Annotated in this window: 49 protein-coding genes, 1 other RNA gene and 1 riboswitch (2 of these 51 only partly in view); of the genes, 27 read left to right on the top strand and 23 right to left on the bottom strand. The window is 66.6% G+C overall.

Annotation, left to right across the window (positions count from 1 at the left end):
* Positions 1-339, bottom strand: partial view of an O-succinylhomoserine sulfhydrylase gene (locus tag ACV7JP_RS00785; RefSeq protein ID WP_457797385.1) — the beginning only. 855 nt of this gene lie to the left of the window's left edge; the window shows 339 of its 1,194 coding nt (coding positions 1-339); it begins with the start codon at positions 337-339; its stop codon lies off the left edge, out of view.
* 73 nt (positions 340-412) lie between these two features.
* A riboswitch (SAM riboswitch) is annotated at positions 413-491 on the bottom strand.
* 243 nt (positions 492-734) lie between these two features.
* Between ACV7JP_RS00785 and ACV7JP_RS00780 the strand changes: the two genes are divergently transcribed.
* Positions 735-1,847 carry a 2'-deoxycytidine 5'-triphosphate deaminase gene (locus tag ACV7JP_RS00780; RefSeq protein ID WP_457797384.1) on the top strand — a complete coding sequence of 371 codons (1,113 nt, stop codon included), beginning with the start codon at positions 735-737 and terminating at the stop codon, positions 1,845-1,847.
* Positions 1,848-1,997: 150 nt separating this feature from the next.
* Here ACV7JP_RS00780 and ACV7JP_RS00775 read toward each other — a convergent pair whose 3' ends face one another.
* Entirely contained in the window at positions 1,998-3,173 is a 1,176-nt protein-coding gene (locus tag ACV7JP_RS00775; RefSeq protein ID WP_457797383.1) for a pyridoxal phosphate-dependent aminotransferase, read from the bottom strand.
* 188 nt (positions 3,174-3,361) lie between these two features.
* Here ACV7JP_RS00775 and ACV7JP_RS00770 point away from each other — a divergent pair, with 188 nt between their 5' ends.
* Complete coding sequence (locus ACV7JP_RS00770) at positions 3,362-3,886, top strand: hypothetical protein (RefSeq protein ID WP_457797382.1); 525 nt, start codon at positions 3,362-3,364, stop codon at positions 3,884-3,886.
* A gap of 48 nt (positions 3,887-3,934) precedes the next feature.
* Here ACV7JP_RS00770 and ACV7JP_RS00765 read toward each other — a convergent pair whose 3' ends face one another.
* From ACV7JP_RS00765 to ACV7JP_RS00740, 6 genes are all read right to left on the bottom strand, one after another.
* Positions 3,935-4,492, bottom strand: a complete 558-nt coding sequence (locus ACV7JP_RS00765) for a PAN domain-containing protein (RefSeq protein WP_457797381.1) — start codon at positions 4,490-4,492, stop codon at positions 3,935-3,937.
* 101 nt (positions 4,493-4,593) lie between these two features.
* Positions 4,594-5,601 carry a WD40 repeat domain-containing protein gene (locus tag ACV7JP_RS00760; RefSeq protein WP_457799007.1) on the bottom strand — a complete coding sequence of 336 codons (1,008 nt, stop codon included), beginning with the start codon at positions 5,599-5,601 and terminating at the stop codon, positions 4,594-4,596.
* Positions 5,602-5,607: 6 nt separating this feature from the next.
* Entirely contained in the window at positions 5,608-6,840 is a 1,233-nt protein-coding gene (locus ACV7JP_RS00755; RefSeq protein ID WP_457797380.1) for a hypothetical protein, read from the bottom strand.
* A 105-nt stretch (positions 6,841-6,945) separates the two neighbouring features.
* Positions 6,946-8,070 (bottom strand): tRNA epoxyqueuosine(34) reductase QueG, encoded by a 1,125-nt coding sequence (gene queG, locus ACV7JP_RS00750; RefSeq protein WP_457797379.1) that lies wholly within the window; start codon positions 8,068-8,070, stop codon positions 6,946-6,948.
* A 48-nt stretch (positions 8,071-8,118) separates the two neighbouring features.
* Positions 8,119-8,586 (bottom strand): hypothetical protein, encoded by a 468-nt coding sequence (locus ACV7JP_RS00745; RefSeq protein ID WP_457797378.1) that lies wholly within the window; start codon positions 8,584-8,586, stop codon positions 8,119-8,121.
* Between the two features lie 90 nt (positions 8,587-8,676).
* The gene (locus ACV7JP_RS00740; protein ID WP_457797377.1) at positions 8,677-9,357 is read right to left on the bottom strand and encodes a glutathione S-transferase family protein; all 681 of its coding nucleotides are present in this window, start codon (positions 9,355-9,357) and stop codon (positions 8,677-8,679) included.
* Between the two features lie 114 nt (positions 9,358-9,471).
* Here ACV7JP_RS00740 and ACV7JP_RS00735 point away from each other — a divergent pair, with 114 nt between their 5' ends.
* The 9 genes from ACV7JP_RS00735 (at position 9,472) to ACV7JP_RS00695 (ending at position 18,759) form a co-directional block, all read left to right on the top strand.
* Entirely contained in the window at positions 9,472-10,170 is a 699-nt protein-coding gene (locus ACV7JP_RS00735; RefSeq protein WP_457797376.1) for an SIMPL domain-containing protein, read from the top strand.
* 163 nt (positions 10,171-10,333) lie between these two features.
* On the top strand, positions 10,334-10,732 hold the full coding sequence (locus ACV7JP_RS00730; protein WP_457797375.1) for an ArsC/Spx/MgsR family protein: 399 nt from the start codon (positions 10,334-10,336) through the stop codon (positions 10,730-10,732).
* Positions 10,733-10,796: 64 nt separating this feature from the next.
* Positions 10,797-11,075, top strand: a complete 279-nt coding sequence (locus tag ACV7JP_RS00725; protein WP_457797374.1) for a DUF1488 family protein — start codon at positions 10,797-10,799, stop codon at positions 11,073-11,075.
* A 172-nt stretch (positions 11,076-11,247) separates the two neighbouring features.
* Complete coding sequence (locus ACV7JP_RS00720; protein ID WP_457799006.1) at positions 11,248-12,216, top strand: sulfate ABC transporter substrate-binding protein; 969 nt, start codon at positions 11,248-11,250, stop codon at positions 12,214-12,216.
* The gene (gene cysT / locus ACV7JP_RS00715; protein ID WP_457797373.1) at positions 12,213-13,076 is read left to right on the top strand and encodes a sulfate ABC transporter permease subunit CysT; all 864 of its coding nucleotides are present in this window, start codon (positions 12,213-12,215) and stop codon (positions 13,074-13,076) included. Before ACV7JP_RS00720 ends, cysT begins: the two co-directional genes overlap by 4 nt.
* Positions 13,069-13,959 carry a sulfate ABC transporter permease subunit CysW gene (cysW, locus tag ACV7JP_RS00710; protein WP_457797372.1) on the top strand — a complete coding sequence of 297 codons (891 nt, stop codon included), beginning with the start codon at positions 13,069-13,071 and terminating at the stop codon, positions 13,957-13,959. Before cysT ends, cysW begins: the two co-directional genes overlap by 8 nt.
* A gap of 1 nt (position 13,960) precedes the next feature.
* Positions 13,961-15,055: a sulfate/molybdate ABC transporter ATP-binding protein gene (locus ACV7JP_RS00705; protein WP_457797371.1), complete on the top strand. Its 1,095-nt coding sequence runs from the start codon at positions 13,961-13,963 to the stop codon at positions 15,053-15,055.
* Positions 15,052-15,855, top strand: a complete 804-nt coding sequence (gene tam / locus ACV7JP_RS00700) for a trans-aconitate 2-methyltransferase (protein WP_457797370.1) — start codon at positions 15,052-15,054, stop codon at positions 15,853-15,855. Before ACV7JP_RS00705 ends, tam begins: the two co-directional genes overlap by 4 nt.
* A 408-nt stretch (positions 15,856-16,263) precedes the next feature.
* A complete protein-coding gene (locus ACV7JP_RS00695) occupies positions 16,264-18,759 on the top strand; it encodes an alginate export family protein (RefSeq protein ID WP_457797369.1) in 2,496 nt (831 codons plus the stop codon).
* 62 nt (positions 18,760-18,821) lie between these two features.
* Here ACV7JP_RS00695 and ACV7JP_RS00690 read toward each other — a convergent pair whose 3' ends face one another.
* The 4 genes from ACV7JP_RS00690 to ACV7JP_RS00675 form a co-directional block, all read right to left on the bottom strand.
* Entirely contained in the window at positions 18,822-19,634 is an 813-nt protein-coding gene (locus ACV7JP_RS00690; protein WP_457797368.1) for a lytic murein transglycosylase, read from the bottom strand.
* Positions 19,635-19,710: 76 nt separating this feature from the next.
* Positions 19,711-22,563, bottom strand: coding sequence for an AMP-binding protein (locus ACV7JP_RS00685; RefSeq protein ID WP_457797367.1), 2,853 nt, complete (start codon positions 22,561-22,563; stop codon positions 19,711-19,713).
* A 16-nt stretch (positions 22,564-22,579) separates the two neighbouring features.
* A complete protein-coding gene (locus ACV7JP_RS00680) occupies positions 22,580-23,146 on the bottom strand; it encodes a cold shock domain-containing protein (protein WP_457797366.1) in 567 nt (188 codons plus the stop codon).
* Positions 23,147-23,248: 102 nt separating this feature from the next.
* Positions 23,249-24,034 (bottom strand): cyclase family protein, encoded by a 786-nt coding sequence (locus tag ACV7JP_RS00675; RefSeq protein WP_457797365.1) that lies wholly within the window; start codon positions 24,032-24,034, stop codon positions 23,249-23,251.
* A gap of 160 nt (positions 24,035-24,194) precedes the next feature.
* Here ACV7JP_RS00675 and dinB point away from each other — a divergent pair, with 160 nt between their 5' ends.
* Positions 24,195-25,313, top strand: a complete 1,119-nt coding sequence (gene dinB / locus ACV7JP_RS00670) for a DNA polymerase IV (RefSeq protein ID WP_457797364.1) — start codon at positions 24,195-24,197, stop codon at positions 25,311-25,313.
* A 77-nt stretch (positions 25,314-25,390) separates the two neighbouring features.
* Entirely contained in the window at positions 25,391-26,545 is a 1,155-nt protein-coding gene (locus tag ACV7JP_RS00665; protein WP_457797363.1) for a GNAT family N-acetyltransferase, read from the top strand.
* Here the strand turns inward: ACV7JP_RS00665 and fae are convergent.
* The 5 genes from fae to ACV7JP_RS00640 form a co-directional block, all read right to left on the bottom strand.
* Positions 26,515-27,057, bottom strand: a complete 543-nt coding sequence (gene fae, locus ACV7JP_RS00660) for a formaldehyde-activating enzyme (protein ID WP_457797362.1) — start codon at positions 27,055-27,057, stop codon at positions 26,515-26,517. The two genes, ACV7JP_RS00665 and fae, sit on opposite strands and share 31 nt — an antisense overlap.
* A 73-nt stretch (positions 27,058-27,130) precedes the next feature.
* A complete protein-coding gene (gene pyrD / locus ACV7JP_RS00655; RefSeq protein ID WP_457797361.1) occupies positions 27,131-28,318 on the bottom strand; it encodes a dihydroorotate dehydrogenase (quinone) in 1,188 nt (395 codons plus the stop codon).
* Between the two features lie 27 nt (positions 28,319-28,345).
* A complete protein-coding gene (locus ACV7JP_RS00650) occupies positions 28,346-28,690 on the bottom strand; it encodes a DUF952 domain-containing protein (protein WP_457797360.1) in 345 nt (114 codons plus the stop codon).
* Between the two features lie 265 nt (positions 28,691-28,955).
* Positions 28,956-31,157 carry a glucans biosynthesis glucosyltransferase MdoH gene (gene mdoH / locus ACV7JP_RS00645; protein ID WP_457797359.1) on the bottom strand — a complete coding sequence of 734 codons (2,202 nt, stop codon included), beginning with the start codon at positions 31,155-31,157 and terminating at the stop codon, positions 28,956-28,958.
* A complete protein-coding gene (locus ACV7JP_RS00640; protein ID WP_457797358.1) occupies positions 31,145-32,683 on the bottom strand; it encodes a glucan biosynthesis protein in 1,539 nt (512 codons plus the stop codon). The genes mdoH and ACV7JP_RS00640 overlap by 13 nt, the downstream gene beginning before the upstream one ends.
* A 207-nt stretch (positions 32,684-32,890) precedes the next feature.
* Between ACV7JP_RS00640 and glmU the strand changes: the two genes are divergently transcribed.
* Positions 32,891-34,249 (top strand): bifunctional UDP-N-acetylglucosamine diphosphorylase/glucosamine-1-phosphate N-acetyltransferase GlmU, encoded by a 1,359-nt coding sequence (gene glmU / locus ACV7JP_RS00635; protein WP_457797357.1) that lies wholly within the window; start codon positions 32,891-32,893, stop codon positions 34,247-34,249.
* 98 nt (positions 34,250-34,347) lie between these two features.
* A complete protein-coding gene (gene glmS, locus ACV7JP_RS00630; RefSeq protein ID WP_457797356.1) occupies positions 34,348-36,177 on the top strand; it encodes a glutamine--fructose-6-phosphate transaminase (isomerizing) in 1,830 nt (609 codons plus the stop codon).
* Positions 36,178-36,180: 3 nt separating this feature from the next.
* Here the strand turns inward: glmS and ACV7JP_RS00625 are convergent, their stop codons facing one another.
* The gene (locus ACV7JP_RS00625; protein WP_457797355.1) at positions 36,181-37,782 is read right to left on the bottom strand and encodes an NAD(P)-binding protein; all 1,602 of its coding nucleotides are present in this window, start codon (positions 37,780-37,782) and stop codon (positions 36,181-36,183) included.
* Between the two features lie 226 nt (positions 37,783-38,008).
* On the opposite strand from ACV7JP_RS00625, the gene ACV7JP_RS00620 reads away from it, so the two are divergent.
* Entirely contained in the window at positions 38,009-38,833 is an 825-nt protein-coding gene (locus ACV7JP_RS00620; RefSeq protein WP_457797354.1) for an ABC transporter permease, read from the top strand.
* Positions 38,823-39,578, top strand: coding sequence for an ABC transporter ATP-binding protein (locus ACV7JP_RS00615; protein ID WP_457797353.1), 756 nt, complete (start codon positions 38,823-38,825; stop codon positions 39,576-39,578). The genes ACV7JP_RS00620 and ACV7JP_RS00615 overlap by 11 nt, the downstream gene beginning before the upstream one ends.
* Here ACV7JP_RS00615 and ACV7JP_RS00610 read toward each other — a convergent pair.
* Together ACV7JP_RS00610 and ACV7JP_RS00605 are read right to left on the bottom strand one after the other, a co-directional pair.
* The gene (locus ACV7JP_RS00610) at positions 39,563-40,720 is read right to left on the bottom strand and encodes an LptF/LptG family permease (protein WP_457797352.1); all 1,158 of its coding nucleotides are present in this window, start codon (positions 40,718-40,720) and stop codon (positions 39,563-39,565) included. The genes ACV7JP_RS00615 and ACV7JP_RS00610 overlap by 16 nt on opposite strands.
* Positions 40,721-40,824: 104 nt before the next feature.
* On the bottom strand, positions 40,825-41,718 hold the full coding sequence (locus tag ACV7JP_RS00605) for a hypothetical protein (RefSeq protein ID WP_457797351.1): 894 nt from the start codon (positions 41,716-41,718) through the stop codon (positions 40,825-40,827).
* Between the two features lie 49 nt (positions 41,719-41,767).
* On the opposite strand from ACV7JP_RS00605, the gene ACV7JP_RS00600 reads away from it, so the two are divergent.
* The 4 genes from ACV7JP_RS00600 to hrcA all read left to right on the top strand — a co-directional run bounded on the left by ACV7JP_RS00600 (position 41,768) and on the right by hrcA (position 46,426).
* Positions 41,768-43,033 (top strand): glycosyltransferase, encoded by a 1,266-nt coding sequence (locus tag ACV7JP_RS00600; RefSeq protein ID WP_457797350.1) that lies wholly within the window; start codon positions 41,768-41,770, stop codon positions 43,031-43,033.
* Positions 43,030-44,262: a glycosyltransferase gene (locus ACV7JP_RS00595; RefSeq protein ID WP_457797349.1), complete on the top strand. Its 1,233-nt coding sequence runs from the start codon at positions 43,030-43,032 to the stop codon at positions 44,260-44,262. Before ACV7JP_RS00600 ends, ACV7JP_RS00595 begins: the two co-directional genes overlap by 4 nt.
* A gap of 175 nt (positions 44,263-44,437) precedes the next feature.
* Positions 44,438-45,217, top strand: coding sequence for an outer membrane protein (locus ACV7JP_RS00590; protein ID WP_457797348.1), 780 nt, complete (start codon positions 44,438-44,440; stop codon positions 45,215-45,217).
* Between the two features lie 123 nt (positions 45,218-45,340).
* Positions 45,341-46,426 (top strand): heat-inducible transcriptional repressor HrcA, encoded by a 1,086-nt coding sequence (gene hrcA / locus ACV7JP_RS00585; RefSeq protein WP_457797347.1) that lies wholly within the window; start codon positions 45,341-45,343, stop codon positions 46,424-46,426.
* 36 nt (positions 46,427-46,462) lie between these two features.
* Here the strand turns inward: hrcA and ACV7JP_RS00580 are convergent, their stop codons facing one another.
* The 3 genes from ACV7JP_RS00580 to ACV7JP_RS00570 form a co-directional block, all read right to left on the bottom strand.
* Positions 46,463-46,966 (bottom strand): hypothetical protein, encoded by a 504-nt coding sequence (locus tag ACV7JP_RS00580; RefSeq protein WP_457797346.1) that lies wholly within the window; start codon positions 46,964-46,966, stop codon positions 46,463-46,465.
* Between the two features lie 211 nt (positions 46,967-47,177).
* A complete protein-coding gene (locus ACV7JP_RS00575; protein WP_457797345.1) occupies positions 47,178-47,447 on the bottom strand; it encodes a hypothetical protein in 270 nt (89 codons plus the stop codon).
* A gap of 107 nt (positions 47,448-47,554) precedes the next feature.
* Positions 47,555-49,798, bottom strand: a complete 2,244-nt coding sequence (locus ACV7JP_RS00570) for a primosomal protein N' (RefSeq protein WP_457797344.1) — start codon at positions 49,796-49,798, stop codon at positions 47,555-47,557.
* A 98-nt stretch (positions 49,799-49,896) separates the two neighbouring features.
* On the opposite strand from ACV7JP_RS00570, the gene ACV7JP_RS00565 reads away from it, so the two are divergent.
* From ACV7JP_RS00565 to ACV7JP_RS00540, 6 genes are all read left to right on the top strand, one after another.
* A complete protein-coding gene (locus ACV7JP_RS00565; protein ID WP_457797343.1) occupies positions 49,897-50,451 on the top strand; it encodes a hypothetical protein in 555 nt (184 codons plus the stop codon).
* Between the two features lie 53 nt (positions 50,452-50,504).
* Positions 50,505-50,888, top strand: an RNA gene (rnpB, locus tag ACV7JP_RS00560) — RNase P RNA component class A.
* A 610-nt stretch (positions 50,889-51,498) separates the two neighbouring features.
* The gene (rsmH, locus tag ACV7JP_RS00555; protein ID WP_457799130.1) at positions 51,499-52,539 is read left to right on the top strand and encodes a 16S rRNA (cytosine(1402)-N(4))-methyltransferase RsmH; all 1,041 of its coding nucleotides are present in this window, start codon (positions 51,499-51,501) and stop codon (positions 52,537-52,539) included.
* Entirely contained in the window at positions 52,539-53,015 is a 477-nt protein-coding gene (gene ftsL / locus ACV7JP_RS00550; RefSeq protein ID WP_457797342.1) for a cell division protein FtsL, read from the top strand. Before rsmH ends, ftsL begins: the two co-directional genes overlap by 1 nt.
* Positions 53,016-53,029: 14 nt before the next feature.
* Positions 53,030-54,808, top strand: coding sequence for a peptidoglycan D,D-transpeptidase FtsI family protein (locus ACV7JP_RS00545; protein ID WP_457799129.1), 1,779 nt, complete (start codon positions 53,030-53,032; stop codon positions 54,806-54,808).
* Positions 54,808-55,459 carry the 5' portion of a UDP-N-acetylmuramoyl-L-alanyl-D-glutamate--2,6-diaminopimelate ligase gene (locus tag ACV7JP_RS00540; protein ID WP_457797341.1) on the top strand. Its footprint extends 803 nt past the window's final position, so only the first 652 of its 1,455 coding nucleotides appear in the window; it begins with the start codon at positions 54,808-54,810; its stop codon lies beyond the right edge, outside the window. The genes ACV7JP_RS00545 and ACV7JP_RS00540 overlap by 1 nt, the downstream gene beginning before the upstream one ends.

The following is a 55,459-nucleotide window of genomic DNA, read 5'->3' as shown; positions in this document are numbered from 1 at the left end:
GAAGAGGGCGCGCGCCGCCACCACATGGTCGCCGGCCTTCACCTGCGCCAGCATGGCGGCGGTGACGGCGGCCATGCCGCTCGCCGTCGCGCGCGCGGCCTCGGCGCCCTCGAGCAGGCACATGCGGCTCTCGAACATGGCGACGGTGGGATTGGAGAAGCGCGAATAGATGAAGCCCGGATCGTCGCCCTTGAAGCGCGCCTCGGCCGCCTCCATCGTCGGATAGGCGAAGCTCTGCGTCAGGAAGAGGGCTTCCGACATTTCGCCGAAGGGAGACCGCGTCGTCCCGCCATGGACGAGCAGCGTCGCCGGCCTGAGCTTGCGCGGGGCGTCAGTCATTTTCCTCTCCCTCCGGCGCGCACGCGCCATACATTGTTTGCGCGCATGCGCGCGCGGCCAAAAAAGCGGGTTTCCGTCGGGAGACCCGGCCTTTTAGCGCCTTGTTTTTCGTGGCGGCAAGCCGGCCGGCTCAAATAACCACGTCCCCCACTAATCCAGGATGGCGGCGGGACTGTCAATCGGCCTGCGTGAAGAAGACCCTCCGTAAAGGGGAGGGATTCGCTCATGCCGAGCATTCGCTCGGTTGCCTGATGAAGAAAATCGGATCGCCCAAAGCGGGCGTCGCCGGGCAAGACCGGCATGCGGCCAATCGCGCCTTTGCGCGTTACGGCCGAAACTGCTTAAAAAGGCCCCGCGCGGTCGATCCCACTCGCGCCTCGCATGAGAAGATCGTTATGGCGTATTCGGGCGGCGTGCTTTCCAGCCGGCAGATCCAGGCGATGGCCGAGGCGGGCGGCGTTCGCGCCGCCGCGTCGCTCGCGCGGGGTCAGATTCAGCCGGCGAGCCTCGATCTGCGCCTCGGCTCCAAGGCCTATCGCGTGCGCGCGAGCTTCCTGCCGGGCAAGGAGCGCGGGGTCGGGGACATTCTCGCGGCGCTCGCTTATGACGAAATGTCGCTCGAAGGCGAGGGCGCGATCCTCGAGCGCGGCTGCGTCTATGTCGTGCCGCTGATGGAGAGCCTGGCGCTGTCGCCGGAGGTCTCGGGCGCGGCCAACCCTAAGAGCTCGACCGGCCGCCTCGATATTTTCACCCGCCTCATCACCGACCGGGGCGAGCGCTTCGACGAGGTGGAGCCGGGCTATCGCGGCCCGCTCTACGCCGAGGTGTCCCCGAGGAGCTTCTCGGTGCGCGCGCGCAAGGGCTCGCGCCTCAACCAGCTACGTTTCCGCGCGCGCCCGGAGGGGGCGGGGCAGGGCGGCTTCCCGCTCTCCGACGCCGCGCTGGCGGAGCGCCACGGCCGGACGCCACTCGTCGACGGCGCGCTCAATCTGCGCGACGGGGTGGTGCTGCGCGTGGCGCTCGGCTCGAATTCCTTCGGCGGCGTGGTCGGCTATCGCGCGCAGAAACATACGGACGTGATCGACGTCGACAATGTCGGGGCCTATCGGGTCGACGATTATTGGGACCGCCTGCCGTCGCGCGACGGGCGGCTCATCCTCGACCCCGGCGATTTCTATATCCTCGCCTCGCGCGAGCGCCTCGCCATCCCCCCGGACCTCGCCGCCGAAATGGCGCCGATGGACGCCGCCATCGGCGAGTTCCGCGTGCATTACGCCGGCTTCTTCGATCCGGGATTCGGCGCGGGCTGCGACGGTCTCCCCGGCGCCCGCGCGGTGCTGGAGGTGCGCTCCCGCGAAGTCCCTTTCATTCTGGAGGACGGCCAGTTCATCGGCCGCCTCGTCTATGAGCGCATGGCCGAGAGGCCCGAGGCGCTCTATGGCGAGGAGGGCGCCTCGAACTATCAGGGACAGGGGCTGAAGCTTTCCAAGCATTTCCGCGCGGATTGAGCGCGCGACTTCTGAATGCTCCGTCATTGCGGCGCGGCCGCCGAAGCAATTCAGGGCCGTGGGGCGGCTCTGGATTGCTTCGCTTCGCTCGCAATGACGGCGGAAGACTGGCGGTTCGAGCGCTTGCGGCGGGCGTCGCGTCTCGCCTGATCAGCCGCGCAGCGCCCGGACGCCCGCGACGAAACGGCCGACGCCTTCCGCCGCCGTTGCGGGCTGAAGCGCGCCATAGGCGAGGCGCAGGCTGCATCCGCCTTCGAGGCCGAAGGCGTCGCCGGGAACGACCGCAACCTTATGCTCGCGGATGAGGCGCGTGACATAGGGTAAGGGCGCGAGCGGCGATTTGATCCGAAGCAGAAAGTAAAAGGCGCCGTCCGCTTGCGGAATCTCGGCGAGGCCTTCTGTTTCGAGCGCGGAGAGTTCGCGTCGCGCCATCGCGCGCGTTTGCGCAAGCGCGGCGACCTTTTCATGAACGAAAGCGCGACCGAGCGACATCGCGCCGGCGGCGGCGAATTGCGCGATGACGGGCGGGCAGATGATGAGCGTGTCCTGAATCTTGCGCAGGGCCGGCTCGAGCGTGGACGGATAGACCATCCAGCCGATGCGCCAGCTTGCAAGGCCATAGGCCTTGGACATGGAGTAGAGCGAAATCGTATGCGCGCTCGCGCCCGGGATCGAGGCTGGAGAGAAATGCCTGGCGCCGTCATAGGTGAAATATTCATAGGCCTCGTCGCTGACGTGAAAGACGCCGCGCCGCGCGCACAGCGCGTTGACGGCGCGCAGCGACTCTTCCGAATAGACGGCGCCCGACGGATTATTGGGAGAAATGGTCACGATCGCGCGGGTGCGCGGCGTGACGGCGGCGGCGAGCGCGTCGAGATCGAGCTGATAATCGCTCTGCGTCGGAACGAGGACCGGGCGCGCATTGGCCATGGCGACGGCCATTTCGTGATTGAAATAATAGGGAAGCGGGAGAATGACCTCGTCGCCAGGATCGAGAATGGCGAGCATGGCGTTGAGAAAGGCCTGGTTGCCGCCGGCCGTGACCATCACGCCATTGCCATGCGCCTCCCCGACGCGCACCCCGTTCTCGCTTGCGAGCTTCGCCGCGATTTTGTCCGTCAGCGCCGGGATGCCGGCCGCGCCCTGATATTTGTGGTTGCCGGGATCGGCGAGGAAGCACTCGATTTCCGCGGCCACGATCGGGGGCGGCGCGTAATTGACGACGCCCTGGCCGAGAGAGATTGCGCCCGGCGTGGACCGGAGGAGATCGGCGATGGCGGGAATGATCGGCGTTTGGACGGCGCGGAGGCGGTTCGATTCGCGCATGACGGCTTGATGCGGCCTTCTTTTGGCGGGACTTCGGGGCGAAGCGTCGGCGGCACATTAGAGCACGCGGCGATTGGGCGGAATCGCCTGATCGCGGAAAAGGCGGTTTCCGCTTTCTCGCGCCGCGCTCCCATGTGCGGCCGCCTATCGTCCATTGCGCGCCTGCGGGCGGCGCGCGGGCCGGCGCCATGAGCCTTGCGCCGCGCGGCGCGCGCTCCTTCGAGACGATCGAGACCGTCGATCTTCACCGGCTGGCCGGGATCGCCCTTGCGCGGCTCGACGCGGCCTTCAAAAGGCGCCCGGCGAAGCGCGCGCTTTATGAAGGCCGTCTTCTCGGCCTCTGCCTTTGCCAGGGCGCCGCCGATCATTTCGCCGATCCGGCGGCCGGCGCGGGTGTGCATGATTTCGATATTTGGGCGTTCTTCGCGCGGCGCCCCGATGCGCGGCTATGGAACCGCAAGCCCTTCACGGCGGATTTCGGCCCTTCGAAATTCGGACGAAGCCCGCTCGATCCCGCGCGATATGAAGGGCGGCGGGTGGATGTCTTGTGGCGATGCATTCCGGCGGCGGCCGAAGAGAGTCCCTTCGACGCCATCCGGCGCTATTTCGCCGAGCCGCGCACTGCGAGCGCCAAAGCGCTGCGGCGGAAGGCGGCGGCGCTGGCCTGGCCGCCGGAATATGCGGGCGCGATGGTCTGGCGGCCCGATCCTTGAGATTTCGGCAGGCGCGACGCTCCGCCGCCGCGCCGCTCGCCAAATTCGTCAGTTCGGCCCGATGAAATGCGCCCCGGAGACGCAGCAGGCGTTCGTAAAGGCCTCGGGAAGCACGTTTTTCAGCCAGCAGCGCGCTTTCGGCCCCTGAAAGCCCGGAGCCACATAAGTCCAAGCGCGGCAACGGGTTCCGTCCCGCTCGCAGGCCGATTTGCAGAGCTCGGGACTGGCCGCGGCGAGGTCGAAATTATTGTAGTCGCCGCCGGGGCGGTCGACTCTCGTCTCGAAGCTCTTTTCGGGCACGCCGGAGGTGCAGCAGGAATTGGCGACCTTGCCGGGGATGGCGTTTTTGAGCCAGCAACGCGCCTTGGGGCCTTGGACGCCCACTTTCACGAAGGTCCACGCCTTGCAGGCGTCGTCGCGCTCGCAACTGATCCTGCAGACGTCGATCGGACCGCCGAAAGTTCCCGGCGCCGGCGGCTGGAGGTCGAAATTCTTGTAGTCGCTTCCGGGCCTGTCGATCCCGGTTTCGTCGGCCCGCGCCGCGACGAGGGAGGAAAGCCCAAGGAACAGGGCGCACAAGGCGCAAAGGCGCATAATCCTCTTCATGGCGAAATCCCTTGCGAAAACCAAAAATGAAGTCGGCGAACGACTTTAGCAAAACACCTAAAGGCAGGTTTGGCAAATCTTTTTGACGTGTCCCGCCGGGCTCACGCCTTTGGCAGCGTCAGCAGCCCGGCGTCGCCATTCTCGGCGCCGAAGAGGAGCCGCGCGCCCTTGGCGTCCCAGGCCAAGGCGCTGATGCGGGCGTTCCTCGGCTCCGCCGCCGGCCGGCGCACCAAAATTTCCGAACCGTCGGTGACGCGCGCGAGCATGACGAGGCCGTCGTCGAAGCCGATCGCCACGACCAGCGCGCCGGGATGGAAGGCGACGCGGGTCACCGGGACATTCGCCCGCACGCCGCATTCGCGCGGCTGCTGGCCCATCGGGCCGTCCTTGCCGGAGAAGGGCCAGATGATGCAGGCGTCGGCCCCGGAGGTCGCGAGCCATTTGCCGTCGAAGGACCAGGAGAGGCTGCGCGTCTTGCCGGGATAGCCGGCCATGCGCATGTGCTTGCCGTCCGCGACGCGCCAGCCATGCAGCGTGTTCTCCTGCATGGAGGTGATCAGAAAGCGGCCGTCCGGCGAGATCGTCGCGTCGAGATGCGAGCCGCTCCAGTTCAGCAGCTCCGGCTTGCCGGCGTTGGGGAACCACAGCGTCGCGCCGTTGTAATGGGCGGCGGCGAGGCGGTAGCCCTTGGGGAAGAAGGCGAGGCCGCGGCAGGTCGAAGGCAGGTCGAGCGACTTCGCCTCGCCCTTGGCCGAACGGGCGCGGGCGTTGCGGCCCGCCGACCAGGCGATCGCGCCCTCGTGAAGCGCCAGCGCGTCGATCCATTTGCCCTTTTCGTCCGCGACGCATTCCGTTGCGCCGGTCGCGTCCGTCGCCACGACGCGTCCGTCGTCGCCGCCGGTGACGAGGCGCTTGCCGTCGCTCGCCGCGACGAGGATGGCCGCGTCCGGATGCGCGCTCGAGCGGGCGCCGCCGTCGCCAAAGAGGATTGCGCCGTCGGCGAGCGCGAAGGCGGGCCTGTCGCCGAGCCAAGCGCCCGCGACGGCGGCGGCGCCGAGGGCGAGCGGCTCGACCGCATCGGTGAGCGTGGGATATTCGGCCACTGAAATCTCTCGTCAGGCGGAGTCGTCCGCCGGCGCCGCGCCGAATCTGGTCGGCAGGACGGGCCGGCGTTTGCGGAACTGACCGCGCATTACCAGAGCGAAGGCGATCGCGTCGAGCCCCGCCAGCGTCAGCCACCAGAGCTGCTCGGCGGCTGGACCGAGGAGGCAGATCACGAAACCGGCGGCCACGCCGCCAAGGAGGAAGGGGGCCAGCGCCGGGCGCGATTGGCCGACCTCGAGGCTCGCGCGGGCGAGAACCAAAGCGAGCGCCGCGGCGCCGACCAGGCCGAGATCGAACCAGATCTGGAAGATGAGGCTGCGCGGGGTCGCCGGCGGGAGATAACCCTGCAGCACGCTCCAGGTCGCGGCCCCGAAGCCGTGCCCGAGCAGCGTGCGCAGCCCGTCGCTGGCGATCATATGGCCCCAAAAGGCGAGATGCCGGAAGAAATCCGGCGCCCGCTCGGGCCAGATGAAATGGGTTGCGAGCGCGACCGCCGGGGCCGCGAGCACGATCGCCGCCATCAGGCCCGCAAGCGCGGCGGAGGCCGGCCGCACCCAGCCGAAGGCGGCGAAGAAGACGAGGGCGCCGCCGAGCAGAGCGGGCAGGGCGTTCGGCGCGCCGGAAAGGATGCAGGCGAAATAGGTGGCGAGGCCGAGCGCGCCGGCCATGATCCATCGCCCGCGCACCGCGAGCGCGCCCATGGCTGGCCAGACGAGAAGCGCGAGGCCGAGTCCGGCGCGGCCGAGCGGGCCGACGTCGAGAAGGTCCTCGATGGTATATTTCGGCGCCGTCAGCAAGGTGATCCCGGCGAGCGCCACCGCCGCCAGACCGACGCCGATCGGCAGCAGATTGAGATTCGAGGTCTTGGTCCGCATCGGCATGAGCCCCGCCGCCGCCGCGACCATGGCCATCGTCGCGGCGGCCTTGGCGAAGCGTTCGGCCGGCCCCTCGAAAGGCGTCCAGATGAGCGAAATGCCCGCCCATGCCGCGAGCAGCAAGGCGGCCCAGACCGGCGGCGAGGCGACGAGCGCGCGCAGCGAGCCGCCCGAACGCCCATTGGCGGAGAGGCTCGCCGAGGCGAGCAGCAAGGCCGCGCCGATGGGCAGGAGGATATAGACCGTTTGCCGCGCGAGGATCGGGGCCAGCAGCGAGATCACGAAGAGCATGAACACGCCGAGCCGCAACAGAAGCCGGGCGGCTTCCTCGGCGGGATCTTCGGCGGGTCGTCTCGAGAAGCTGATCATTCCAAATCGCCGCGGGCTGCCTGAATCGAATTTTTTCCTCCCTCCAAGATTAGTTCGAAACGGCTAACGGCAAGCGTGCTGCGGCGCACGAATATGGGGTTGGCGCTATTTTTTGTCCCGGTGTGTCTCTTTTGCCCATTCCTCGCGGACGCTTTCCTCGGCTTCCGCCTCGTAGAGCGGTTGCAATGCAATGAGACGATGCGGCGCGAGCCGGGCCAGCGCCCAGACGGCGGCGCCGCGCAGGAGCGGGTCGGGGTCCTGGAGCAGACGCTCGGCTTCCGGCGCGAGCGCGACGTCGCCGCTATTGCCGATTGCGACGAGGACATTGCGCAGAAAGCGCGCGCGACCGATGCGTTTGATCGGAGAGCCCGAGAAAAGCGCGCGGAAACCCGCGTCGTCGAGTCGCGCGAGCTCGGCGAGCGCCGGGCTTTCGAGATCCGCCCGGGCGGCGAGCTTCGCCTCGCGGGCGGTCTGGGCGAATTTGTTCCAGGGACAGACGGCGAGGCAGTCGTCGCAGCCATAGACGCGGTTGCCGATGGCGGGGCGGAATTCGCGGGGGATCGGCCCCTTGCGCTCGATGGTGAGGTAGGAGACGCAGCGGCGGGCGTCGAGCCGGTAGGGGCCGATGAAGGCTTCGGTCGGGCAGGCGTCGAGGCAGTTGCGGCAGGAGCCGCAATGGTCCCGTTCCGGCGCGTCGGGCGCGAGCGCGATATTGGTGAAGATCGCCCCCAGAAAGAGCCAGGAGCCGAAGTCGCGCGAGACGAGGTTCGTATGCTTGCCCTGCCAGCCGAGTCCCGCCGCCTGGGCGAGCGGCTTCTCCATGACGGGGGCGGTGTCGACGAACACCTTAACCTCGCCGCCGCCCGCGCGCTTGATCATGAAGGCGGCGAGCTGTTTGAGCCGGCCCTTGACGACGTCGTGATAGTCGCGATGGCGGGCGTAGACGGAGATCGCGCCGCAGTCGCGCTTTTCCAGAGCGGCGAGCGGATCAGAGGCGGGGCCGTAATTGAGGCCCAGCATGACGACGCTTCGGGCTTCCGGCCAGAGGGCCTTGGGCGCGGCGCGGCGTTCGGCGGTCTCCGCCATCCAGCCCATGTCGCCATGCGCGCCGATGGCGAGCCATTCGCGCAGCCGGTCGGCCAGATTCGGGCTCGCCTCGGCGGAGGCGAAACGGCAGGCGTCGAAGCCGAGAGTGAGAGCATGGGCGCGGATCGCGCTCGCCAGGTCCATTTGCCTTCGAATATAGCGCGCCGCGCGTCTATACGCGCGGCGGCGAAGTCATTCGGCCGGGCCGATGAGCCAGCCGCCGTTCGGCGGCGTTTCTTGCCGTTCCTCCTGCTCGGCCTCCGGCGGCGGCGCGCCGATCTTCGAGAGGCGACGCGCGGCGAGCCATGCGGCGGGCGCCAGAAAGGCCAGAACGGAGAGCGCGAAGCCGCCAAAGGCGAGGGCTTCCAGCACCGCATAATCGGCGACGCCGACATAGGCGCCGTTCTTCGTCCATCCGACCCGCAGGTCCTGGGCGCGCCATGGCCGCGCGCCGGTCTCGACCAGACTGTAACGCCCTTCCTTGACGATCGATTGCCGATAGGAGGCGTCCATCTGGCGCATGCCGGCCGTGGCGATGACGAAGAAGCAAAGGGCGGTCAGCGCCGCGCGCCCCGAAAAATGCTTCGCGGCCGCAAGGGTCGCAGGATGCCGGGAGAACCCGCGGCTCGCGCCGGTCAGGAAATCAGGGAACCGCTTCATGCCGCCCCTCATAGAGCCAATGCCCGCCGAATATGTCAAATGACGGTTAACGCCGGGTAAGGATCGTGCGGAGCGCCGCGTCGCGAGGGGTCAGAAATCGAGCTGGGCGTAATAGGGGCCCGGCGTCATGCCCGGCGCGCGGTCGGCGAGAAGCGGGCGGAAGGCCGGGCGCGACTTGACGCGCTGATACCAATGCTTCGCCGCCTCGTCCTCCTCCCAGGGGACGTCGCCGAGATAATCCGCGCAGGAAAGATGCGCGGCGGCGGCGAAATCGGCGTAAGTGAGCTTGTCGCCGGCAAGCCAGTTCCGCGTCGAGGTCAGATAGCCGACATAGCGCATATGATGGCGGATATTCGCCCGCGCGATGCGCACGACGTCCATGTCCGGCGCCCCGCCTTGCGGCGAGAAGCGCTTATAGACCTTCTCCGTCACCAGCCAGCTCGTGACCTCCTCGAAGAATTTCACGTTGAACCAGTCGACGAGCCGGCGCGTTTCGACGCGGGCTCGTTTTTCCTCCGGCAGCAGGCGCTGCGCGCCGCGCGCCGGCCCATAGGTTTCGTCGAGATATTCCGCGATGACCGCGCTCTGGACGACCACGCCGTCGTCGTCGACGAAGACGGGCGTTCTCCCGGCCGGGTCGAGCGCGAGGAAATCCGGCCGGCGATCCGCCGCGCGTTCCTCGATCAGCTCAGCCGCAATTCCATATTCGGAAAGGACCAACCGAATGAAGCGGGAGTGGGGACAAAGCGGGTAATGATAGAGAAGGGGCATGAGGCCTGTTCGCGGCGCGCGGGACGACTGCGCGCGATTCCTGTATGGTTGAACTCGGCTAAAGCCGCAAGCGGGCGCTTTTGCGGCTTGCGCGCGCGGGCTCAAGGATATGCCATGATTCGTCTCATCCTCGGACTGTCTCTGCTTTTATGCGGCGCCGCCCGCGCCGAATCGCTGAAGGATTCTGTTTCGAATGTGGCCGTCGTCGGGGAGGCGGCCGAGGAGATCGCGCCGGACCGGGCGGTGCTCCGCTTCGGCGTGGTCGTGGAGCGCCCCACCGCGGCCGCCGCCTCGGCGGACAGCGCCCGCGTCGTCGAGGCCGTCCTCGCCGAGCTGAAGGCGATGGGCGTCGCCGATGCGGACATGCAGACGCAGGCGGCGTCGCTTTCCCCGGTCACGTCGGAGGAGCGTGACCCCAAGGGCAAGGCGAGGACGGTTCAGACCTTCCGCGCGAGCAACAGTCTCGCGGTCGCCGTGACGCCGGTCGAGAGGGCCGGCGAGGTCATCGGGCGCGCGGTCGACAAGGGCGTAAACAGCGTCGACGGCGTCGATTACGACCATTCCAACCTGACGGAAAAACGCGACGAGCTGCGCGCCAAGGCGGTGAAGGACGCCGAGCGGCGCGCGCGCGTTTACGCCGAGGCGGCGGGCCTGAGGCTCGCGCGCGTCATCGAGATCCGGCCGCTGGACGACATCGCGCCGGCTCCCATGATGGAGGCGCGCGTCGCCGCCGCCCCCGCCTCGGTCCCGCTGCGGCCGGGGAGGCGGCGCATCGTGGAGCGCGTCTCGATCACCTGGGCGCTGTCGCGTTAGCCGCTCTCGGGCTTGTCTCGAGCTTTGGGCAGACTGCGTGAAATTGCGGCGCGGCGCCTATGGCCTTGCATGTCATTCGGGCGCCGCGTCGCACAATTACGCTGTAAAATGCGTGGCGCGATAGGCCAGCGCCATATCGTCGTCTCACGAGATGAGGGTGCTCATGGCGAACGTCATCTTTTACGAAAAGCCCGGCTGCGCCAGCAACGCCAAACAGAAGGCCTTGCTCCTTGCCTCCGGCCACCAGGTCGACGCTCGCGATCTTCTCAAAGAGCCCTGGTCCGCGTCGAGCCTGCGCCCCTATTTCGGCTCCAAGCCCGTGCCGGAATGGTTCAACGCCGCGTCGCCGCGCGTGAAGTCCGGCGAGGTGAAGCCGGACGCGGTCAATCCGCAGGAGGCCATCATGATGATGATCCTCGATCCGGGCCTGATCCGGCGGCCTCTGATGCGCGTCGGCGATCATTGCGAAGCCGGTTTCGACGCCGACGCGGTGAGCCGTTGGATCGGATTGACGCCCGAGGCGGACGGCGTGTCCGACCGCTGCGCCATGGACGCGGCGTGAACCTCGCGTGGAACAGAACGGCGTCTCGCGGATTTTTTCTTGAACGGAAGCAAGGCGAGCGCCGATGCCGCTGGAACGGATAGATTCCGAGGTCGTTCGGGAAATGAACGGCTTCTCCTTCTCGATGAGAGTCGCGGGCACTCAGCAGACGGTCCGCGTTTTTGTCTCCGACGACGCCCTCGAGGCCGACGATGTCGCCGAGGAGGAGGAGTTGCGCGCCCAATTCGAGTCGGACCGATCCGCGCTCGAGGCGGTGGCGAGCGAGAAATATTGCCTGGGCCGCGTGGCGGCGGACGGCGTTGTCGCGATCTCCTTGTCGGACGTGGTGAAATTCATCGAGTAGCCCTGTGGATAACCCATAAATGGCCCGAAGCCGCGAAAGGATGCTTGCCAAATAGTCTATTCCGACTATAGACTTTGTCGGTCTAATAGATGGAGTAGGATACATGCATCAAGGCAGGGGGCGGCTCAAGGCGCTTTTGCGTGTGCTCGTTGTTTCGGGCGCCGCTTTCGGAATGTTCGTGGAGTCGTCGCTGGGGGCGGCGCTGCTCAATGTCTCCTACGACCCGACTCGTGAACTCTATAAGCAGATCAATCCGGCCTTCGCGGCGGCCTGGAAGGCGAAGACCGGCGAAGCCGTCGAGATTCAGGCCTCTCATGGCGGCTCCGGGGCGCAGGCCCGCGCCGTCATTGACGGCCTCGCCGCGGATGTCGTGACGCTGGCCCTCGCGGCCGATATCGACGCCATCGCGAACAAGACCGGCAAGATTCCCGCGGATTGGCAGAAGCGCCTGCCGAATAATTCCTCGCCCTACACGTCGACGATCGTCTTCCTCGTGCGCAAGGGCAATCCCAAAGGCGTCAAGGACTGGGATGATCTCGCCAAGCCCGGCGTCGCCGTGATCACCCCGAATCCGAAGACCTCGGGCGGCGCGCGCTGGAACTTCCTCGGCGCCTGGGCGCACGGCCTCAAGAAATTCGGCGGCGACGAAGCCAAGACGAAGGAGTTCGTGAAGGCCATCTACAAGAACGCGCCGGTGCTCGATACGGGCGCGCGCGGCTCCACCATCACCTTCGCGCAGCGAAATCTCGGCGACGTTCTGATCGCCTGGGAGAACGAGGCCTTTCTGGCGCTCAAGGAATTCGGCGCCGACAAATTCGAGATCGTCGCGCCGAAGCTCTCGATTCTCGCCGAGCCGCCGGTCGCGGTCGTCGACGGCAATGTCGAGGCGAAGGGCAGCGGAAAGCTGGCGGAGGCCTATCTGAACTTCCTCTATGCGCCGGAGGCGCAGGCGATCATCGCGAAGAATTTCTACCGCCCGGCGCATCCCGAGCACGCGGCGAAGGAGGACGTGAAAAAGTTTCCGAAGATCGAGTTCATCACCGTCGACAAGAGCTTCGGAGGCTGGGCGGCGGCGCAGAAGAAGTTCTTCGCCGACGGCGGCGTCTTCGACGACATTCAGAAACAAGAGCCCGCGAAGTGATCTCCCCGACTTCCGCGAGCCGTAACGCTCGGCGCTTCAAGGCGCCGAGCGTTATTCCCGGTTTCGGCCTGACCTTCGGCTATACGCTGCTCTATCTCGGGCTGGTCGTGCTGTTCCCGCTTGCGGCGCTGATCTGGCGTTCGTCGGGGCTCGGCCTTTCCGGCCTTTATGACATCGCGATGGAGCCGCGCGTCGCGGCGGCCCTGCGCACGACCTTTCTCATCTCTTTCGCCGCGGCGACGGTCGATCTCGTCTTCGGACTCGCCGTCGCCTGGACGCTGACGCGCTACGAATTTCCCGGCCGTCGCCTCCTCGACGCCTTCGTCGATCTGCCCTTCGCGCTGCCCACCGCGGTCGCCGGCATCTCGCTTGCGGCGCTTTACGCGCCCAATGGCTGGTTCGGCGAGCCGCTCGCCGGCGTCGACGTCAAGATCGCCTTCACGCGCTGGGGCATTCTCGTTGCGCTCGTCTTCATCGGCCTGCCCTTCGTGGTGCGCACGGTGCAGCCCATCATCTCCGAGCTCGAAGTGGAGCTGGAGGAGGCGTCGGCCACGCTCGGAGCGGCGCGGCTGCAAACGGTGGCGCGAGTCCTGCTGCCGCCGCTCGTGCCGGCGCTGCTGACCGGCTTCGCGCTCGCCTTCGCCCGCGCCATCGGCGAATATGGATCGGTGATCTTCATCTCCGGCAACATCGCCTATGTGTCGGAGATCGCGCCGCTGCTCATCATCGTGAAGCTCGAGCAGTACGACTATGCCGGCGCGACGGGCATCGCGACCATCATGCTCGCGATCTCCTTCGTCGCGCTGCTCGTCATCAATCTCATTCAGGCCTGGAGCCGGAAGAGGTTCGGTCATGTCTGAGGCCGCCATCGCAACGCCGCGCGCGCTTGCGCAAAAAAAGCTCCGGCCGGTGACGCATGATTCGCCGCTCGCGCGCGCTCTGCTCATCGCCGTCTCGGTTGTCTTTCTGCTGCTCTTCCTCTTCGCGCCGCTCGCCGTCGTCTTCACCGAGGCGGTCAGCAAGGGCTTCGCGGCCTTTCTCGAAGCGTTCAGCGAGCCGGACGCGATCGCGGCGGTGAAGCTGACATTGATCGTCGCGGCCATCGCCGTGCCGGCCAATCTCGCCTTCGGGCTCGCCGCCGCCTGGTCGATCGCGAAATTCTCCTTTTCCGGAAAGAGCCTGCTGATCACGCTGATCGATCTGCCCTTCTCGGTGTCGCCGGTGGTTTCGGGCCTCGTCTATGTCCTTGTCTTCGGCGCGCAGGGCCTCTTCGGCAAATGGCTCTCGGCCCATGGCCTGCAGATCATTTTCGCCGTGCCCGGCATTGTGCTCGCGACGATCTTCGTCACCTTTCCCTTCGTCGCGCGCGAGCTCATTCCGCTGATGCAGGAGCAGGGGACGGTGGAAGAGGAGGCGGCGCTGACCCTCGGCGCTTCGGGTTTCAGGACCTTCCTCACCGTGACGCTGCCCAACATCAAATGGGGTCTGCTTTACGGCGTGCTTCTCTGCAATGCGCGCGCAATGGGCGAGTTCGGCGCGGTTTCCGTCGTCTCCGGCCATATTCGCGGCCTCACCAATACGATCCCACTCCAGGTGGAGATTCTCTACAATGAGTACAACAACGTCGCCGCTTTCGCTCTCTCGGTTCTTCTGGCGGGGCTTGCGCTCGTCACCCTCGGACTCAAAACCTTCCTCGAATGGCGACACGCGGACGCGCTCGCCGCGCGGGGAAGGCGGCACTGACGTGGCGCGTCGCGGCTTCGCCATTCGGGTTGAAAACGTCGCGCAGGATTTCGGCGCCTTCGCCGCGCTGCGCGACGTGTCGCTGGATATTCAGCCCGGCGAGCTCGTCGCGCTGCTGGGGCCTTCCGGCTCCGGCAAGACGACGCTGCTGCGCGTGATCGCGGGCTTGAACAATCCCGATCGCGGTCAGGTCTTTTTCGACGGGCAGGACGCGACCAATCTCCCGGTGCAAGATCGCCGCGTCGGCTTCGTCTTCCAAAACTATGCGCTCTTCAAGCATATGACGGTCGCGGACAATATCGCCTACGGCCTCGCCGTGCGGCCGCGCCGCCTGCGTCCGTCGCGCGCGGAGATCGCCGCGCGCGCGGAAGAGCTTCTGAGCTTCGTGCAGCTCGAGGGGCTCGGCAAACGCTATCCGGCGCAGCTTTCGGGCGGCCAGCGCCAGCGCGTCGCGCTTGCGCGCGCGCTCGCCATCGAGCCGCGCGTGCTTCTGCTCGACGAGCCCTTCGGCGCCCTTGACGCGCGCGTGCGCAAGGATCTGCGCCGCTGGCTGCGCGAGGTGCACAAGGAGACGGAACTGACGACTGTCTTCGTCACGCATGACCAGGACGAGGCCATGGAGCTTGCGGACCGCGTCGTGGTGCTCAATGAGGGCCGCATCGAGCAGATCGGCACGCCGGCGCAGCTCTATGATCAGCCCGCCTCGTCCTTCGTGCTCTCCTTTGTGGGCGAGGCGGTCGCGCTGCCCGTCACGGTCGGCGAAGGCCATGTGAGGTTCGGGAATCGCGAGCTTCACATCGATACGCATGGATTGCGCAACGGCCCCGCCAAGGTGTTCTTTCGACCGGCGGACATCGCCGTGGCTTCGGACGGCGCCGGCGAGCTCGAAGGGCGGGTCGAAAGCCTGCGCCGCACGCCGGCGGGCGTGCGCGCCACCATTGCGATTGACGGCTACGACCAGACGCTCGAAATCGACTCGCCGCTCGATCGCGCCGCCGCGCTGGGCGACCGCGTGCCGCTGTCGCTCGCCAAGGCCCGCATCTTTCCGGCGAATGAGAAGGAAAGCGATTATCTCGACGCAGGGGAGGGCATTTGACCGACGCCGCCAATCTGGCGCCGAGCCGCGCGCGCGACTGGAACTCGGATCTCTATCTGAAATTCGAGGAGGAGCGCACGCGCGCCGCGCGAGACCTGCTCGCGCGCATCCCTTATTGCGAGACGCGGCTCGTCTACGATCTCGGCTGCGGCCCGGGAAACAGCACGGAGCTTCTGACGCGAAGCTTTCCGGGCGCGGAAGTCGTCGGGATCGACAGATCCGACAATATGCTCGCCGTGGCCCGCGCCCGCGTGCCGGCGGCCCGTTTCGTGAAGGCGGACGTCGCGCATTGGGGCCCGCCCGCGCCGGCGGACGTCGTCTTCGCCAACGCCACGCTGCATTTCCTTCGCGATCATCGCAACATGATCGAGCGTCTGCTCGGATCGCTGCGCCCCGGCGGCCGGTTGGCGGTGCAGATGCCGGACAATACGCACCAGCCCTCGCATGCGGCGATGCGCATGGTGGCCGCCGACGGCCCCTGGGCCGATCGCCTCGTCCCGGTCGCGAAATCGATCACGGTCATCGGCCAGCCCGAGGAATATTACGATCTCTTCGCGCCGCTCTGCCGCATGATCGACATTTGGAAGACGGTCTATATCCATCCGCTCAACGGACCTGAGGACGTCGTCGACTGGTTCGAGGGCTCGGGCCTGCGTCCGTTTCTCGATTTGCTGAGTCCCGAGGAAACCAGCGATTTCCTGTCGCGCTATCGCGAGCGCCTCGCGCAGGCCTATCCGCGCCAGCCCGACGGCAAGGTTTTGCTGCGCTATCCGCGCCTCTTCTTCGTCTTGCAGAAGTAAGCCCGATCCACAGCGAGGATGACGTCGCCGTCGCTTCGCAAGGCGGAGCGACGCGTCGATTCCTGCTGGACGTCAGGCAAGAATCGATTCGGCGGCGCGCGCGTTTTTTCGGCGGCGCGCCCAGAATTTCGGCTTGCCAAAGCTCAGCCGCGATATGTAATCCTGTTACATATCGCGGCTGAGGCGGCCATGCGAGCTTATTCCGTCAAGCAGCATGCCCGATAAGGGCGGCTGCAAGTGTGACATTGCTGCAACGTTAAAGGCGCGAAGATCATCTAGTCTATTAATTCCGTAGACAAGATGTTTTTCTTGAGCTTGATTTGACGTAGCGCAGATTTGGCGCGGGAGCTCCATGCGGGCGGCGCGCGATCTGGGACCTGCGGCGACTTAGAAACGAGAGACTGGGGAATGGCGAAGTTGCAGCGACACTTGAAACTCGGGGCCGCGGTCGCGGCCCTGGTGGCGATCTCTCCCGGTTGGGCGATTGCGGAAGAGAAGGCGGCGAACGCTGTCGCGCCGAAGGCGGAGGCGAAGAAGGACGCAAAGGCGGCGAAGGCCGCATCGGGCGCCAAGGCCGGCGACGCCAAACCTGCCGACGCCAAGCCGGAAGAGAAGAAAAGCTATTACGTGCCGACCCGCGGCTATCGCCTGGAGCCGCAGCCGGACATTCCGCCTTATGTGCGCAACCTTGGCAAGACCTATAAGGAGTTCGAGGGGATCGACTGGCTCAATATCGGCCTCGATCAGCGCACGCGCTTCGAATATCGCAAGGACGACTATCGCCCCTGGACGGATACCTCTTCCGTGCCGGGAAGCTCGATTTCCCAGCGCAAATATTTCCCCAACTCGCTCTGGCTCCTGCGGACGCGCGCCTATATCGGCGTGCAGAACATTCTCGATCCCTTCCGCTTCGTCGTCGAGTTTCAGGATTCCCGCGCGCTCAACAGCATCTATGAATATCAGGGCCAGGAGATCAACGAGACCGAGCTGCTCTCGGGCTATGGCGAACTGTATTTCAAGGATGCGTTCGGCAAGGACGATCGCGGCAATGACCGCCCGCTGATGGCTCGCGCTGGCCGCTTCCATTTCGAAATTTTGGACCGCCGTCTCATCGCCGAGAACGAGTTCCGCAACACGACGAATAATTTCGAAGGATTCCGGGTCAAGATCGGCAAGAAGGACAATGACTGGGATCTCGACTCCTTCGTGATGCGGCCGGTGATCCGCTATCCCTATCAGTTCGATCGGCCCGACTGGCAGACCTGGGTTTACGGCAGCGTGCTGAGCGTCCGCCGCTGGTCGGAATATGCGACGATCCAGCCTTACTTTCTGGGGCGCAAGCAGTTTGCCGACTGGCTGAACCCGTCGAACGCGCTCAAGCTCCCGCGCGAAACCTATGCGCCGGGCGTCCGCATCTATGGCGTGCTCGGCAATTTCGACTACGACTTCGACATCAACAAGCAGTTCGGTTACGCGGGCGAATTCGCGGCGATCGGCGCGAATACGACCGCCGTGCAGCGCACGGTGCAGCTCGATGCGATCGCTTACGGCATCGAAGCGGGCTACACTTTCTCCGATCATCCCTGGAAACCGCGCATCAGCGCCGTCTACACTTACGGCTCGGGCAATAAGAGCCCCTTTGACAGCGTCACCCAGAACTTCGACATCTTCTACGGCTTCAACCAGCCCTTCTCGCGCAACGACTATATGGCGTGGAACAATATGAAGGCGCCGAAAGCGCGCCTTGAATTCTCGCCGGTGAAGAATCTGCTGATCGACACCGCCTTCGGCGCCTATTGGCTGGCGAGCGCCGCGAACCCCTGGGAGCGCGCCAATCTTTCCGCGCCGCTTGGAAACAGAGGCACTTTCATGGGCACGGAATTCGACTTCCGCGCCCGCTACAAGCTCTCGCAGTTCATCAATCTGACGGCGAGCTATGCGCGCTTCTGGCCCGGCAGCTTCACGTCGAGCTTCGCGCCGCCGGTGGCCTTCCAGCCTTATTTTCCGCAATCCTTCCCGGGCCAGACGGGAACGACGAACGGGCTCACGGCGCGACCGACGGACTTCTTTTATCTCGAAGCGAGCTACAACGCCTTCGGCGACGGTCAGCCGATCGCGAAGGATCCCGCCTCGCAGCTTTGGGAGGGGATTGGCCCCAATGCGAAGGAGGCGAAGCCCCCGAGCTGGCGCGACGTTTATGTGGGCCTGAACGGCGGCGGCGCCTGGTCCAGCCCGGCGTCGAGCGTGACGGTCGCGCCCTTCGGCCCCGCGCCCGCGAGCGCGCCGGTCGCTTTCGCGGCGGCTCCGCGCGACCTGTCCGCCAATCTCTCCGGTTTCGTCGGCGGCTTCCAAGTCGGCACGAACTGGCGGTTCGACAGCAATATCGTCGCGGGTCTCGAAGCCGATCTTCGCGCCGTCTCCGGCAATACGGACGGCTCGTGGCAAACCAACGCCATCCCGTCCGGCGCGAATGGTTTCGTGAATTACAGCCAGCGCACCACGACGCTGAACTATCTCGGCACGCTGCGCGGCCGCCTCGGTTACCTCGTGACGCCGACGGTGCAGCTCTATGGCACGGGCGGCATGGCCTATGGCGGCGTCACCTCCAACACCGCGCTGCTCACGCGCCGCGCGGCGGGAACGAACGTCACAAACGCCACGGCGCTGTTCCAGGACTCGCTGATCGGCTGGACGGCTGGCGGCGGCGTCGAATGGGCCTTCATGCCGAACTGGTCGGTGAAGGCGGAATATCTGCGCTACGACCTGGGCGCTTCCCACGCCTGGGCCGCCGCGGCGCAGCAAAACGGCTTTTACGCCTACACCGTCAACACCAGAACGAAGTTCGACGGCAACGTCGTCCAGGCGGGAATCAATCGCCATTTCGACATGCTTGCGAAGGATTGAGTAAGCGTGACCCCCAAGCAGGCCGGAAGCGAAAGCTTCCGGCCTTTTTCTTGGCCGGAACGCTATCGTCCCTCGCTGAGCCTGGTCGCGAAATAAGCGAGCGTTCTGGCGTAGACCTGCGCCTTGTTCCATTCGAGGAAGACGGGAAAATTCGGCTCGCCCTCCGCCCAGCCGGCGCCCGGTCGCCAGCCGTTTCCTCTCAAGAAATTTGCGGTCGAGGCCAAAGCGTCGGGCGTCGATCTGATGAGGTCGCGGCGTCCGTCGCCGTCGAAATCGACGGCGTATTTCAGGTAGGAGGAGGGCATGAACTGCGTCTGTCCGATCTCGCCCGCCCAGTCGCCGCGCATCTGCGTCGGGCTCATGTCTCCGCGCTGGACGATCCTGAGCGCTTCCTTCAGCTCCTCGGTGAATTGCCCGGAGCGGCGGCAATCATAGGCGAGCGTCGCGAGCGCCTGCATGGTCCGGAAATTCCCGTTGTCGGCGCCATAGCCCGTCTCCAGCCCCCATATGGCGACCAACACCGGGCCTGGCGCGCCGTAGCGCGCCTCGATCCGTCGCAAGAGTTCTCCATGACGCTGCAGCATCGCGCGCCCGCGCGCGACGCGCGTCGGCGTGACGAGGCGCGCGGCGAATTTCTCGAAGGACAGCTTGAAGACTCTCTGCCCCCTGTCGCGGGAGATGATCGCGCGGTCATAGACGACGCCCGACAGGGGGGAATCGAGCGTGCGCTCGGAAATTCCTTCGGCGGCGGCTTCGCGCCTGAAATTCTCCAGCCAGGCGCCGAAGCCGTCAGCCGCGTTTCCGCAAGCGGCGGCGCTCCCCGCGCTTACGGGCGCCGCGAGAATCAGCGCGCTCAGAACCAATCGAATTTTCATTTCCCGGAAATCCTCGCCCGCATCGCTTCGGCGCCAAGTTAACGGCGCGACGGCGGGCGCGGCAAGGCCCGGCGCATCAGCCCCGCCGAATCGGGGCGGGCTTCGTCAACGTATCCATGTCGGGCTCGCCGCAGAGCGCCAGCACCGCTTCTCGCGCAGCGTCGCGCAGCTTCAATATTGACGCGAAATCGGTTCCTTCCGGCCGTATCGGCGCGCCCATCTCGACGGCGAGAGCCGCCCGGCGCGGAAACCATTGCTCGCCCCGCAGCATGGATCGCGTGCCGCGCAACGCGCCCGGCACGACGACGAGGCCCGCTTCGGCGGCGATCTTGAAGGCGCCGAGGTAGAAGCCGGAGAGGCCCGCCCTTCGCGTGAACGTGCCTTCGGGGAAGAAGACGAGATTTCGCCCGCTTCGCGCGGTCGCGACGAGCGCCTCCACATCGGCGAGGCTTCCCGCGACGTCGAATCGCTCGACGAACTGGACGCCGAGCCGGCGCAGGAAAGGTCCCGCGAAAATCTGCGTCGCCAGCTCCTTCTTCGCGATGAAGGCGGGCTCTCCCGGCAAGGTGGCCGTGAGGAGGATAGCGTCCGCATAGCTCGAATGATTGAAGACGAGCACGGCTCCGCGCGTCGGCGTCGCCGCCATCCCGGCCGTGGAAACGGGAATCCGCATGAGGGCGAGCGTCGCGCGGGCGATCCTTCTGATGAAGGCCCAGCGGCGCGCGAGCCCCGGCAGCGTCATGACGCCGAGCCATGCGATCGCATAGCCGAGCGCGGCGGCAAGCCACCACCAAAGCGCATAGAGCGTGCTTCCCGCCCGCGCGCCGAGCCGCCGGAGCAGGGGGCCGGCTCCCGAAAGCGCCAGACGCGACAATTGCAGCCACACGGCCTGCCGCCGCGCGCCGAGGCGGCCTTGCTCATACAGCGCCTTGGCGGCGCTCCTGCGGATCTTGCCGCTCGACGTCTTCGGCACGGCGCGAGGCGGGACGAGCACGATCTCGTCCGCCACCGCGCCGCTGATGTCGCGCATCGCCTGCTGCGCCTTCGCCGCCAGCGCCGCGCGGACCGCCGCGTCGGTCTCGGCGGTCTCCGCGACGACGATCACGCGTTCGGTCGCCGAGCGGGGATCGGCGGCGCCGAAGACCGCGACGCAGCCTTTGCGAATCCCGGGAATGCGCGCGATCGCCTCCTCCATCTCCTGCGGATAGAGATGCCGGCCGGCGCGGATGATGATGTCCTTGATGCGCCCCGTGATGAAGACGTCGCCCTTCGCCATGTAAGCGCGATCGCCGCTGTCGAGCCAGCCGTCACGGATAAGCTCGCGCGTCTTCGCTTCGTTCCGGAAATAGCCGACGGTGGCCGAAGGTCCGCGGAATTCCAGCCGGCCTTCCTGCCGCTCGCCCACTTCGCGGCCATTGTCGTCGACGATCCTGATCTCGTGACCGGGCAAGGGCTGGCCGCTCGCGACGAACTCCATCGCGCGCGGATCGTCCTCCGCCGCCGGCTGCGCGCGTCCCCGCTTCATGAGCGCGTCGCGGTCGACGCGATCGATGACCGGCGCGCGGCCTGTCGGCGGAAAAGCGAGACCCACGGCGCTCTCCGCGAGCCCGTAGACCGGCGCCATCGCCTCGCGCCTGAAGCCGTAGCGGCCATATCTCTCGCAGAAGCGGCGCATCGTATGGACGCTTACCGGCTCGGCGCCGTTCGCCACCATGCGCAGCGAGCCGAGATCGAGTCCGTCGAGGCCGGCGTCGTCGATCTTGGTCACGCACAGCTCGAAGCCGAAATTGGGCGACGCGCTCAAGGTCGCGCGAAAATGGCTCATCGCCCATAGCCAGTTCGCGGGACGCGCCAGGAAGCTCAATGGCGACATGACATAGAGCGGCGCGGCGTAATAGAGGCTGCCGAGCCAGGCGCCGATCAGCCCCATATCATGATAGAGCGGAAGCCAGCTCACAAAGACGTCGGACGAGCGCGCGCCGATCGCCGCGCCCATCGCGCGAATATTGGCGAGCAGATTGGCGTGGCTGAGGACAACGCCTTTCGGATCGCCCGTGCTGCCGGACGTGTATTGAATGAGCGCCGTGCGCTTCTCGTCTCGCGGCGCGGGCAGGGGACCCTCGGCGGTCGCCGAAATTCTCGCGCAGCTTTCGACGGCCTCCAGCGTTTCCACTTGCGCCCGCAGCAGCGCGGCGAGACTCAGGCCCTCCGGCAGGGTGACAAGGATGCGCGCGCCGGCGTTTCGCAGAATGCCGGCCTGCCGGCGCAGATGATCCTCGATCTGCGAGAGCCGCATGGGCGGATAGATCGGCACGGGCGCGGCGCCGGCATAGAGAATGCCGAAGAAGGTCGTGAAGAAGTCGAGGCTCGTCGGCAGCATGATGGCGACGCGGTCGCCGGGCGCGATGTCGCGCGCAATCAGTCCAGCGGCGACGCGGCGCGCCTTCGCCGCGAGCTCGCCATAGGTGAGGGCGCCGATGATTGTGCGGTCGTCCTCCAGCACGGTGAGATGAAGCCTGTCCGGATGATGCGCGACATGCCATTCCAGCGCATCGATCAGGGTGCGGGCGTCCGCCGGCGCATCGGCCGCGGGCAAGGGCGGCGCGGCGGCGACGACGGGCGCTTCATGCAAGACGCCCGACGGCGCCTGCGCGAGCGCCGTCAGGATGTCCTTGACGGTTTCGGCTTGGCTTACGGCGTCGAAGGGAAGGCGGGTCGAGAAGCTGCGCTCGATGCGCGCGCTCAGCTCCGCGCGCGCGAGACTGTCGATCCCGAGGTCTTGCTCGAGCCGGCTGTCGGCCGAAATCAGAAGCGCGCCGACCTGCTTTGGGCGCAGCTCCCGCACGAGTCCTTCGATCAGCGCGAAAAGAATGGCTTCCTTCGATGGGCCGCTCGGCGACGTCCGTTGCGCGTGGGGGCTCGTGTCCATGAGGCGGCCGCCGCCGCTAATCCGGCGCGCGCTCGGCGAGCGGCGTCACGCGGCTGGCCTGCGGTCCCTTCTCTCCTTCTTCCTCGATGAAATTCACGCGGCCGCCGAGCTGCAAATCATCGAAGCCCGGCTCCGAGACGCTGTTGCGATGGAAATAGATTTCCCGCCCATCGTCGCTTTCCAGAAAGCCGTAGCCGTCGCCGCGCATCAATTGCTTCACGACGCCCACGGGGGACGAGGCGTGACGCTTGACCTCGCCGCGCATGCGGCCCACCTCCTCCTGCAACCGCCGCTCCGCGCGATCGAAGGCGTCGTTGAGCGCATATTCGAAGCGCTGAAAGCGCTCGTCCATCTGCGGCGTGCGCTCGACCGAAACCTCGCGATCGTCGGGCAGGCTGAGATAGATGCGCACCTCGTAGAGTCCGCCCGTCCGATGGCGTCCGCTCGGCGCCTTGACCGCGACGCGGAGCCAAGTCATCCGCCCATAGCGCGCTTCGAGACGGTCGATGCGCCGCATGATCTGATCACGAAACGCCTCGGAGGGCTCCATGCCCTGGAAATCGATTTGCGGCGCGGTTTTCATGGGCGGCTCCCTCTCGGAAATCCTGGGCCTCCGCCAGTAGAGGTAGTTCGCTAGAGGCTTCGGACCAGAAGCGGCGGCCGGCCAAGCTCGCCGCGCCGCGCTTTACTCATAGAGAAAGGCGACGACGCGCGCCGGCGCGGCGGAGGCGCCCTTCAGGCGCAAGGGGAAGACCGCGACGTCGAAGCCGTGACTCGGCAATTGGTCGAGCCCGCGCAATTGCTCCATCTGCCAATAGGGCTTGCGGCGTCCGACGAGATGGCCCTGCCAGAACAGGGTTGCGTCGTTTTTCTCCTTCGCCGTCTTGATCTGTCGATGGAAAGGCAGATCCCAGCCCCATTGATCGACGCCCATCACCAGCACGCCGCGATCGATCAGCCATTCGGTCGCCGCCGCGCTCATGCCCGTGCCGCTCTTCCAATATTCCCGCTTTCCCTGAAGCCGGTCGCGTCCGGTTCGAATGAGCGCGATGACGCCATGTTCCAGCACGGCGCCGCTCGCGGCGAGACTTTCCGCCATGTCGTCGGCGGTGATCTCCTCGCCTTCGGCCTTGTGGCGCATGTCGAAGACGACGCCGGGGCCGTAGCAGAGATCGAGCGGCATTTCGTCGACCGTCGCGGGGCGGCCGCCATCGGCGAGAGTCGGACCGTAATGCCAGGGCGCGTCGATATGGGTGGTGGCGTGGACGCCCATCCTGGCGATGGTGTCATCCCCCCATCCGGCGAAATCCTTCGGGAAGAGACGGAAGGGCAGCCCGAGCGCGCGCACCAGCCAGCGCGCCTTCCAATGCGCGTGACGCCGAATCTTCACGCGCATGAAGAACGGGTCTTCGCGATTATAGGCGATCTCCTTGGAGAGATCGACGATGCGGCTCGGCCGGGGCCTGCTCATGCGTAACGTCCTTGCCTCGCGGCGCCCCGCGCGAACCGGCGGCGCCCATATCCGACATGCGGTCTTCCCATAATAGCAGTCGGGGCGTTTGTCGCGCTTGTCCTCGCGCTTCGAAAGGCCGTTTCCGGCAAGTGACGCCGGCGCCATATAATGGCGCGCCATGAGCGGACGCGACGCGACGAGCGGAGGGAGCGAGGCGGCGGGCGGGAGCGCGCGCCCGCGCAAGATCATTCATATCGACATGGACGCTTTCTATGCTTCCGTCGAGCAGCGCGACAATCCCGAGCTGCGCGGCAAGCCTGTCGCGGTCGGCGGCGCGCGCGAGCGGGGCGTGGTGGCCGCGGCGAGCTATGAGGCGCGCAAATTCGGCGTGCGCTCGGCCATGCCCTCCGTTACGGCGCGGCGCAAATGCCCGGAGCTTATTTTCGTGAAGCCGCGCTTCGACGTCTATCGCCAAGCGTCGATGCAGATTCGCGCGATCTTCGCCGAATATACGCCGCTCGTCGAGCCGCTCGCGCTCGACGAAGCCTATCTGGATGTGACGGACAATCTCAAAGGCGTCTCCTCCGCGACGCGGATCGCCGAGGAAATCCGCGCGAAGATCAAGGCCGCGACGAGCCTCACCGCTTCCGCCGGCGTCTCCTACAACAAATTCCTCGCCAAGATCGCCTCCGACCATAGGAAGCCCGACGGGCTCTTCGTCATCACGCCGGAAATGGGGCCGGCCTTTGTCGAGACGCTGGAGGTCGGCCGCTTCCATGGCGTCGGTCCGGCGACGCGCGAGAAGATGAACCGGCTCGGCGTCGCGACAGGCCTCGATCTCAAGGCGCAGACGCTCGAGTTTCTTCAACGACATTTCGGCAAGGCGGGCGGTTATTACTATTGGATCGCGCGAGGCGTCGATCATCGTCCGGTGCGCGCCGACCGCATTCGCAAATCGATCGGCGCCGAAAACACTTTCTTCGAGGATCTGTTCGCTTACGAAGCGGCGCGCGCGTCGCTGGCGCCGATCGTCGCCAAAGTCTGGCGCGCCGTCGAAGACGGGCCGGTGCGGGGGCGAACCGTGACTTTGAAAGTCAAATTCGCCGACTTCCGGCAGATCACGCGCTCGCGAACCTGCGAAAGCGCGATTGCCTCTCTTGGGGAATTCGAGGAGATCGCCTTCGCTTTGCTCGGATCCGTGTTTCCGGCGGATAGAGGCGTTCGGCTTCTGGGGATCAGCCTGTCCGGCCTGGAGCGGGCGCGACCGAGCTCTCAATTGAATCTCGATTTAACGTAAATTTTAGTTCGGAACCGGCCAAGCTTGCTCTTGCTTTATTGTTTCCTAAGCTCGGAATGGCGAGGCATGCGGGAATTATGAGCCAGAAGACTTTCGATACGCCCATTTCGATCGAAGAGATCGCAGACGCCTCTTCTTGTCTCGATTTCCGGGAGATCTGGCTCGCTTTGTTTGCGTCGTCGCCTTATGCGACGCCGTTTCAGAGCTGGGAGTGGATTTCCGCCTGCTTGAAGCATTATGCCGGCGACCGCCCGCTCATCCTTGTCGCCAAGGAGGGCGAGACCCCGATCGCCGCCATGGCTCTGGCTTTTTCGTCCTATCGGGGCACGCGGCTTCGGCTTCTGAGATGGCTCGGCGCGCCCATTGCGGATTATCACGATTTCGTCGGCGAAAGGCGCCGGGAGGAATGCGCGGCGGCCTTTCTTCGCCGCCTGCGCGCGCGCGACGACTGGCATGTCTGCGATCTGAGCGATTTGCGTCCAGCTTCCATTTCGCTGCTTTCGCAGCCGCTCGGCGTCGCGCCTTCCGATCTTCAGCCTTGCGCGACGCTTAAACTGCCGGCGACGCGCGCCGAGCTGGATCGCGCTTCGAGCGGCAATCTGAGATCCATGCTCAAGCGGCGCGCCAAACAGCTAAAGGCGGATCACGGCGACTTCGTTTTTTCGACGGTGTCGGACGCCGTCGAGCTGCCGGAGGCAATGGCGGATCTGTTTCGGCTGCATACGGCGCGACTGAAGGGCAAAGGCGAGCCCGGCGCTTTCTCTCAAGCGCGCTCTCGCGCATTTCATTGCGAGGTCGCGGGCCGGTTTCTGGAAGCGGGGATATTGCGCCTGCATCGTCTGCAGGTCGGCCGCGCCTGCGTGGCGGCGCTTTACTGCTTCCATCTCAAGGGGGTGACTTATTATTATCTTGGAGGCTTCGATCCGGCCTTCGCCCGCTACAGCCCGGGCGCGCTGATTCTTAATCACGCCATCGGCGCCGCAATCGAGGAAGGCGATCACGAATTCGATTTCATGCGAGGGGCGGAGGCTTACAAAGCGAGATGGAAAGCCGAGCCGCGCGCCAATGGCCGGCTGATCTTCGGCCGCGACGATTTTATTTCCCGCATCGCGGTGGCGAGCCGCCGGCTCGAGCGGCGGCTCTCGCATCTGTGGCGATCGCTGAAGGGCGACAGCGCGGCGGGCGCCGCCGCCCCAGACGCTCAGTCGTCGAACACGCCTTCTAGCGCGTAATGCGAGACGGTCTTGCGATTGGCGATGAGCTGGTCGACGGTCGGTTCGCCCTTGATCGCGCGGGAGATGGCGAGCTTCGTGGCCTCGTAATTGGTGCGGTATAGATCCTTGCGGTCGAGATTCTCGTCCGTCGCGCAGCGCGGATCGAGCCAGATCATGATGACCATGCACAGCTCGTTCGCCTGCTCCTTGGGAATGATCCCTTCCGCGACGCAGTCGACAATGGCGTCGGCCGTCGCCGCCTGCACCACGCCGCCGAGCAGCTCGACATAGGCTTCCGACTTCACCGTCATCTTGGTGGTCATCATGGTCGCCGGGCGGACCTGCTGGTTGAGGTCGCGAATGACGAACATGCGCGGATGGCCGGCGACCTGACCTGTCATCGACGCGAAGGCGTGACCCACCGGGCCCTTCACATTGCCGATCAGAACTTCCGGCATCGCGTCCGTATATTGCCCGTCGGCCGCGAGAACCGTCGCCTCGCCGGTGGCCAGCCAGATATGTTCGCTCATGTCGCTTCCTCTTGGTTGAATGGGCGCTCGCATAGCATCGCGCGCGACGGTAGGAAAGCCGCGGCTGGAATCGTCAGACGAGCGTCGCGCGCGCGCCGCGGGATCGCCAATCCGCCGCCTTGCAGCCGATGCGCGCGGCGAGCGTCGCGCTTTCGCGCTGGAGCGCGTCGAGCAGCCCGCGCTTGATGCGCGAGACGAGGCCGGGGCCTTCATAGGCGAGCGCCGAATAAAGCTGCACGAGCGTCGCGCCGGCCTCGATCTTGGCGAGCGCCGTCTCGGCGCTGTCGATCCCCCCGACTCCGATGAGCGGGAACTGGCCTTCGACGCGCAGATAGGTCTGCGCGAGCATGTAGGTGGAGAGCGGGAAAAGAGGCTTGCCGGAGAGGCCGCCGCCCTCCTTGGCGAGCGGCGAGCGCAGCGTGTCGGGCCGCGAAACCGTCGTGTTGGAAACGATCATGCCGTCGATGCGCCGCGCGCGGGCGATGCGCGCGATCCCGTCGAGCTGGTCGAGGGTCAGGTCGGGCGCGATCTTCAGCAGCACGGGCCGTCGCGCGGGGGCCGCGTCGCGCGCCTCGATCACGCGCGCGAGAAGCTCCGAGAGCGCTTCCGGCTCCTGCAAATCGCGCAGGCCCGGCGTGTTGGGCGAGCTCACATTGATCGTGAAATAGCTTGCGACATCGGCGAAGGCTTTCACGCCCGCGACGTAGTCGGCGACGCGGTCGGCCGCGTCCTTGTTGGCGCCGATATTGACGCCGACGACGCCCACGTCATTGCGAGCCTTTTCTCGAAGTCGGGCATACCCGACTTCGCAATACTGGCGAAGCAACCCAGAGCCATGGGGACGCCCCTGGATTGCTTCGCTTCGCTCGCAATGACGGACGAGGCGGCGCGTCAGCCTTTCCAGCGCCGGCGCATGGCCGTCATTGTTGAAGCCGTAGCGATTGACGACGCCGCCATCCTCGCGAAGCCTGAAGGCGCGCGGGCGCGGATTGCCGGGCTGCGCGCGGGGCGTCAGCGTGCCGACTTCGACGAAGCCGAAGCCGAATCCCAGCATGGCGTCGGGAATCTCGGCGTTCTTGTCGAAGCCGGCGGCGAGGCCGACGGGGTTGGGAAAGTCGAGGCCGAAGGCTGAGACGGCGAGGCGCGGATCGTCCTTCTCCGGCTGGCGTGGGGGCAGGAGCTTCAGCGCCGCGATGGTCGCGCGATGCGCATCCTCGGCGTCGAGGCGGCGGAGCAGGGGGCGCGCCAGATCAAACAGCAATTCGGAGCCTCGCAATGACGCAGGCGGTCATGACAGAAGGCCGGAGAAATCGTGGCGCCCGTCGACGCCGGCCGGCAGAGGCGCGACGCGCGTCACCGCGTCCATGGCGAGCGGCGCATAGAGATGCGGGAAGAGCGCGCCGCCGCGGGAGACTTCCCATTTCAGCGCGTCGCCGAGCTTGCCCGCGTCGATGGAGACGAGCAGGAGGTCGGCCTCGCCTGCGAAGTGCTTGGCGGCCGTCTCTTCCACCTGCGCGGCCGATGAAAAATGGATATAGCCGTCGGCGAGGTCGATCGCGGCTCCGCGAAAGACGCCCGCCGCTTCGGCGGCGCGCCATTCGGGGGCGGAGACGATCTTGTAGATGGCTATCATTTGCCTCTCCCCCTGTCCCCCGGGCAATCGGGTGAACGCTGGGCGTTAGTGAATCCCTCCCCTTTACGGGGAGGGTGGCCCTGCGCAGCAGGGCCGGGTGGGGTCAAGCTCCACCAATGTTATAGCGGCGCGAACCCCACCCGGCGGTCTTCGACCGCCGACCTCCCCGTAAAGGGGAGGTATGGGGCGGGCTAACGTCCGAGATTGTCGTTCACCCGATTGCCTGCCTGTTCCTCTCTCCATGCAAGCGTGGAAGGGAGAAAGCTCACTCCGCCGCCCGCGCCTCCGGTTTCTCCGATTTGCGCGGCAATCGCGCGATCATGCCGATCAGCGCGCGATCCGAAAGCGCGACGAGGCGCTCGCCGCGATTGAGCCATTGCACGGCGTCCTCGATCGTCTCCGCGTCGGCGATCTTGGCTTCGGCCACGGCGCGGTCGGAGGTGATGACGCCGCGCTGGCGCGGCTTGCGCGTCGGCAGCCACGCTTCGTGCAGGGCGCGCAGCTCGGGGTCGGCGTGGATCGCGACAATGCCGTTGATCTCGTCCTCGTCGGCGCGGGCGAGCGCCTTGGAAAGCGCCTTGCCGCGCTTGGCGATCGGCGGCGTCGTCGTCTCTTCCGGCGTCACCAGCACGCCGGCGCGGCGAAAGACGAGGCCGAGCCAGCGCTGGCTCGTGAGCCAGGAGATCGGAATGGCGAGGATCAGGCCGGCGATGGTCGGCGACATCCAGGCGACGAGCGAGGGCGAGATCAGCAAGCCCGCGACGAGGGAGAGCGCGCCGAGCGCCACATGCGAGCGATGGCGCTTGACGATGTCGATGAAGGGCACCGAGCCGTCGTCGCGCCGTTGCGGGTCCCAGCCCGTGTCGAAGCCGAAGACGATGTGCACGACATGGCCTGTCTGGATCAGCATCATGATCGGCGCCAGCAGCGCCGAGAGCACGACCTCGAAGAGGGTCGAGATGAGCAGCATGATCGCGCCGCCCGAGCCCCTGCGCGTCTCCGGCTCATAGATCGCGACGAGCAGGCCGAAGAATTTCGGCGCGAGCAGAATGCCCATGGTGAGCGCGAAGAGCTCGAGAGAGCGCTGCGCGTCGAAACGCGGGAAGGTGGGGAAGAGCGCGAATTCGCTCGTGAAATATTCCGGCTTGAAATAGCTCGCCTGGAAGACGATGACGATGCCGATCAGGAGCTGCATCAGCCATAAAGGCGAGGTGAGATAGCCGAAAATGCCGGTGAGGAAATGCTGGCGCGAGGCCCAGCTCAGGCCATGCGCGAAAAGCACGCGCGAATGCTGCAAATTGCCCTGGCACCAGCGCCGGTCGCGGATCGAGAGATCGATGAGCGAGGGCGGGCTTTCCTCATAGGAGCCGCCGAGCGTCGGCATCATATAGACGGCGTAGCCCGCGCGGCGGATCAGCGCCGCCTCGACGAAGTCGTGGGACAGGATGTGGCCGCCCCATGGCGGGCGTCCGCGCAGGTCGGGCAGGCCGCAATGGCGGGCGAAAGCCTCGGTGCGGATAATGGCGTTGTGGCCCCAATAATTGCCGTCGCGGCCCATCCAGCAGGAGAGGCCCATGGCGATGACGGGGCCGTAGATGCGCGCCGCGAATTGCTGCACGCGGGCGAAGAGCGTGTTGCGGTTGATGATGAGCGGCAGCGTCTGGATGATGCCCGAATCCGGGTCCGCCTCCATGGCGGCGGCGAGCTTCACGATGGTCGGGCCGGTCATCAGGCTGTCGGCGTCCAGCACGACCATATGGGCGTAGGCGCCGCCCCATCGCGACACGAAATCCTCGATATTGCCCGCCTTGCGGCCGACATTCTTCTCGCGCCGGCGATAGAAGATGCGCGCATTGGGGCCGAGGCGGCGGCGAATGGCGATGAAGGCGCGCTCCTCCGCGATCCATATGTCCGGACTCGTCGTGTCGGAGAGGAAGAACCAGTCGAAATGGCTCCCGAGCCCCGTCGCCTGAACGTCCTCGCAGATCGTCTGCAGCGCCGCGAAGACGCGGCTCGGCGTCTCGTTGTAGATCGGCATCACGACCGCGGTTTTCTCGCGCAGCGATTCCGGCAGACCCGGCGAGGGGCGCCTCGACAACAGCGCGACGAAGCCGACGATCGAGGCGGCGAAGCTCAGCGCGATCCAGGAGAAGTTGAGCACGAAAAGCGCGAGCAGCGCCCATTTCAAGGTCGTGACGCCGCCGACGTCGATGACCTTGTACATCTGCCAGCCGCCATAGACGGTGAGCGCGAGCCCGCCGCCGAAAGTAACGAGGCGCGCGATCCAGGGCGTCCGCCACCGTGACGGCGCGAGCGGCTTGCGCAGATGCTTTCCGTCGAACTTGAAGAGGTTCTGGGCCGGCATGGAGAGCCGGCTTTCGATCGGAGTCGGCGCCGCCGCGGCGGGATCTTCGAAGGCCGCCGCCGACCGGAACGAGTCGATTGGCGCGATTGTCAGGGAGTCCATCTATAGACCCAGGTTTCGCTGATCGGCTCCTCGCCCGCGCGCAGGACGAGGCGGATTTCGCAGAAGCTTTCGCCGGCGGGATCGACGTCGTAGACGACGCGGCACGTTTTCGCCTGCGCATTGAGAAACGTGCGGACGTTGGTGGCCGATCCGGGCGACGTGGTCAAGGCGGCGGAAAGACGCGCTGTCTTTTGTTGGTCGGCGAGAACGTCGCCCGAAAAAACGACAACAAAACGGCGCAGCTTGGAGCCGGGGACGCGGCCGGAACGCGAATGCGCGGCGACGGCCAGAGGCGGGCGGCTCGGCGGCTCCCAGCACCAGAACTGGCGATAGGCGAAGGTCGCCATCGCGCCGCCGACGAGCGGCGTCTTGGGGCGCCAATAAGCGACGATGTTCTCATTGTTTTCGGATTCGGAGGGGATCTCGACGAGCTGGAGGGCGCCCTCGCCCCATTCGCCCAGCGGCTCGATCCAGAGCGAGGGCCGGCGCTCCCAATGCTGGTCGTCGTCCTGATAGTCGGCGACGTCGCGGCATCGCACCAGCGCGCCGAAGCCCTTGGGGTTGACGTCCATGAAGGAGGAGAACTGCAGCTCCTCGCGGTTGGAGACCGGCCGCCACAGCCATTCATTGGCGCCGGTCAGCATTTGCACGCCGTTGAACGCCGTCACCGCCGCGCGCAGATCGTCGGCGCGGCGCCGGTCGAGCGGCGAGAAGAGCGAGGCGCCCGCGAAGCCCGCAAGGCCGTAATGGTCGACATTGGTGCGCGGAAAGAGCGTCAGCTCCGTGTCGATGATCGTCGCTTCGCCCGGCCGCAGGGTGAAGTGATAGACGCCGGCGACGCTCGGCGAGTCGAGCAGCGCGTGGATGACGAGCGCATTGGCGCCGGCCTGGGGCTTCTCGATCCAGAAGCTGCGGAAGGCGGGAAATTCCTCGCCGCGCGGATCGGCGGTGCGAATCGAGAGGCCGCGGGCGGCGACGCCGAGATTCTGCCCCGCCGCGACCGCGCGGTAGAAGCTCGCGCCCTGGAAGATGGCGAGCTCCGCCTCGGGGCCGCCGGGCTGGGCGTGGAGCGCGCGAAAGCCGGAATAGCCGATGTCCGGCAGTTTTTCGGGGACCTTCAGTCCGCCATAATCGAAGCGGTTCTGGTCATAGGCGATCCGCGTCGCCGCGCCGTTTTCGATGACGAAGAGATCGACGGCGGCGGTGAAAATGTTGCCGCGATGCAGCGGCTCGATCGAGAAGCCCTTGCTTTCGCCGGCCCAAAGGGCGGAGCCGGGCTTCGTCTTGATGCCGACGAACTGGTCATAGGTGAGGCTGGCGAAAGGCTGGGTCAGATCGGTGGGCGGCGGCGCATAGGGCTTGCCGGCTAGCGTGCGCGCAAATTCGACGATCATGTCGCGCGAGAAAGGCGGCGGCGCTGGAGGCTGCGGCGCGGGCGTCTGCGGCGTCTGGGCGTGCGCAACGGGCGCAAGCCCCGAGGCGAGGGCGCCCAGGGCTGCCTTCAAAACGTCTCTACGTTCAAACATTGAGCAACCGGAAGCGAGGTCGGAAGGGTAAGTCGGGATGGCGCGTCGCTCCTCTATAGAAGAAAATCGGAGAACAAAAAGGAATTATTGCGACCGAATCCATCCGCCCGCATTTGGCGCTCTCGCTTGCCCTCCGCGGCGCGAATCTGCAACAAACGGGCCGCAAGCGGCGCCATGCCGGCGCGCGCCGCCAACCAAAGGCGCCCCATGCCGAGTCCCCGCAAAGCGCTCGCGATCGTCCTCGCCGCCGGCGAGGGGACGCGGATGAAATCAGATAGGCCGAAGGTCCTGCATCAGGTGGCGGGGCGCTCGATGCTCGCCCATGTCCTCGCCGCCGTCGCGGAGGCGGGGGTCGAGACGGTCGCGGTCGTGATCGGGCCGGGCCGCGACGACGTGCGCGCCGAGACGCTGAGGCTTTGCCCCGGCGCGAGGACCTTCGTGCAGACCGAGCGGCTCGGCACGGCTCACGCCGTGCTGGCGGCGCGCGAGGCGGCCGCCCCCGGCTGCGACGATCTGCTCGTGCTCTTCGCCGATACGCCTCTCGTTTCCGGCGCGACGATCCGCGCGCTTCGCGACGCGCTCGCGCTGGGCGCCGGCGTCGCGGCGCTGGGCTTCGTCGCGGCCGATCCCTTCGGTTACGGCCGCCTGTTGCAGGATGAGCGCGGCCGCCTCGCCGCCATTCGCGAGGAGAAGGACGCGAGCGAGGCGGAGCGCGCCGTCCGGCTCTGCAACGCCGGGCTCATGGCGCTCGATGGACGGAACGCGCTCGACTGGCTCGGCCGGATCGGAAACGCCAACGCCAAGGGCGAATATTACCTGACCGACATCGTGGAGATCGCGCGCGCCGCCGGGCGCGAGGCCCGGGTGGTTCTCGCCGACGAGACCGAAGTGCTCGGCGTCAACGACCGCATCCAGCTCGCCCAGGCGGAGGCCGTCGCCCAGAATCGCCTGCGCCGCGCCGCCATGGCCGCCGGCGTCGCCATGATCGCGCCGGAGACGGTTTTCCTCTGCGCGGATACGGTCTTCGGCCGCGACGTCGTCATCGAGCCGCATGTGGTCATCGGTCCCGGCGTCTCGATCGGGGACAAGGCCGTCATTCACGCCTTCTCGCATCTCGAAGGCGCGCGCGTCGGCGCCGGCGCGAATGTCGGCCCCTTCGCGCGGCTGCGCCCCGGCGCGGCGCTCGCGGAAGAGGCGAAGGTCGGCAATTTCGTCGAGGTCAAGAACGCCGATATCGGCAAGGGCGCGAAGGTCAGCCATCTCACCTATATCGGCGACGCCGACATCGGGGCGAACGCCAATATCGGCGCCGGGACGATCACCTGCAATTACGACGGTTTCTTAAAATATCGCACGGTGATCGGCGAGAACGCCTTCATCGGCTCCAACTCCGCCCTCGTGGCGCCGGTGACGGTCGGGGCGGGGGCCTATGTCGGCTCCGGCTCCGTCGTCACCCGGGACGTGCCGGCGGACGCGCTCGCGGTCGCTCGCGGCCGGCAGATGGAGAAGGCTGGCTGGGCGGCGAGCTTCCGCTCCGGCCAGGCGGCCAAAAAGGCGAAGAAATAGCCGCCATTGCCGCGCCATTTTAACTCTCTCCCTATTACGACCGCATCTTCGCCTCTCACTGGCGACGCTCTTGCAACAATCCCTTTCGGAGGCGGCCCATGTGCGGAATTGTTGGAATTTTGGGAAAAGGTCCCGTCGCGGGGCAGCTCGTCGAAGCGCTGAAGCGGCTGGAATATCGCGGCTACGACTCGGCCGGAATCGCGACGCTGGAAAATGGGCGGCTCACCCGCTTGCGCGCCTCCGGCAAGCTGAAAAATCTGGAAGAAAAGCTTGCGGGCGGGGGCATGGCCGGCGCGGTCGGCATCGGCCATACGCGCTGGGCGACGCATGGCAAGCCCAACGAGGCCAACGCCCATCCGCACGCCAATGAGCGCGTCGCGGTGGTTCATAACGGGATTATCGAGAATTTTCGCGAATTGCGCGAGGAGCTGAAGGCCAAGGGCCATGCCTTCGCCTCGGAGACCGATTCGGAGGTCGTCGCCCATCTCGTGGCCGACGGGCTGAAGGCGGACATGACGCCCGAGGCCGCGGTCGCCGCGGCGCTCAAGCGCCTCAAGGGCGCCTTTGCGCTGGCTTTCCTGTTCGACGGCCAGCCGGATCTTCTGATCGGCGCCCGCCGCGGCTCGCCGCTGGCGGTGGGCTGGAGCGACGAGGGCGCCTATCTCGGATCGGACGCGCTGGCGCTCGCGCCTTTCGCGACCTCCATCGCCTATCTCGACGAGGGCGACTGGGTCGTTCTGCGCCGCGACGGCGTCCAATTCTTCGACGCGCAGGAAGCGAAGGTGGAGCGCCGCCGGCAGCCTCTGCAGGCCGGCTCCTTCATGGTCGACAAGGGCAATTACCGCCATTACATGGCGAAGGAAATTCATGAGCAGCCCGAGGTCGTCGGCCGCACGCTCGCCCATTATATCGACCTCGCCGAAGGCGTGGTGCGCCTGCCATTCGAAACGACTTTCGACGCGAAGGCCCTGTCCCGCATCACGATTTCCGCTTGCGGCACGGCCTATTACGCTGGCCTCGTCGCGCGCTACTGGCTCGAGCGCTTCGCCCGCCTCTCGGTTGAGATCGACATCGCCTCGGAGTTCCGCTACCGCGACCCGCCGCTGCCGGAGAACGGGCTGACGATCCTCGTCTCGCAATCGGGCGAGACGGCCGACACGCTCGCGGCGCTGCGCTACGCCAAAGAGCGCGGCCAGCACATTCTCTCCATCGTGAATGTCGAGACCTCGACCATCGCCCGCGAGAGCGACACGGTGGCGAAAACCCTCGCCGGGCCGGAGATCGGCGTCGCCTCGACCAAGGCCTTCACCTGCCAGCTCGCGGTCTTCGCCTGTCTCGCTCTCGCCTTGGGCCGCGCGCGCGGCGTGCTGACCCGCGAAAGCGAGCGCGCGCTCGTTTCGGAACTGATCGCCGCGCCTGGCCAGATGGCGGAGGCTCTGAACCGCGAGGCCGCGATCGAGCCCGTCGCCCGCGACGTGGCGCGCGCCTCGAGCGTGCTCTATCTCGGCCGTGGCCCGTGCTTTCCGCTCGCCATGGAAGGCGCGCTCAAGCTCAAGGAATTGTCCTATATCCACGCCGAGGGCTATGCGGCGGGCGAGCTGAAGCACGGCCCGATCGCGCTCATCGACTACGCCATGCCGGTGATCGTGCTGGCCCCGCCGGACGCGAGTCTCGAAAAGACCGTCTCCAACCTTCAGGAAGTCGCCGCGCGCGGGGGCCATCTGATCCTGATCGGCTCGCCCCGGGCGAAGCATGAGGCGGCGGCCGATCTGGCGGGCTATATCGAGATGCCCGAGACGGTCGCCGGCCCCTTCGCCGCGCTGGTCTACGCGGTTCCGGCGCAGCTTCTGGCCTATCACGTCGCGACCTTCATGGGCAAAGACGTGGACCAGCCGCGCAACCTCGCCAAGAGCGTGACGGTCGAGTAGCGCTCAGCCTCGCTCGATGACGGCCACGGCGCGGTGCGCCTCGGTTATCGCGCTTTCGACGGCGGGCATGCCCTGGCCGTCGGAATGGGCGAGCAGCACATTGCCGATGCGCTTGGGCAAAGCGCGCATCGTCTCGACAATCCCCGGCGCGGCGACGAGATGATGGTGCCCCCAGCGGGTGAGGCGCATCTCGGCGAGCCGCGCCTCCGCAAAGGCCTCGGGCAAAAAACGACGCAATTCCTCGACCACGGGCGCCGCGAAAGCCGCGCCGTCTCCGTCGCGCATCCGCCGGCGGCCGAGATCGGGATCGCGAAACGGCGCATAGACCGTCAGCACGCCATGGTCTTTCGGCCGGGCGCCGCCGAGAACCGAGCCGGCGTCCACGATGTCGGTGAAGCTTTCGGCCTCGGGCGTCCAGCAATCATAGGCGCCTGTCGACGTCGCGCCCTCGAAACAGCAATTGGCGACGAGGTAGCCGCCTTGCCGCAGGCCCTGCATCCGCGCCTTGGCGGCGGAATCCAGCCCCCGGACGATGCGCGCGGCGAAAAAATAGGGCGCGGCGACGACGACCCATTTCGCAGCGACGCAATGGGTTCGGCTGGAGTCTCGCCCGTCGAACCAGGCCAGGCGGGCCTCGTCGCCTTCCGCCGGCTCCACCGCATAGACCGAGGCGCCGGTCACGATGCGGCCTGTCCCGGCGGCGGCGATCCGGGCCGTCATGGCCCTCGCCAGCGCGGCGTTGCCGCCGGGAAAGGCGTAGATGCGTCCGGCGATCTCGGAGAGGAAATTCACCCCCGCATAGGCGGAGATTTCAGCCGACGGCGCGCCCAGGGCCGAAAGCGAGAAGGCGTCGAGATAGCCGAAAAGGGCGGGATCGACCTGCTCCCGCCGCAGGAAATCCTGTAGGGACAGGCGGTCGAGGGCGAGCGCGCCGGAGGACGCCGCCTCGATGGGCAGACGCGGGAAATCCGGGCTCTCGACGAGGCGCTCTATCCGCGCGCGCAATTTTTCGTAAGGGCCGCGCAAGGCGCCGTCGAAGGCGTTCGCGGCGCCCGTCTCGGTCGTTATCAGCCGGTTTTCCGGCGCGGGCGCCGGCTTGGGGGCGAGACCCAGCAGGTCGTAGAAGGCGCCGTAAGGCTCGGAAAGGTCGACCAGATAGGCCGAGCCCAGCGCATAGTCGACATCCCGCCATTTGCCGGATTTCGCGACGCCGCCGGGTTCGGCTTCGCGTTCGAGCGCCAACAGGTCGCGGTCGCGCAGCAGCGTCGCGACGGCGAGGCCCGCGAGGCCGCCGCCGACGACCGCGATCTCCACCCGCCGCTCTGGCGCGGGGAGGGGCAGGCTCGCCAGCCCATCGCGGATCGCGTGCATCGGGATGAAATTGTCGCCGGTCCAGGGGCCAACCCGGTAGTCGGTCTCAGCGGCGCATGGCAGGCTCAACGCCGCCCCGGCGACGCCAAGAGTCGTGATGGCCTGCCGGCGCGTCAGCATCGTCGTCTCCTCCTGGCCGGCGATCTTACACGCGACCCAGGGCGATCGGGTGAAGGTTTCCTTATCCTGAGGAGCCGCCGGAGGCGGCGTCTCGAAGGACGAGGAAACCTTCATTTCCCGAAATCTGGAGCTTGCCCTCGTGCTTCGAGACAGCTCCTGCGTAGCCACTCATGCTTTGAGACGCCGCCTTTGGCGGCTCCTCAGCATGAGGGCGAGGAGCATCGTCCTTTACTCAATCGCTCCGCCGCCGTTAAAGCCCCGCCATTGACAGCGCCCGGCCGGAACTGGTCTATGCGGGCGTCGCGCCGACGGGCGCCGCTTCGGAAAGGACGACAGACCGTTGCTCGCCGCCATCCCGCCCGCCTATGTCGCCCCCTTCGAGCGGGCCTGGCGCAACCGGGAGCTCATCCGCGCCGTGGTGCGGCGCGAATTCATCTCGCGCTTTCGCGGCTCCTTCCTGGGCCCGGCCTGGGCGGTGCTTTCGCCGCTCGTCATGCTGCTCACCTATACGACGCTGTTCTCGATCACCGTGCCGCAACTCTCCGCCGGCATGAGCGTCGCCGACTATGCGAGCGGCATCTTCATCGGACTGATCGTCTTCAATCTCTTCAGCGAGCTCGCCTATCGCGCGCCGGTCCTGCTCCATGAGCATGTGAATTTCGTGAAGCGCTCGATCTTTCCGAGCGAGACCATCGCCTGGACCGCGACTATCCGCGCCTTCACCTATGCGGGCGTGGCCTTCGGCGTCTATATCGTCTTCCGGCTGCTGACGGCGGGGACGATCCCGCTCACCATCGTGCTGACGCCGTTCCTCGCCGTCCCGTTCTTCCTCTTCATCCTCGGCGTGGTCTGGTTCCTGATGGCGCTCGGCGCCTTCACGCGCGACGTGGCGCATGTCATGGCGTCGATCGTGCCGGTGCTGATGTTCGCCACGCCGATCTTCTACCGGCTCGATCAGATCGCGCAGATGTCCGCCTCGACCGCGATGTGGCTGCGGCTCAACATTGTGGGCGACTATATCGAGATGCTGCGCGCCGTGGCGCTGGACGGCCATGTGCCGAACGTCTTCGGCTATCTCCTCGTCGTGGCCGCCTCCTACGCCGTGTTCATCGGCGGCTACCAGTTCTTCATGCGCTACAAATCGGTCATCGTCGATGTCATCTGAGCCCGCCATCCGCTGTAGCGGCATCGGAAAAGCGTTCCAGCTCTACGCGCATCAGAACGACCAGTTGAAGCAGATCCTCTTCGGGCTGTGGAAGAAATTCTACAAGGAGAAGTGGGTCCTGCACGACATGACCTTCACGGTCGAGAAGGGCGAGCGCGTCGGCATTGTCGGGCGCAACGGCGCGGGCAAGACGACGCTGCTGCAGATTCTCTGCGGCATCACCATGCCGACGAAAGGCCGGTTCGAGGTGCAAGGCCGCATCGCGCCGATCCTCGCTCTCGGCTCCGGCTTCGACGGATTGCTGACCGGCCGGGAGAACGCCCGCATCGGCGCGGCGATCCTCGGCCTGTCGAAGAAAGAGGTCGACGCCCGCATCGAGCGCATCGCCGCCTTCGCCGATATCGGTCCTTTCTTCGAGCAGCCGATGCGCACCTATTCCATGGGCATGATTGCGCGCGTCGCTTTCGCCATCTGCGCCCATGCCGACGCCGACGTGCTGATCGTCGACGAGGCGCTGTCGGTGGGCGACGAGATTTTTCAGCGCAAATGCGAGAAATACATCCGGGATTTCGCTCATCACGGCACGATCCTGATGGTCTCGCACGATCTCGATTTCCTCGAGAGCCTTTGCGACCGCGTGCTGTGGCTCGAGAACGGCGTCGTGAAGGAAATCGGCGAGCCGGCTCCGATCATCGCCGATTACCGGGCGGCGATGATCGCGGAGGAAAGTCAGGCGGCGGGGTAGGGCACCGCCGCCGTCGGGACGGCGGAGTCATAGCGCCTCGGCTTCGGGCTGTAATTCACCTTGGCGATGAGCGAAGCGGAGAGCAGCGCCTCGGCGGCGGCTGCGGCGACGAGCAGGATCGCGAACCACGCGCTGATGCGCAGAAGCGATTCCAGCGCCACGAGAAAGCCGATATGCGCGGCCGGAATGGCGATGATGGTGAGGCTCCCCGCCGCGCCGCGCCGGCCGGTGATGTTGCCGAAAGTGAGCGTCAGCGCCATGGCGAGCAGCGTATGGGCGATGGCGAGCGCCGGCACGCCGAAACGTTTGGCCGCTTCCGCCATCCACTCGCCATATTGGCGCTTGTCGAGCTTCGCCAGCTCCCAGCTCGACAGGAAGGCGCCCGCCGAGAGCTCATAGACGCCTTTCCAGCCGCGGTCGGGCAGGGAGCCGCTGCCTTGCATCGGAAGCGCCATGGCGTATTCGTCGAAATTGGCGATGCGCACCTCATTGCTCGTGATCGAGCGCGTCTGGATGCTGCCATTGGAGAGCGCGACGATCACGCCCGACTCGTTGCGGCGGAACTCCGCGCGCGCCGCCGTAATCGTCTCTTCTTGCATCTTCTCGATGGAAATCTGCCGCACGAAGAGATTGGCGGCGATGTCCGGCGTGATCCAGCGCTCGATATAGAGCGTCTTCACGCCGTTCGAGAAGGTGTAGAAATGCGCCGCGTCGAGCATGCGGTGATTGAGCGAATTGCGGATGACGTTGAGAACGTCCTGCATGTTGCTTGTGTAATGCGGCGCGATGAAATTCGCGAGGATGTAGCCGAGCAGGACGACGCCGGCGGCGAGCGACAGCGCCGGGCGGCAGATCGACCAGGCGGAAAGCCGCAGCGCATAGAGCACGGCGATCATGCCCTCGCTCGCCATGCGCGAGAATTCGAGCGCCGTGGCGACGCCGACGGCCATGGGCAGCGTTACATAGGCGACGGTCGGCGTGACGCCGACCAGCGCGGGAATGACGAGCCCGCCGCGCACGGCGGCCGGCGGCAATTGATAGAGCAGATAGGACAGGACGACCGGAACCGACAGCGCAAGCTGCACGACGAGGACGTTGAAGCCCACGCGCTTGAAGAGGTAGCTGAAGAGAAGCCGGGGCATGCCGGGCGCTCCTCGCCGTCATTGCGAGCGCAGCGAAGCAATCCAGAGCCGCATCACGGCCCCTGGATTGCTTCGCTGCGCTCGCAATGACGGGTTAAAGCGCATCACTTCTTGAACCGCGCCCAGGCGGCCTTGGAATATTCCGTCCAGGCGGGGTCGAAGACGCCGCGCGAGGGCAGGGCGACCGCGCCGGCCCAATGGGCGAAATAGATCTCCTTGCCGTCGACGTCGACGGGCTTGCCGTCCCGGAAGGTCACGCCCGGCGCCTTGTAGAAGCTCTCATGCGAGGAGCCCGGCACGACATTGGGCAAGAGCTCGATCTTCAAGCCCTTGCGGTGGGTCACGAAATTGACGAGCGGCTGCGCGAAGAGCTGCCCGCGCTTGCGCACGTCGTGGAAAATCTCGGCGTCGGCCTTCATCGTCTCGATGAAGTCGGAGAGCTTCAGGAATTTGCTGGACGTGACCCAGAAGCCGTCGTTGAAGAGCAGCACGTCCTTCAGAAAGGGATATTTGCCGCGCCTGTCATTGTAGACATATTCGAAGCTCGGCGAGGCGACGACGAATTCCGTCCTGCCGGCCTCCAGCTTCCCGAAGAGCGGCGTGAAGTCGCGGAAGAGAATGACGTCGACGTCGACATAGGCGACTTCGTCGAGCGGCAGAGCGAGCGCCTGGAGCTTGCGCAGGCGGCGGCGGTTGTTGTTGAAGATCCCCGGATAGAGCTCATGAGAGAGCTTGTCGATCTCGACCGGCTCCTCGGCCACATAGGTCGCCCCGTAAATGTCGGCCGCCCGTTTCGTCATCTCCACATTGTCGTCATAGGGGATGAGATAGATCGGCAGCGACGAATTGGTGTCGCGGTAGCTTTCGAGGAAGGGCAGCAGCCAGTCGATGATCTTGTCGTTGCCGACGATCGCGACGCCGTAGCGCTTGGCCGGGGCGGGAGCGCCGGTCTCGGACTCGGGCGCGCGAAGGGGTGGATTCGGGAGACGAAGGCTCATATACGGGGGTGTACTGATAAAATTCGGGCAAAAGCAAGGGGGCGGTCTCTTGGACGAGTTTTCGCAGGCGCAGGCGAGCGCCGCGCCGCCGCCTGTGGGCAAGCCGCTGGCTGGGAAAACCGTCGCCGTCGTCCACGCCGCCTGGCATAGCTGCGGCAGCTATCAGGTGAATGTCAGTCAGATCGCCGCTTATCGGGCGCTCGGGGCGCGCGTCCTCTCCGTCGCCATGATGGACGCGCTCGGCCCGGCGGCGCCGGAGGGAGCGCGCTGGGACGCCTATCTGAACGCGGCCGGGAATATCGGCGCCAACCGCTGCTATTATTCCGGCGCGCCGACCGCGTCCTTGCTGTCGCCGGCCTTTCTAGCCAGGGGCTATTGGCGGCTCGTCCATGGCGATCAGGCCTCGTGGCTGATCGAGATCGCCAGGCGGGCGCCGCTGCCCCAGGAGATCGACGCGGAGTCGATCGACCTCATCCATGCGAATCATTTCTTCACGCTGCCCTTCGTCGAACGGTTGAAGCAGGGCAAGCGCATTCCCGTCATTCTGGAGACGCAGGACATTCAGGCGCGGCAATTCGCGCTGCGCAATCAGGGCGGCTTTTTCATCCCGCCTTACGCCGATTATTCGGACATGCTGAAGGTGGAGCTCGACTGGATGCGGCGCGCCGATCTCTGCTCGCATCTCAACGCGGAGGAATATCGCGACTTCCGCGATCTCCTGCCCGAGGCCCGGCATGCGCTGATCTATCCCGCCGTGCCGGACGTGCCGCGCGCCGCGGGGACGCAGATCGTCATCGTCGCGAGCGACAATTACGCCAATTACAAGAGTCTGCGCTGGTTCCTCGACGAGGTCGCGCCGAAGGCCGGCGGCGCCAAGGTCTCGATCTACGGCAATATTGACGCGGGCGTGAAGAAGCGCGACGCCGAGTTCTACGAGGCGAACGCCCATCTCTTCATGGGTCGGGTGGACAATATCGCCCTGGTCTACAAACGGGCGGGCTGCGTGCTGCTGCCGACCGTGGAGGGCCATGGGCTCTCGATCAAGGCCGTGGAGGCGCTCGCCTGCGGCGCGCCGATCATCGCGACGCCGCGCGCCTTCCGCGGCATGCAGATCGACCCCTCGACGCTTTCCAACGTCTCCGTGGCGCATGACGCGGCCGAATTCGCCCGGTTCTGGCGCAAGGCCCAGGCCCGAGCCGACCGCGGCGACACGCCGGCGGCGGCGAGCGACACGCGCATGCTGTATGATCGGGCTTTCAGCCTCGACGCCTATGCGCGGGCGCTGGCGGGGGCTTTGGAGACGCTTTCCGCATGAGCGGGGCGGGTCTCGCCGGCCGGCGCGTCGCGCTCGTGCATCCGGCCTGGCACTCGTGCGGCACCTATAGGGTGGTGCTTGGCCAGATCGAGGCCTACCGTGCGATGGAAGCGGAGGTTTCGCCCATCGCGATCAGCTCCGATCCGGGCTTCGTTCCGGGCCGCCGCTGGATCTGGAAATCTTTCGCGCAGGCGACGCCTGAGCTCGACGCCGGTCCGCGCTATCATGGCGGCGCGCCCTTCCACGCCATGCTGGGTCCGCGCTTTCTGACGCGGACGCTCTGGCCTTATATCCATGGCGATCAGGCGTCGATCCGTCTCGGCATGGCCGAGCGGGCCAGGCTATCGCCGGAGGTCGCGGCGCGGGAGTTCGACCTCGTCCATTGCAACCATTTCTTCCTGATGCCCGTCGCGCGGCGTCTCGCGAAAGGCCGTGCGCCGGTCATGCTCGACACGCATGATCTGCAGGCGCGCCAGTTCGCGCTGATCAATGAGCGCATGCCCTGGCTTTCGCCGCGCGTCACTTACGAAGCGATGCTGGCGCAAGAGCTGGCGGCGATGCGCGGCGCGGATCTACTCTTGCATCTCAACGCGCAGGAGGCCGACGATTTCCGCGCGCTGCTGCCGGAAAAGCGCCATGCGCTGCTCTATCCTCCGACGCCTCCGGCGCCGGCCGGGCCCGGCGGGCCGGACATCGTCATCGTCTCCAGCAACAATACGGCGAATGTCGAGAGCGTGATCTGGTTCCTGCGCGAGGTCGCGCCCAAGACGCCCGGCGTGACGGTGAAGATCGCGGGCAATGTCGACGCCGGAGTCCGCGCCCGCGCGCCGGAGCAATATGAAGCCTACAAGGCCTGGTTCCTCGGCCGCGTCGACGATCCGGGCGCGATCTACGCCAACGCCCGGCTGGTCCTGCTTCCGACGATCGGCGGCACGGGCCTCTCCATCAAGACCGTGGAGGCCATGTCGAGCGGCCTGCCGATCATCGCGACCCCGCAGGCGCTTCGCGGAATGGATGGCGACGCCTTCAGCCTTGCCGGTGTGACTGTGGTCGAGACGGCGGACGACTTCGCAAGGACGCTTGGCGCCGCTGCCGAGAAGCTTGCGCCGGGTGATTCGCGTCGGGCCGCGAGCCCCGCCTCGTCCTATTATGAGTCGCGCTTCTCGCTCGCGGCCTATCGGCGAAACTTGGCCGCGCTGGCCGAGCCCCTGCTAAGTCCGCATCCTTAAATGCTTCTCAATTGGAAACAGAGAATTACGCATCAGTGTGACGCGGGCGCAACGCCGCCGGTAAATTCGACCGGGCGGGGCAGGCGATAATTTCTTCGTCCATCTCCGGATGTTACTTTCTTCATCATCCTGCTGCTCCGACGACCGGGCGGCCTTGTAATTGGAGAGCACCATTATGACGTTCAAGGCTACGGTTTTCGGCGCGCTGGCGTCGATAGTGGCGATGGGCGCGGCTGCGGCCGCCGATCTGCCCAGCTACAAGGCGCCCCCGCCGCCGCCCGCCCCGGCTCCTTTCAGCTGGTCGGGCTATCATTTCGGCATCAGCGGCGGCTATGGCGGCGGCTCGGCGAACTATATTTCGAGCGTCTATTCCTTCGCGCCGGCCTTCGCCTGGAATCACGCCGAATCGTCGCACGGCACCAGCGGCTTCCTGGTCGGCGTCCAGAGCGGCGCCCTCTGGCAGATGCCGAACAACATCGTGCTTGGCTATGAATCGGACTTCAGCTATGCCGACGTGAGCAGCAACAATAACGGCGGCTGGGGCGGCGCGGGCCTGCGCAGCCGCCTGCGCTGGTTCGGCACGGAGCGCGCCCGCATCGGCTACGCCTTCGGCCGCTTCCTGCCTTACGTCACGGGCGGTCTCGCCTATGGCCAGTTGTTCACGGGCGGCGTCGAGAATGTCGGCGGCTTCCTGTTCCCCACCTCGGCCTCGAAGTGGCAGGCCGGCTGGACGGTCGGCGGCGGCCTCGAATATGCGGCGCTCGACAATATCTCGGTCAAGGCCGAATATCTCTATTCGAGCCTGCAGGGCACGAACGGCAATGGCCTCGCTTTCCCGGCGGCCTATCGCACCTTCCAGGGCAACGGCTTCGACACGCATATGGCGCGCGTCGGCGTCAACTACCAGTTCAAGAGCATCGGCGCGCTGCTCGGCATCGCGAATCTCGGTCTCTAAAGACGGCTGGGAACTCTTCCGGTCAGGAGCCCGGCCCATGCGGCCGGGCTTTTTGTTTGGCGGGCTTTTCCCGCGCGCGGCCCCGGCCTCGACGCGGCGCGCCGATGCGTTATTCTCCCGCCCATGATCCGACCGTCGCCGATCCTCCCGCCGGCATCCAACCTCTCAGTGTTGACCGAGCGCTCCCGGGAAATCTTCCGCCTGCTCGTCGACAGCTATCTGACGACCGGCGAGCCGGTCGGCTCGCGCCAATTATCTCGCATCCTGCCCATGACGCTGTCGCCCGCCTCGGTGCGCAATGTGATGCAGGATCTCGAGGAGCTTGGCCTCATCTATTCCCCGCATACGAGCGCCGGCCGTCTGCCGACCGAGCTCGGCTTGCGCTTTTTCGTCGATTCGCTGCTGCAGATCGGCGACATAGAGGAGGCGGAGCGCGCCCGTATCGCGGCGGAGGTCGAAGCCGCCTCCAAGGACCATGATCTGGAGGGCGTGCTCGCCGAGGCGACGAGCCTGCTTTCCGGCCTCACCCGCGTGGCCGGCGTCGTCGTGGCGTCCAAGGAGAATGTGCGGCTCAAGCAGATCGACTTCGTGCGGCTGGAGCCCGAGCGGGCGCTCGCCATTCTCGTCGCCGACGACGGCACGGTCGAGAACCGCGTCATTCGCGTCACGCGCGATCTGCCCGCCTCGGCGCTGATCGAGGCGGCGAACTATCTCAACGCGCGGATAACGGGACGAACGCTCGCCGAGGCGCGCGAGGGCATCGAAGCGTCGCGCCGCGCCGCGCAAATCGAGCTCAACGAATTGACCGCGCGACTTGTCGAGGCGGGCTATGCGAGCTGGGCGGGCGCGTCGAGCGAAAGCCGCCAGCTCATCGTGCGCGGGCAGGCGCATCTGCTCGAAGATCTTACGGCGGCGGTCGATCTCGAGCGCGTGCGGCTCCTCTTCGCCGATCTCGAAACCAAGACGGAAGTGATCGATCTTCTCGAACGCGCGGAGCAGGGCGAGGGCGTGCGCATCTTCATCGGCTCGGAGAACAAGCTCTTCTCGCTCTCCGGCTCCTCGATGATCGCCGCGCCTTTGCGCGACAGCGAGCGCCGCATCATCGGCGCGCTGGGCGTGATCGGCCCGACGCGGCTGAACTATGCGCGGATCGTGCCCATGGTTGATTACACGGCCAAGGTCGTCGCCCGCGTCGTCGGCGGCGCGTGAAGCGAGCCGCCGCGTAGCGGCTCGCTTCGTTGCATGTCAATTCTTCCCGCTCTCCGAATTGGTCTGCGCGCCGGACTGTTCGCCGCGCTCTTTCATCCCCTGATCGGCGCCCGTGCGCAAATCCTTGTCCCGGTCGCGCCAGCTATCGTCACGCGCGCTGCGGTCGCGGTCTCTGTCCGCGCCGCGTCCCATGCGGTCGCGATCCTCGTCGCGATCGAGATCGCCCCGCTCGCGGTCGCGCATGCCGCGCTCGCGACGGAAATCGTCGCGATCCCAGTCGCGATCACGCGGGGCGCGTCCGTAGTAATCGTCGTCGCGATAGCCGTGACGCCAGCGGTCGCGGCGATCGTCCCAATAGCCGCCGCGATGACGGCCGTCCGACCACCAGCAGTCTCCATCCTCGTCGCAGATTCGGACCGCATGCGCCTGCGTGACGCCAGCATCGAGAATGGGACGCGTCGGCGCGGCCGCGCGTGAAGCAGTCGCAGCGACCGCGAGCGCGCCCGACGCAGCCGTCAACAGGAGAAGCGTCTTCCTCATCGTCTCGTCCTTTCCAGCTCGGAAAAAACCGCCGACACAGGGCTCGACGGGGGACGGCCGGCGGTTCGGTCCGTCGTATCTGTCGCGCGCGTACGCCCTTTCAACGCGGATTTCCAAACCTGCCGGAAGCGGCGCGACGATGCGAAGAAGCGAAAGAAAAAAGGCCCGCGGCAGAGCCGCGAGCCTCTGTCGCTGGGCTTCAAAAAAAGCTTCAACGATCCCAGTCGCGATCGTCGTCGTCCCAATCACGATGCCAGCGGTCTCCGCGCCAGCGGCGGCCATAACCCCAATGGTCGTCTCCAAAGTGATGGCCGCGAGACCACCAGCAGCGATCGCGATCACAGATCCGCACGGAATGCGCCTGCTGCGCGGCGTCGAGGCCGGGCGACGTCTTCGGCGCGAGGGGCGTCGCGGAGGCGAAGGGCGCGCTCGCGGCGAAGGCGCAGGAGACAAGCGCGGCGAAGAAGATTGACCTGATCATCAATGTTCCTCCCTTACAGAGAAGGCAAAGCGCCAGGAGGCGCTTCGGGATCAGACCTATCTGTGGCGCACGGCTCGGCCTTCAACCATCCGCCGCTTCGCTTGGGATTACATGAAATTCTGCGGATCGATATCAATCTGCACGCGCACGCCGCCGCGCTCTTTCGGTCCCGCCGCGATCAGATCGCGCAGAAACGACTGCACGTCGGCGCTGCGCGGCGCCTTTACGAGCAGGCGGTAGCGGAAGCGGCCGCGAATGAGCGCGATCGGCGCCTCGGCCGGCCCCAGCATCATGATCTCGCCTGTTTCGGGCAGGCCGCCGAGCGCGGCGACGCGATAGCGCGGATTGGGCGGCAATTCATGCGCGGCGCGCGCCAGCGCGCGCGCATGCGCCTCCGTCTCCGCCGCATCCTTGCCCGAGACGATGAGCGCGGCGAGGCGCCCGAAGGGGGGCAGTCCCGCGCGTTCGCGCAGAGCGATCTCCTGCGCGTAGAATTTTTCGGCGTCGCCCGAGAGCAGCGCGGCGATGACGGGGTGCTCCGGCTGGAAGGTCTGTAGGAGCGCGCGACCCGGTCTGTCCCCGCGTCCGGCGCGTCCGGTCGCTTGATTGAGCAATTGAAAGGTGCGCTCCGCCGCGCGTGGATCGCCGCTGCCCAATCCTAAATCCGCGTCGACGACGCCGACGAGCGTGAGATGGGGGAAGTTATGGCCTTTGGCGACGAGCTGCGTGCCGATGACGATGTCGAAAGCGCCTTTTGCGATTTCGTCGAGCTCATGGCGCAACCTTTCCGCGCCGCCGGGAAAGTCGGAGGAGAGCACGAGAATGCGCGCATCGGGGAAGAGCGTCGCCGCTTCCTCCGCGAGACGTTCGACGCCGGGGCCGCAGGCGGCGAGCGCGTCCTCCGCGCCGCATTCGGGGCACGTATCGGGGCGGCGCTCCGTATGTCCGCAGTGATGGCAGACGAGCGCGCGGCGAAAGCGATGTTCGACCAGCCATGCGTCGCATTGCGCGCAGCGGAAGCGATGGCCGCAATCGCGGCAGAGCGTCAGAGGCGCATAGCCGCGACGATTGAGAAAGAGAAGCGCCTGTTCGCCGCGCGCAATGGTCTCGCCGACGGCGAGCGCGAGACGCGGCGCGATCCAGCGCCCGCGCTGCGGACCTTCGACGCGCATGTCGATGGACTCGAGGATCGGCATGGGGCGGGCGCCGGCGCGCGCGTCGAGGCGCAGATGGCCATAGCGCCCGCGCTCGGCGTTGACGCGCGTTTCGATCGACGGCGTCGCCGAGGCGAGCGCGATCGTCGCGTTTTCGATGCGCGCGCGAAGGACCGCCATGTCGCGCGCATGGTAAGAGGCGCCGTCATCCTGCTTATAGGCGCCTTCATGCTCCTCGTCGACGACGATGAGACGCAGGTCGCGGAAGGGAAGGAACAGCGCCGAACGCGCGCCCGCGACGACGGAGAGCTCGCCCGTCGCCGCCGCGCGCCAGATGCGCGCGCGCTTGCGGCCCGATACGCCTGAATGCCACTCCGCCGGCTTCTCGCCGAAACGCGCGGCGAAGCGCTCGAGAAATTGGGCCGTGAGCGCGATCTCGGGCATCATCACGAGCGCCTGTCCGCCATCCTTCAGCGCGGCGGCGATCGCCTCGAAATAGACTTCGGTCTTGCCGGAGCCGGTGACGCCTTCGAGCAGGAAAGGCTTGAAGCCGCGCGCGCGGACGGCTTCCGCCAAAGCGTCGGCGGCCGCGCGTTGCGCGGGCTCCAGCGCGGGCGCCGCGAAATCGGGATCGAGCGCGCCGGCGACGGGCTCGGGCGGCGCGGCCACGGTCTCGATGGCTCCCTCGTCGACAAGCGCGTCGATCACGCCCGGCGAGCAGGCCGCGGCGTCGGCGAGCGCTTTCTTGGCGAAGGCCATTCCGCCTTCCGCCGCCTTCAGCACGCGCGCGCGCGTGGGCGTGAGACGCGCGGGCCTGGCGCCGGTCGCGCGGTAGAGAAGACGCGGCGCGTCGGCCTCGGCGTCCTCGGCGGCGCGGGTGGCGAGGCGCAGCGCCATGCCGCGCGGCGTCAGCGTATAGCGGGCGAGCCAGTCGATGAAGTCGCGCAGCTTCTGCGAGAGCGGCGGCCGCTCGAGCCGCGCGGCGACGGTCTTGAGATTGCCGCGCGGGGAGGCGCCGTCCGCCACGGACCAGACGACCCCATAGGCCTCGCGCCTTCCGAGCGGAATCCTGACGCTGTCGCCCGGCCGCAGGCCGAGCGCCGGCGGCGCGAGATAGGAGTATAGCGAGTCGACGGCGACAGGCGCCAGCACGTCGACGACCTGCGCTCCCTCCGACTCATCCCGCGCCGCGCTCATGTCCGGGCCTTAAAGCATAAATCGCCCTGCTGGAAGCGACGGAACGAAGCCCGTCCGATGCGGTTGCTGCTTGCGAGGACATTTGGAGGAGGACGCGCATGAGCAATGTCGTAAACGGCAGATGGTCTGAACTCGGCCTGTCGGCTGTCGTGACGGGCTCCGTCGCCGCCCTGGTGTCGGCGGCGGCGCTGGCGGCGCTCGCCAAGATGGAAGGCAAGGGCGCGTTGCAGCCGATCAACGCCACGAGCCATTGGGCGCAGGGCGACGAAGCCGCGAATGTCGAGCTGCCAAGCGCCAGCCACACGCTTGTCGGCTTCGCCACGCATCAAGCGTCCGCCATCTTCTGGGCGGCGCCCTTCGAGGCCTGGCTGGCGCTCAACCCGCCGCGCACGCTCATGAACCTGCTGCGCGACGCCTTTGTGATGTCGGGGATCGCCTGGGTGGTCGATTATGGCGCGACGCCCAAGCGCTTCACCCCCGGCTGGGAGCTGGTGCTCTCAAAGAAGTCGATGCTGGCGTCCTATATCGCGCTCGCCTTCGGCCTTGCGGCGGGCGCGCTCGTCTCGGAGCGCGTGCGAGAATCAAGGCGCATGACATGGCGGGAAGCGATCCCGCAGCGCTTCGCGCGGCTTATGCGGGGTCTGGGACAATAATCCCAGGCGCCCCGCCTTGACCTCGCGGCGTCCGCTCCCTATCCCTGATGACGCCAGTCGGCCGGACGGCCGCTGCGTCATGCAGAGGAAAGTCCGGGCTCCACGGAGACACGGCGCCGGATAACGTCCGGCGGGGGCGACCCCAGGGAAAGCGCCACAGAAAGCAAACCGCCGGGCTGCAAGCCCGGCAAGGGTGAAAGGGTGCGGTAAGAGCGCACCGCCTCGACGGTAACGCCGAGGGCATGGCAAGCCCCGCCGGGAGCAAAACCGAATAGGGGCGACCGAAGGCCAGAAACCTTCAACCCGTCTCCGGGATGTCGCCCGGGTTGGTTGCTCGAGGCGGTCGGCGACGACCGTCCCAGAGGAATGGCCGTCACGCGCGCGCCGGGAAACCGGTCCGCGCCATACAGAACCCGGCTTACAGGCCGGCTGGCGCCCATCCTGCGTGAGAGCCGCTGAAACACCTCCCCTTTACGGGGAGGTCGGCGGCCAAAGGCCGCCGGGTGGGGTTCGCGCGGCGGCGGCGAAGGGGTTTTACCCCACCCGTCGCGCTCCGCGCGCCACCCTCCCCGTAAAGGGGAGGGATGGGCGGCCGCCAGCATTTGACGTAAAGCGCCGGTCAGGGCGAATTGGCGATCGATAGTCATGGAGTTGGCGCCAATACCTCCCCTTTACGGGGAGGTCGGCGGTCGAAGACCGGCGGGTGGGGTTCTTGCCGCCGCCACATTGATGGGGGCTTTACCTCATCCGGCCCAGCTTTGCTGCGCCGCCGTCCCCTTAAAGGGGAGGGATTCGCTCACGGCCGGCGTTCATATGGCTGCTCCGGGCTATCAGTAACCCTCCCTTAATACTAACAAAGCTTAATGCTGTTTGGCGCCGGAGGAGGCGCTGCGGCTCCCGCCGCTTCGCCGACGCCTTGAAAAACAAATGACCCGCCAATCGATTTCGCCGCGACGCTCCGTGACCGCGAGCCGGCCTTTCTCGGGCCCGGCGGCGCTTTTCCGGCGCATTCCGGCGCAGGCGCGGGCCAATGCGAGGGCGAGCGTGATGGAGAAGGAGCGCGGCGCGGATCGGTTGCCGGGCGAAGACGGCCCGGCGCGGCATGTGCCCGTGCTGCTGCGCGAGGCGGTCGAGGCGCTGCGTCCGCGCGACGGCGGGCGCTATCTCGACGGCACGTTCGGCGCCGGCGGCTATACGCGCGCCATTCTCGCCGCCGCCGACACGAAGGTTCTGGCGCTCGACCGGGACCCGACGGCGATCGCGGCGGGCGCCGATCTCGTCTCGCAGGCGCGCGGGCGCCTCACATTGGTCGAAGCCCGCTTCTCGCAACTCGAAGAGGTTGCGGCGGCGCAGGGCTTCGTCCCGCTCGACGGCGTCGTCCTCGACATCGGCGTCTCGTCCATGCAGTTCGACGAAATCGAGCGCGGCTTCTCCTTTCGCGGCGACGGCCCGCTCGACATGCGGATGGAGGGCAGGGGCCTTTCCGCCGCCGACATCGTCAATGAGGCGGATGAGGAGACGCTCGCCGACATCTTCTACTTCTACGGCGAGGAGCGCGCCGCGCGCCGCATCGCCCGCGCTATCGTCCATGACCGCAAGCTCGCGCCCTTCACCTCGACCAAGCCGCTCGCCGAGATGATCGCCCGCGTCGCGCCGGGGCGTCCGGGCGATATTCACCCGGCGACGAAGAGCTTTCAGGCGCTGCGCATCGCGGTGAATGACGAGCTCGGCGAGTTGCTCGACGCTCTTTCCGCGGCCGAGCGCGCGCTCGCCGAGGGCGGCCGCCTCGCCGTCGTGACCTTCCATTCGCTCGAAGACCGCATCGTCAAGCAGTTTCTCGCCGAGCGCTCGGGACGCGGCGAGACCGGCTCGCGCCGCCTGCCGGGAGAGGCCGTCCCGCCGCCCGCGAGCTTTATCTGCGAAGGCCGTCAGCCCATCGCGCCGACGCGCGAGGAGACGGAGGCTAATCCGCGCGCCCGCTCGGCCAAGCTGCGCTGCGCGACGCGCATATCGGCGCCGCCTTTGCCGCTCGGCGACAAGCTCACGCGGCTCGCGCGTCTCCCCATTCGCGACAAGGGAAAAGTCTGATGCTCCGGCTTCTCAACATCGTCGCGATCCTCGCGCTCATCGGCTCGGCGGTCTACGCCTATTCGATCAAATATCAGACGGCCTATCGCGCCGAGCAGATCGCCAAGACCAAGATCGAGATCAAGCAGGAGCGCGACGCCATCGCCGTCTTGCGGGCGGATTGGGCCTATATGACGCGCCCCGAGCGCTTACAGCCGCTCGCCGACAAATATCTGCCTGATTTGAAGCCCCTTCAATTGACGCAGCTCGTCTCCGCCACGGCGCTGCCGCAAAAGATGCGCGGCGATTCGATCGGCGCCAAGCTCAGCGAGATCGGCCTGGGCCTCCCCGCGACGCCCGCCGCCGCGTCCGCGACGCCGACCACGCCGAAATCCGACACGCCCAAAGCCAAGGCCGCGACGCCGAAAATCGCGGCGACGGCCAAGGCGCCGGGCGCCAGCCAACAGAGCCAGAGCCGCGAGCAGAAGAAGCCATGACAGAGCGTCAGCACATGCCGGACATGCTCGAAACGCCGCCGGCCCGTCCGGGAAGGAAGCCGTCGAAATATGCGGGCATGATCCGCGCCGCCTTTTCGACGAGCCTCGACTCGAGCGCGCCGCGCATGCGGCTCGCCGCGCTGGGCTTCCTCGCGCTTTACGGCGTCATCTGCGCCAAGCTCGTCTATCTCGGCTTCAAGCCCGAGCCGGCGACGATCCGCCGCGCGGCCGCCGAGGCCGTCTCCGCCTCGCGTCCCGACATTCTCGACCGCAATGGCGAGGTGCTGGCGAGCGACGTGAAGGTCATGTCGGTCTTCGCCGAGCCGCGCCGCCTGATCGACAAGGACGAGGCGACGGAGCTGCTCACCGCCGTTCTGCCCGATGTGGACTCGAAGGAGCTGCGCGAGCGCCTCGGCTCGAAGAAAGGCTTCGTCTGGGTGAAGCGCGAGGTCACGCCGCATCAGCGCGACGAAGTGTTTCATCTCGGCCTGCCGGGCGTCGGCCTCATCGCCGAGAACAAGCGCGTCTATCCCAATGGGCCGATCGGCGCCCATGTGCTCGGCTTCGCCAATATCGACAATCAGGGCATCGCCGGCATCGAGAAATATATTGACGGGCAGGGGCTCGCCGATCTCCACAATCTCGGCTTCGGCGCGACGCCGGACGATCTCCAGCCGATCACGCTCTCGCTCGACATTCGCGCGACGCATGCGCTGCGCGACGAATTGGAGAAGGGCGTCGCGCGCTTCAAGGCCAAGGCCGGCGCCGCCGCGATCCTGGAGGTGAATACGGGCGAGGTGATCGCGCTCGCCTCGCTTCCCGATTACGATCCCAACAAGCCGACCGAGGCGCTCGACCCGATCCATATCAACCGCATGAATGTCGGCGTCTATGAGATGGGCTCGACCTTCAAGGCGCTGACGATCGCGATGGCGCTCGACTCGGGCAAGGTCAATCTCAACTCGCGTCTCGACGCGCGCGGCGCGCTCTCTTTCGGCCGCTTCAAGATTCACGACTATCACGCGCAGAACCGCGCGCTGACCGTGCCGGAGGTCTTCACCTATTCGTCCAATATCGGCACCGCGCGCATGGCGATGGGGCAGGGGGTCGAGAAGCACAAGGTCTTTCTGCGCAAGATGGGCCAGCTCACGCGCATGCGCACCGAATTGCCCGAAAGCGCCGAGCCGCTCTACCCGAAGAACTGGAGCGAGCTGAACACCATGACCATCGCCTTCGGCCACGGCCTCGCGGTCGCGCCCCTGCAGGCGATGATGGCGGTCGGCGCGCTGATGAATGGCGGCTATCTCATGACGCCCACCTTCATCAAGCGCACGCATGAGGAGGCGATGAAGGACGCCGTGCAGGTGATCAAGCCGGAAACCAGCGAGGCCATGCGCTATCTCATGCGCCTCAACGCGGAGATCGGCACGGCGCGGAAGGTCAATATTGACGGCTATTATGTCGGCGGCAAAACCGGCACGGCCGAAAAGGTCATTGGCGGCCATTATTCGAAGACCCGCCTGTTCACGACCTTCATGGCCGTCGCGCCGTCGGACAAGCCGAAATATCTCTTCCTCACCATCATGGACGAGCCGCAGGGCCTGCCCGAGGATGGCGGCCATGCGACGGCGGCCTTCAACGCCGGCTATGTGACGGGCGAGATCATCGAGCGCGCCGGGCCGGTGCTCGGCCTCGCGCCGCGCTTCGAGCCGCCGCACCAGCCCTTCCCGCTCCTCGCCAAGCTCGGTTTCGGCATGGCCAATATTCCCGCCGCCGGAGGTCACGGCCACTGATGCGTCTCTCCGAGCTCCTCGCCAGAAACGATCTCGATCCCGCGCTCGCGGGACTCGAAATCGCCGGCCTGTCCGCCGACAGCCGCGCGATCGGCGAGGGCTTCGCCTTCTTCGCGATTCCCGGCCATGCCGGCGACGGACTGTCTTTCGTCGAGGACGCGCGCGCGAAGGGCGCGGTTGTGGTCATTGCGCAGCGCGAGGCTGACTGCGCCTTGCCGCTCGTCGTCGTTCCCGACGTGCGCTCTTCTGTGGCGCTCGCCGCCGCGCGTTTCTATCCGCGTCAGCCGCAGACGATCGTCGCAGTGACGGGCACGAGCGGCAAGACCTCGGTCGTCGCCTTTCTGCGCCAGATATGGGCGGCGCTCGGCCATGAAGCCGCGTCGCTCGGAACCGTCGGCATTGTCGACTCCAAGGGCGCCCATTACGGCTCGCTCACGACGCCGGGGCCAGTCGAACTCGCGAAGACGCTCGACGAACTCGCCGCGCGCGGGATCACGCATCTTGCGATGGAGGCGTCGTCGCTTGGCGTCGATCAGCGCCGCCTCGACGGCGTGCGCCTCGCCGTCGCGGGCTTCACCAATTTCTCGCGCGACCATCTCGATCACCACCGCGACATGGAAGACTATTTCGCGGCGAAGATGCGGCTCTTCG

Source organism: Methylocystis sp. S23 (assembly GCF_054106005.1).
The sequence above is the reverse complement of the archived record's forward strand: the minus strand, read 5'-3'. Positions and strand labels throughout refer to the sequence as shown.

What these genes read in the sequence shown, in the direction of transcription:
- ACV7JP_RS00780 (WP_457797384.1), top strand. Translation starts at nt 735, where the DNA reads ATGGCGTATTCGGGCGGCGTGCTTTCCAGCCGGCAGATCCAGGCGATG.
- ACV7JP_RS00775 (WP_457797383.1), bottom strand. Translation starts at nt 3,173, where the DNA reads ATGCGCGAATCGAACCGCCTCCGCGCCGTCCAAACGCCGATCATTCCC.
- ACV7JP_RS00770 (WP_457797382.1), top strand. Translation starts at nt 3,362, where the DNA reads ATGAGCCTTGCGCCGCGCGGCGCGCGCTCCTTCGAGACGATCGAGACC.
- ACV7JP_RS00765 (WP_457797381.1), bottom strand. Translation starts at nt 4,492, where the DNA reads ATGAAGAGGATTATGCGCCTTTGCGCCTTGTGCGCCCTGTTCCTTGGG.
- ACV7JP_RS00755 (WP_457797380.1), bottom strand. Translation starts at nt 6,840, where the DNA reads ATGATCAGCTTCTCGAGACGACCCGCCGAAGATCCCGCCGAGGAAGCC.
- queG (WP_457797379.1), bottom strand. Translation starts at nt 8,070, where the DNA reads ATGGACCTGGCGAGCGCGATCCGCGCCCATGCTCTCACTCTCGGCTTC.
- ACV7JP_RS00745 (WP_457797378.1), bottom strand. Translation starts at nt 8,586, where the DNA reads ATGAAGCGGTTCCCTGATTTCCTGACCGGCGCGAGCCGCGGGTTCTCC.
- ACV7JP_RS00740 (WP_457797377.1), bottom strand. Translation starts at nt 9,357, where the DNA reads ATGCCCCTTCTCTATCATTACCCGCTTTGTCCCCACTCCCGCTTCATT.
- ACV7JP_RS00735 (WP_457797376.1), top strand. Translation starts at nt 9,472, where the DNA reads ATGATTCGTCTCATCCTCGGACTGTCTCTGCTTTTATGCGGCGCCGCC.
- ACV7JP_RS00730 (WP_457797375.1), top strand. Translation starts at nt 10,334, where the DNA reads ATGGCGAACGTCATCTTTTACGAAAAGCCCGGCTGCGCCAGCAACGCC.
- ACV7JP_RS00725 (WP_457797374.1), top strand. Translation starts at nt 10,797, where the DNA reads ATGCCGCTGGAACGGATAGATTCCGAGGTCGTTCGGGAAATGAACGGC.
- ACV7JP_RS00720 (WP_457799006.1), top strand. Translation starts at nt 11,248, where the DNA reads ATGTTCGTGGAGTCGTCGCTGGGGGCGGCGCTGCTCAATGTCTCCTAC.
- cysW (WP_457797372.1), top strand. Translation starts at nt 13,069, where the DNA reads ATGTCTGAGGCCGCCATCGCAACGCCGCGCGCGCTTGCGCAAAAAAAG.
- ACV7JP_RS00695 (WP_457797369.1), top strand. Translation starts at nt 16,264, where the DNA reads ATGGCGAAGTTGCAGCGACACTTGAAACTCGGGGCCGCGGTCGCGGCC.
- ACV7JP_RS00690 (WP_457797368.1), bottom strand. Translation starts at nt 19,634, where the DNA reads ATGAAAATTCGATTGGTTCTGAGCGCGCTGATTCTCGCGGCGCCCGTA.
- ACV7JP_RS00685 (WP_457797367.1), bottom strand. Translation starts at nt 22,563, where the DNA reads ATGGACACGAGCCCCCACGCGCAACGGACGTCGCCGAGCGGCCCATCG.
- ACV7JP_RS00680 (WP_457797366.1), bottom strand. Translation starts at nt 23,146, where the DNA reads ATGAAAACCGCGCCGCAAATCGATTTCCAGGGCATGGAGCCCTCCGAG.
- ACV7JP_RS00675 (WP_457797365.1), bottom strand. Translation starts at nt 24,034, where the DNA reads ATGAGCAGGCCCCGGCCGAGCCGCATCGTCGATCTCTCCAAGGAGATC.
- dinB (WP_457797364.1), top strand. Translation starts at nt 24,195, where the DNA reads ATGAGCGGACGCGACGCGACGAGCGGAGGGAGCGAGGCGGCGGGCGGG.
- ACV7JP_RS00665 (WP_457797363.1), top strand. Translation starts at nt 25,391, where the DNA reads ATGAGCCAGAAGACTTTCGATACGCCCATTTCGATCGAAGAGATCGCA.
- fae (WP_457797362.1), bottom strand. Translation starts at nt 27,057, where the DNA reads ATGAGCGAACATATCTGGCTGGCCACCGGCGAGGCGACGGTTCTCGCG.
- ACV7JP_RS00650 (WP_457797360.1), bottom strand. Translation starts at nt 28,690, where the DNA reads ATGATAGCCATCTACAAGATCGTCTCCGCCCCCGAATGGCGCGCCGCC.
- mdoH (WP_457797359.1), bottom strand. Translation starts at nt 31,157, where the DNA reads ATGGACTCCCTGACAATCGCGCCAATCGACTCGTTCCGGTCGGCGGCG.
- ACV7JP_RS00640 (WP_457797358.1), bottom strand. Translation starts at nt 32,683, where the DNA reads ATGTTTGAACGTAGAGACGTTTTGAAGGCAGCCCTGGGCGCCCTCGCC.
- glmU (WP_457797357.1), top strand. Translation starts at nt 32,891, where the DNA reads ATGCCGAGTCCCCGCAAAGCGCTCGCGATCGTCCTCGCCGCCGGCGAG.
- glmS (WP_457797356.1), top strand. Translation starts at nt 34,348, where the DNA reads ATGTGCGGAATTGTTGGAATTTTGGGAAAAGGTCCCGTCGCGGGGCAG.
- ACV7JP_RS00625 (WP_457797355.1), bottom strand. Translation starts at nt 37,782, where the DNA reads ATGAAGGTTTCCTCGTCCTTCGAGACGCCGCCTCCGGCGGCTCCTCAG.
- ACV7JP_RS00615 (WP_457797353.1), top strand. Translation starts at nt 38,823, where the DNA reads ATGTCATCTGAGCCCGCCATCCGCTGTAGCGGCATCGGAAAAGCGTTC.
- ACV7JP_RS00610 (WP_457797352.1), bottom strand. Translation starts at nt 40,720, where the DNA reads ATGCCCCGGCTTCTCTTCAGCTACCTCTTCAAGCGCGTGGGCTTCAAC.
- ACV7JP_RS00605 (WP_457797351.1), bottom strand. Translation starts at nt 41,718, where the DNA reads ATGAGCCTTCGTCTCCCGAATCCACCCCTTCGCGCGCCCGAGTCCGAG.
- ACV7JP_RS00595 (WP_457797349.1), top strand. Translation starts at nt 43,030, where the DNA reads ATGAGCGGGGCGGGTCTCGCCGGCCGGCGCGTCGCGCTCGTGCATCCG.
- ACV7JP_RS00590 (WP_457797348.1), top strand. Translation starts at nt 44,438, where the DNA reads ATGACGTTCAAGGCTACGGTTTTCGGCGCGCTGGCGTCGATAGTGGCG.
- hrcA (WP_457797347.1), top strand. Translation starts at nt 45,341, where the DNA reads ATGATCCGACCGTCGCCGATCCTCCCGCCGGCATCCAACCTCTCAGTG.
- ACV7JP_RS00580 (WP_457797346.1), bottom strand. Translation starts at nt 46,966, where the DNA reads ATGAGGAAGACGCTTCTCCTGTTGACGGCTGCGTCGGGCGCGCTCGCG.
- ACV7JP_RS00575 (WP_457797345.1), bottom strand. Translation starts at nt 47,447, where the DNA reads ATGATCAGGTCAATCTTCTTCGCCGCGCTTGTCTCCTGCGCCTTCGCC.
- ACV7JP_RS00570 (WP_457797344.1), bottom strand. Translation starts at nt 49,798, where the DNA reads ATGAGCGCGGCGCGGGATGAGTCGGAGGGAGCGCAGGTCGTCGACGTG.
- ACV7JP_RS00565 (WP_457797343.1), top strand. Translation starts at nt 49,897, where the DNA reads ATGAGCAATGTCGTAAACGGCAGATGGTCTGAACTCGGCCTGTCGGCT.
- rsmH (WP_457799130.1), top strand. Translation starts at nt 51,499, where the DNA reads ATGGAGAAGGAGCGCGGCGCGGATCGGTTGCCGGGCGAAGACGGCCCG.
- ftsL (WP_457797342.1), top strand. Translation starts at nt 52,539, where the DNA reads ATGCTCCGGCTTCTCAACATCGTCGCGATCCTCGCGCTCATCGGCTCG.
- ACV7JP_RS00545 (WP_457799129.1), top strand. Translation starts at nt 53,030, where the DNA reads ATGCCGGACATGCTCGAAACGCCGCCGGCCCGTCCGGGAAGGAAGCCG.